At 63.3% G+C, this 57135-nt stretch carries 52 protein-coding genes, 1 tRNA gene and 2 pseudogenes (1 of these 55 only partly in view); 27 read left to right on the top strand and 28 right to left on the bottom strand.

Translation table 11 applies throughout. The features are described 5' to 3' along the window. The 15 genes from AC5P6A_RS16865 to AC5P6A_RS16935 form a co-directional block, all read right to left on the bottom strand. Window positions 1–648, bottom strand: a 648-nt coding sequence (locus AC5P6A_RS16865) for a TrbL/VirB6 family protein (protein WP_332329109.1), incomplete at its 3' end; no start/stop codon positions are given. 96 nt (window positions 649–744) lie between these two features. Then, window positions 745–1287 carry a DUF4189 domain-containing protein gene (locus AC5P6A_RS16870; RefSeq protein WP_310760807.1) on the bottom strand — a complete coding sequence of 181 codons (543 nt, stop codon included), beginning with the start codon at window positions 1285–1287 and terminating at the stop codon, window positions 745–747. Between the two features lie 45 nt (window positions 1288–1332). Beyond that, on the bottom strand, window positions 1333–2475 hold the full coding sequence (locus AC5P6A_RS16875; protein WP_171952773.1) for a type IV secretion system protein: 1143 nt from the start codon (window positions 2473–2475) through the stop codon (window positions 1333–1335). Window positions 2476–2554: 79 nt separating this feature from the next. Then, on the bottom strand, window positions 2555–3352 hold the full coding sequence (locus AC5P6A_RS16880; RefSeq protein ID WP_154330839.1) for a hypothetical protein: 798 nt from the start codon (window positions 3350–3352) through the stop codon (window positions 2555–2557). Between the two features lie 59 nt (window positions 3353–3411). Continuing rightward, window positions 3412–5850, bottom strand: a complete 2439-nt coding sequence (locus AC5P6A_RS16885) for a VirB4 family type IV secretion/conjugal transfer ATPase (protein ID WP_180877818.1) — start codon at window positions 5848–5850, stop codon at window positions 3412–3414. Window positions 5851–5931: 81 nt separating this feature from the next. Further along, window positions 5932–6240, bottom strand: coding sequence for a VirB3 family type IV secretion system protein (locus tag AC5P6A_RS16890; protein ID WP_019660289.1), 309 nt, complete (start codon window positions 6238–6240; stop codon window positions 5932–5934). Continuing rightward, window positions 6233–6643 carry a TrbC/VirB2 family protein gene (locus tag AC5P6A_RS16895; RefSeq protein WP_058981388.1) on the bottom strand — a complete coding sequence of 137 codons (411 nt, stop codon included), beginning with the start codon at window positions 6641–6643 and terminating at the stop codon, window positions 6233–6235. Before AC5P6A_RS16895 ends, AC5P6A_RS16890 begins: the two co-directional genes overlap by 8 nt. Window positions 6644–6716: 73 nt before the next feature. Next, window positions 6717–7700, bottom strand: a complete 984-nt coding sequence (locus AC5P6A_RS16900; RefSeq protein WP_171952776.1) for a lytic transglycosylase domain-containing protein — start codon at window positions 7698–7700, stop codon at window positions 6717–6719. A gap of 3 nt (window positions 7701–7703) precedes the next feature. Continuing rightward, complete coding sequence (gene virB11, locus AC5P6A_RS16905; RefSeq protein ID WP_019660292.1) at window positions 7704–8747, bottom strand: P-type DNA transfer ATPase VirB11; 1044 nt, start codon at window positions 8745–8747, stop codon at window positions 7704–7706. Between the two features lie 14 nt (window positions 8748–8761). Continuing rightward, window positions 8762–10033, bottom strand: a complete 1272-nt coding sequence (locus tag AC5P6A_RS16910) for a TrbI/VirB10 family protein (RefSeq protein WP_019660293.1) — start codon at window positions 10031–10033, stop codon at window positions 8762–8764. Next, complete coding sequence (locus tag AC5P6A_RS16915; protein WP_019660294.1) at window positions 10030–10809, bottom strand: TrbG/VirB9 family P-type conjugative transfer protein; 780 nt, start codon at window positions 10807–10809, stop codon at window positions 10030–10032. Before AC5P6A_RS16915 ends, AC5P6A_RS16910 begins: the two co-directional genes overlap by 4 nt. Next, window positions 10806–11861: a VirB8 family type IV secretion system protein gene (locus tag AC5P6A_RS16920; RefSeq protein ID WP_019660295.1), complete on the bottom strand. Its 1056-nt coding sequence runs from the start codon at window positions 11859–11861 to the stop codon at window positions 10806–10808. The genes AC5P6A_RS16915 and AC5P6A_RS16920 overlap by 4 nt, the downstream gene beginning before the upstream one ends. Window positions 11862–11950: 89 nt before the next feature. Continuing rightward, complete coding sequence (locus tag AC5P6A_RS16925; protein ID WP_021202791.1) at window positions 11951–12397, bottom strand: hypothetical protein; 447 nt, start codon at window positions 12395–12397, stop codon at window positions 11951–11953. Between the two features lie 424 nt (window positions 12398–12821). Next, window positions 12822–14501 carry a type IV secretory system conjugative DNA transfer family protein gene (locus tag AC5P6A_RS16930; protein ID WP_019660297.1) on the bottom strand — a complete coding sequence of 560 codons (1680 nt, stop codon included), beginning with the start codon at window positions 14499–14501 and terminating at the stop codon, window positions 12822–12824. A gap of 36 nt (window positions 14502–14537) precedes the next feature. Further along, complete coding sequence (locus AC5P6A_RS16935; protein WP_019660298.1) at window positions 14538–14795, bottom strand: hypothetical protein; 258 nt, start codon at window positions 14793–14795, stop codon at window positions 14538–14540. 130 nt (window positions 14796–14925) lie between these two features. Between AC5P6A_RS16935 and AC5P6A_RS16940 the strand changes: the two genes are divergently transcribed. The 9 genes from AC5P6A_RS16940 (at window position 14926) to AC5P6A_RS16980 (ending at window position 23374) form a co-directional block, all read left to right on the top strand. Next, the gene (locus tag AC5P6A_RS16940) at window positions 14926–15222 is read left to right on the top strand and encodes a hypothetical protein (RefSeq protein ID WP_239502473.1); all 297 of its coding nucleotides are present in this window, start codon (window positions 14926–14928) and stop codon (window positions 15220–15222) included. Between the two features lie 246 nt (window positions 15223–15468). After that, window positions 15469–16680 carry an MFS transporter gene (locus tag AC5P6A_RS16945; RefSeq protein WP_019660299.1) on the top strand — a complete coding sequence of 404 codons (1212 nt, stop codon included), beginning with the start codon at window positions 15469–15471 and terminating at the stop codon, window positions 16678–16680. Between the two features lie 196 nt (window positions 16681–16876). Next, on the top strand, window positions 16877–17146 hold the full coding sequence (locus AC5P6A_RS16950) for a hypothetical protein (protein WP_019660300.1): 270 nt from the start codon (window positions 16877–16879) through the stop codon (window positions 17144–17146). A gap of 253 nt (window positions 17147–17399) precedes the next feature. Next, window positions 17400–17648, top strand: a complete 249-nt coding sequence (locus AC5P6A_RS16955; RefSeq protein ID WP_019660301.1) for a hypothetical protein — start codon at window positions 17400–17402, stop codon at window positions 17646–17648. Window positions 17649–17658: 10 nt separating this feature from the next. Then, window positions 17659–17841: a hypothetical protein gene (locus AC5P6A_RS16960; protein ID WP_058981376.1), complete on the top strand. Its 183-nt coding sequence runs from the start codon at window positions 17659–17661 to the stop codon at window positions 17839–17841. Window positions 17842–18058: 217 nt separating this feature from the next. After that, window positions 18059–19762, top strand: coding sequence for an ATP-binding protein (locus AC5P6A_RS16965; RefSeq protein ID WP_346715067.1), 1704 nt, complete (start codon window positions 18059–18061; stop codon window positions 19760–19762). A 236-nt stretch (window positions 19763–19998) separates the two neighbouring features. Beyond that, window positions 19999–22140, top strand: coding sequence for a TonB-dependent siderophore receptor (locus tag AC5P6A_RS16970; RefSeq protein WP_346715068.1), 2142 nt, complete (start codon window positions 19999–20001; stop codon window positions 22138–22140). 200 nt (window positions 22141–22340) lie between these two features. Beyond that, a complete protein-coding gene (locus AC5P6A_RS16975) occupies window positions 22341–22907 on the top strand; it encodes a putative periplasmic lipoprotein (protein WP_019660305.1) in 567 nt (188 codons plus the stop codon). Then, window positions 22904–23374: an outer membrane lipoprotein gene (locus AC5P6A_RS16980; RefSeq protein WP_346715069.1), complete on the top strand. Its 471-nt coding sequence runs from the start codon at window positions 22904–22906 to the stop codon at window positions 23372–23374. The genes AC5P6A_RS16975 and AC5P6A_RS16980 overlap by 4 nt, the downstream gene beginning before the upstream one ends. Window positions 23375–23507: 133 nt before the next feature. On the opposite strand, the gene AC5P6A_RS16985 is transcribed toward AC5P6A_RS16980, so the two are convergent. Beyond that, window positions 23508–23861: a winged helix-turn-helix transcriptional regulator gene (locus AC5P6A_RS16985; RefSeq protein ID WP_019660307.1), complete on the bottom strand. Its 354-nt coding sequence runs from the start codon at window positions 23859–23861 to the stop codon at window positions 23508–23510. Between the two features lie 101 nt (window positions 23862–23962). On the opposite strand from AC5P6A_RS16985, the gene acuI reads away from it, so the two are divergent. The 4 genes from acuI to AC5P6A_RS17005 all read left to right on the top strand — a co-directional run bounded on the left by acuI (window position 23963) and on the right by AC5P6A_RS17005 (window position 29430). Then, complete coding sequence (gene acuI, locus AC5P6A_RS16990) at window positions 23963–24952, top strand: acrylyl-CoA reductase (NADPH) (protein WP_134730819.1); 990 nt, start codon at window positions 23963–23965, stop codon at window positions 24950–24952. Window positions 24953–25102: 150 nt separating this feature from the next. After that, window positions 25103–27895, top strand: a complete 2793-nt coding sequence (locus AC5P6A_RS16995; protein ID WP_346715070.1) for a UvrD-helicase domain-containing protein — start codon at window positions 25103–25105, stop codon at window positions 27893–27895. Window positions 27896–28088: 193 nt separating this feature from the next. Then, entirely contained in the window at window positions 28089–28586 is a 498-nt protein-coding gene (locus AC5P6A_RS17000) for a hypothetical protein (protein ID WP_329842115.1), read from the top strand. A gap of 43 nt (window positions 28587–28629) precedes the next feature. After that, window positions 28630–29430, top strand: coding sequence for a YecA family protein (locus AC5P6A_RS17005; protein ID WP_329842116.1), 801 nt, complete (start codon window positions 28630–28632; stop codon window positions 29428–29430). A gap of 130 nt (window positions 29431–29560) precedes the next feature. Here the strand turns inward: AC5P6A_RS17005 and AC5P6A_RS17010 are convergent. Then, window positions 29561–30287 (bottom strand): annotated as a pseudogene (locus AC5P6A_RS17010) (FAD/NAD(P)-binding protein); the annotation flags it as partial. On the opposite strand from AC5P6A_RS17010, the pseudogene AC5P6A_RS17015 reads away from it, so the two are divergent. Beyond that, window positions 30284–30559, top strand: a pseudogene (locus AC5P6A_RS17015) (autotransporter domain-containing esterase); the annotation flags it as partial. The pseudogenes AC5P6A_RS17010 and AC5P6A_RS17015 sit on opposite strands and share 4 nt — an antisense overlap. A gap of 456 nt (window positions 30560–31015) precedes the next feature. On the opposite strand, the gene AC5P6A_RS17020 reads toward AC5P6A_RS17015, so the two are convergent. Further along, window positions 31016–31354 carry a hypothetical protein gene (locus tag AC5P6A_RS17020; protein ID WP_346715071.1) on the bottom strand — a complete coding sequence of 113 codons (339 nt, stop codon included), beginning with the start codon at window positions 31352–31354 and terminating at the stop codon, window positions 31016–31018. 270 nt (window positions 31355–31624) lie between these two features. Between AC5P6A_RS17020 and AC5P6A_RS17025 the strand changes: the two genes are divergently transcribed. From AC5P6A_RS17025 to AC5P6A_RS17035, 3 genes are all read left to right on the top strand, one after another. After that, window positions 31625–31849: a helix-turn-helix domain-containing protein gene (locus AC5P6A_RS17025; RefSeq protein WP_049407076.1), complete on the top strand. Its 225-nt coding sequence runs from the start codon at window positions 31625–31627 to the stop codon at window positions 31847–31849. A gap of 48 nt (window positions 31850–31897) precedes the next feature. Beyond that, window positions 31898–32155 carry a hypothetical protein gene (locus AC5P6A_RS17030; protein ID WP_346715072.1) on the top strand — a complete coding sequence of 86 codons (258 nt, stop codon included), beginning with the start codon at window positions 31898–31900 and terminating at the stop codon, window positions 32153–32155. Window positions 32156–32255: 100 nt separating this feature from the next. After that, window positions 32256–36107 (top strand): hypothetical protein, encoded by a 3852-nt coding sequence (locus AC5P6A_RS17035; protein ID WP_346715073.1) that lies wholly within the window; start codon window positions 32256–32258, stop codon window positions 36105–36107. Window positions 36108–36378: 271 nt separating this feature from the next. On the opposite strand, the gene AC5P6A_RS17040 is transcribed toward AC5P6A_RS17035, so the two are convergent. Next, window positions 36379–38112 carry an ATP-binding protein gene (locus AC5P6A_RS17040; protein ID WP_329842121.1) on the bottom strand — a complete coding sequence of 578 codons (1734 nt, stop codon included), beginning with the start codon at window positions 38110–38112 and terminating at the stop codon, window positions 36379–36381. A gap of 952 nt (window positions 38113–39064) precedes the next feature. Then, window positions 39065–39154, bottom strand: a tRNA-Ser gene (locus AC5P6A_RS17045). A gap of 124 nt (window positions 39155–39278) precedes the next feature. Here AC5P6A_RS17045 and AC5P6A_RS17050 point away from each other — a divergent pair. Then, window positions 39279–40352: a DUF4241 domain-containing protein gene (locus tag AC5P6A_RS17050; RefSeq protein WP_346715074.1), complete on the top strand. Its 1074-nt coding sequence runs from the start codon at window positions 39279–39281 to the stop codon at window positions 40350–40352. A gap of 81 nt (window positions 40353–40433) precedes the next feature. Here AC5P6A_RS17050 and AC5P6A_RS17055 read toward each other — a convergent pair whose 3' ends face one another. Next, window positions 40434–41426: a LysR family transcriptional regulator gene (locus AC5P6A_RS17055; RefSeq protein WP_005410175.1), complete on the bottom strand. Its 993-nt coding sequence runs from the start codon at window positions 41424–41426 to the stop codon at window positions 40434–40436. Window positions 41427–41550: 124 nt separating this feature from the next. Here AC5P6A_RS17055 and AC5P6A_RS17060 point away from each other — a divergent pair, with 124 nt between their 5' ends. Next, window positions 41551–42138 carry an FMN-dependent NADH-azoreductase gene (locus AC5P6A_RS17060; RefSeq protein WP_061478956.1) on the top strand — a complete coding sequence of 196 codons (588 nt, stop codon included), beginning with the start codon at window positions 41551–41553 and terminating at the stop codon, window positions 42136–42138. Between the two features lie 243 nt (window positions 42139–42381). Continuing rightward, window positions 42382–42744, top strand: a complete 363-nt coding sequence (locus tag AC5P6A_RS17065) for an SH3 domain-containing protein (RefSeq protein WP_346715075.1) — start codon at window positions 42382–42384, stop codon at window positions 42742–42744. A gap of 66 nt (window positions 42745–42810) precedes the next feature. On the opposite strand, the gene serS is transcribed toward AC5P6A_RS17065, so the two are convergent. Further along, entirely contained in the window at window positions 42811–44091 is a 1281-nt protein-coding gene (serS, locus tag AC5P6A_RS17070) for a serine--tRNA ligase (RefSeq protein ID WP_346715076.1), read from the bottom strand. A gap of 113 nt (window positions 44092–44204) precedes the next feature. On the opposite strand from serS, the gene AC5P6A_RS17075 reads away from it, so the two are divergent. Then, window positions 44205–44843 carry an energy transducer TonB gene (locus AC5P6A_RS17075; protein WP_026347061.1) on the top strand — a complete coding sequence of 213 codons (639 nt, stop codon included), beginning with the start codon at window positions 44205–44207 and terminating at the stop codon, window positions 44841–44843. Window positions 44844–44962: 119 nt separating this feature from the next. After that, window positions 44963–45535: an energy transducer TonB gene (locus AC5P6A_RS17080; RefSeq protein ID WP_019660324.1), complete on the top strand. Its 573-nt coding sequence runs from the start codon at window positions 44963–44965 to the stop codon at window positions 45533–45535. A gap of 136 nt (window positions 45536–45671) precedes the next feature. Here AC5P6A_RS17080 and aroA read toward each other — a convergent pair whose 3' ends face one another. The 4 genes from aroA to AC5P6A_RS17100 all read right to left on the bottom strand — a co-directional run bounded on the left by aroA (window position 45672) and on the right by AC5P6A_RS17100 (window position 50454). After that, window positions 45672–46979 (bottom strand): 3-phosphoshikimate 1-carboxyvinyltransferase, encoded by a 1308-nt coding sequence (aroA, locus tag AC5P6A_RS17085; protein ID WP_155029787.1) that lies wholly within the window; start codon window positions 46977–46979, stop codon window positions 45672–45674. A 78-nt stretch (window positions 46980–47057) separates the two neighbouring features. Further along, the gene (gene pheA / locus AC5P6A_RS17090; RefSeq protein WP_019660326.1) at window positions 47058–48257 is read right to left on the bottom strand and encodes a prephenate dehydratase; all 1200 of its coding nucleotides are present in this window, start codon (window positions 48255–48257) and stop codon (window positions 47058–47060) included. Window positions 48258–48308: 51 nt separating this feature from the next. Continuing rightward, window positions 48309–49394 (bottom strand): 3-phosphoserine/phosphohydroxythreonine transaminase, encoded by a 1086-nt coding sequence (gene serC, locus AC5P6A_RS17095; RefSeq protein WP_207049161.1) that lies wholly within the window; start codon window positions 49392–49394, stop codon window positions 48309–48311. 253 nt (window positions 49395–49647) lie between these two features. Beyond that, a complete protein-coding gene (locus AC5P6A_RS17100; RefSeq protein ID WP_019660328.1) occupies window positions 49648–50454 on the bottom strand; it encodes an FHA domain-containing protein in 807 nt (268 codons plus the stop codon). Between the two features lie 125 nt (window positions 50455–50579). On the opposite strand from AC5P6A_RS17100, the gene AC5P6A_RS17105 reads away from it, so the two are divergent. The 3 genes from AC5P6A_RS17105 (at window position 50580) to AC5P6A_RS17115 (ending at window position 52701) form a co-directional block, all read left to right on the top strand. Beyond that, on the top strand, window positions 50580–50855 hold the full coding sequence (locus tag AC5P6A_RS17105) for a polyhydroxyalkanoic acid system family protein (protein WP_019660329.1): 276 nt from the start codon (window positions 50580–50582) through the stop codon (window positions 50853–50855). Between the two features lie 80 nt (window positions 50856–50935). Further along, complete coding sequence (locus AC5P6A_RS17110; protein WP_134730832.1) at window positions 50936–51427, top strand: phasin family protein; 492 nt, start codon at window positions 50936–50938, stop codon at window positions 51425–51427. Between the two features lie 236 nt (window positions 51428–51663). After that, complete coding sequence (locus AC5P6A_RS17115) at window positions 51664–52701, top strand: restriction endonuclease (protein WP_155029789.1); 1038 nt, start codon at window positions 51664–51666, stop codon at window positions 52699–52701. A 99-nt stretch (window positions 52702–52800) separates the two neighbouring features. Here the strand turns inward: AC5P6A_RS17115 and hutC are convergent, their stop codons facing one another. Beyond that, a complete protein-coding gene (gene hutC / locus AC5P6A_RS17120; RefSeq protein WP_074724833.1) occupies window positions 52801–53529 on the bottom strand; it encodes a histidine utilization transcriptional repressor HutC in 729 nt (242 codons plus the stop codon). Window positions 53530–53557: 28 nt separating this feature from the next. Next, window positions 53558–54928 carry a formimidoylglutamate deiminase gene (locus AC5P6A_RS17125; protein WP_155029790.1) on the bottom strand — a complete coding sequence of 457 codons (1371 nt, stop codon included), beginning with the start codon at window positions 54926–54928 and terminating at the stop codon, window positions 53558–53560. 67 nt (window positions 54929–54995) lie between these two features. Here AC5P6A_RS17125 and hutI point away from each other — a divergent pair, with 67 nt between their 5' ends. Then, the gene (hutI, locus tag AC5P6A_RS17130) at window positions 54996–56219 is read left to right on the top strand and encodes an imidazolonepropionase (RefSeq protein WP_346715077.1); all 1224 of its coding nucleotides are present in this window, start codon (window positions 54996–54998) and stop codon (window positions 56217–56219) included. Then, window positions 56216–57135: the 5' portion of a histidine ammonia-lyase gene (hutH, locus tag AC5P6A_RS17135; protein WP_171952790.1), read on the top strand. The gene runs 622 nt beyond the window's last position; the window shows 920 of its 1542 coding nt (coding positions 1–920); it begins with the start codon at window positions 56216–56218; its stop codon lies off the right edge, out of view. Before hutI ends, hutH begins: the two co-directional genes overlap by 4 nt.

Here is a 57135-nt window from a genome sequence, read left to right on the forward strand (position 1 = left end):
CGCCATCGAGAACATCGTGCCGATGCCGTAGAACAGCCATCGCTGGAACAGCTGCTTGGTCTGGTCGAACAGCAGACACAGAATGAACAAGGGACCCAGGCCGATGAACAGCGCCAGCGCGACCTCGTAGAGCAGCAACATCGCACCAGCGGTGACCGCCGGGCCGCCGGTCCCCAGGCCAACCGCCCGCGAGGCACGATTCTTGTCGTCGCGCAGGTTGCCGTCATCGAGCACCTTGATCGCGTCAATGTCCGACAGGCCCGCCTGCATCCAGGCTAGGCTGGTGTCGATCTGATCCTCCGGCGAGTCATTCTTGCCGGTCAGCACATAGGTGATCTCGTTCTTGACGTCCTTGATCAGGAAGTTTTTCAGGCTGCCACCGAACATCGCCATGCTGGTTGCGACACTGACGATCAGTGCCGCACGAGCCATGTTCGTCACCAGAATCATCATCGAATCGCGACTGCGACCCGTGACGATGCGGAATCCCTGGATCAGCACCCACAGGGTCATCAGTATCAGGGTGATGCTATCGACCCACGCCATCAGTTTGCCGAGCAATTCGATGCCGAACTCGTCAATCCTCTTGCGCGGATACGACAGGATCGACCGGAAGAACACGAAGTCCCCGACCGATCCGACCCACATGGCGTTTTGAGATAAGCATCCAGCCAACGCACATGCATTGAGCCTGATCACGAATGTGGCGCCGTTGAACAGACTTCAATTGGGTCAACTCAACTTTCAAAATTTTCGAAAAACTGGCTCGGAGCAATCAGCGTAAAAAACGGTGCACTTTTTGCCACTCGGATCCACGCACTTTCTCTGCGCTTCTGCAATCGCAATCCTCTTTTTTGGAGCACGGCCAACCGCAGATTGGGCTCCAGGTAAATCAGCAGATGGAACTAACCATGCCACGCATTGGTTTGAGTAGGATACCGTAACCTTGCAATCCCGTGCTCCACCACCAGCGCACCGCCGCATGGCTTCAGAAGCAGCAAGCTCTGCAGATCGCATATCTGAGACCATTCCCACCTCGGAAGTAGCAAGAGAGGTCGCTATCGCTCCCCAAGTGCTGATCCATTCGCCTGTGGGCCGAGGCGGCAAGGGTATCTGGTCACCTGATCCAGCAGCGCCACCAGGAATTGGAGCGCAGCCGCTCGCGCCCTGCCCCCCAATTGGGTAGAAGCCCGGAGGGCAACTTCCGCCCTCTGCACGACCAAGATTTGGAAGAAAGGCGCCAAGAACACCAAACGATGCCAACACAATGAACGGATACATGCGCATGATATGACGACTCTCCAATTTCTGCGGAAACGCTTCCGCTTTCAGTTAACGAGTGGGCGCATTTCCAAGCGCTCCGGGAGTATGGCTCGGCGCATCATGACTTGGCGCCACCTTCGGCATCGTCAACTGACTGCTCTCTGCGCGCCTCTCGGTACTCGTGGGATCAGTAGGCTTGTAACTACCCGGCGGCTGCCCATTCGGGCCCGGCGCCTGCGCCACCGGGCTGCCACCTATCTGCGAATATGCCATGAAGCTACCCAAGGTACCCTGGAAGAACATGGCCGCCATTGGGGGAGCAGTCAGAATCAAGGTCGTCAGAATCAGGCCCATGCCGCCCTGCTGCATCGCCTGACTGGTCATACCGTCGCTGGAAGCTCCGTCAAGCAGGAACCTGTTCACCAGCGCCGTCGCCCAGAACGAGGAAGACACACGGATCACCATATCCAATGCAATGGACACCATTGCCGACAGCACCGCCATCGAGAACATGGTCCCGATTCCGTAGAAGAGCCATCGCTGGAACAATTGTTTGGTCTGATCGAACAACAGACAGAGGATGAACAGTGGGCCGAAACCGATGAACAACGCCATCGCGACCTCATAGAGCAACAGCATCGAGCCAGCAGTCACCGCCGGGCCGCCCGTACCCAAGCCGATGAACCACATGGCTCGTGTCTTGTCTTCCTGCAGCCCCGGGTCATTCAGGATCTTGATTCCATCCACACTGGACAGCGCAACCTGCATCCAGGCCAAGCTCTTGTCGATCTGCTCCTCGGGCTTCTGATCCTTCCCGGTAACGACATGGGTGATGAGACCCTTCACGTCCTCGGTCAGGAATTCATGAAGATCCCGGCCAAACATGCCCATGCTTGTCGCTACAGCCACGATCAGTGCGGCGCGCGCCATGTTGGTCACCAAGATCATCATCGAATCGCGGCTACGTCCGGTGACGATACGATAGCCCTGAATGAGGACCCACAAGGTCATGAGGGTCAGCGCCATTCCGCCCACCCACGCCATCATGTTGTCCATGACGTCGAAGCCGAACTTGCCGATTCGCTCCCGCAGATAATCCAGTATGAGCTTGAAGAAAACGAAGTCGCCGACCGACTGGACGCGCGCCACGTGCCCCATCAAATCCTGGAATCCGCCCGAAAAATCAAAGTTGGCAATCGACCTGATCGTCATACCCACATTCCCTTGGTGATACCGCTATCGCTTGAGGCGCCCCGTAGGGACTCGAACCTCAGGTGCTTCATTCCACGCATCAGTCGATGGACAACGCCGTCTTCAGCGCTGCTGTCTTGACCAGGTCACTGATGACGGTCTTGGTTGGATCGCCCTTGAGCGCAGACTGGGCCACGACCTTCTGATTGGCCTCCATCACATCGATGTAGGCGTCGTATGCCTTGATCCGGGCTTCAAAGTTCTTGATCGTTGCGTTCATTTCGTTCGCAGTACGCATCGAGTCGTTCGCCACTGCGTTCATGTCACCGAGCCGATTGCTACCAAAACGCAACTGCGCGATGTCATCCATGCTCTTCAGGAACGCAGGCCCGGTCGTCTGCATGAAGTAAACCGCATCGTTGTATTTGCGATTCTGCATCATGCGGATGTTCACGCAGATCTGCGTCTGCTGGCTCTTCCAGTCGCCCTTTGAATTGAAAATGATGTTGGGCAGCATGTCCTTCAAATCTGCGCCGGTGCCACAGGTTTCAGCGACCAGGTACTTGGGCGAAACGGGCGTCAGCTGTGCAGCGGAAGGAAGACCGAAGTTGTTGACGATACCCTGCACCTGAACCAGCATCTCGCCATACTCCTTGATGGTCTGGTTCCAGTCCTGAAGCCACTGTGTATTTTCTCTGACGAACTGGGTCTTCTCCTGCACCTTGGACTGCAGGGTATTGAACTGGTTCCAGATGTGCTGCATCAGCGCTGGACCGGTTTCCTGCACCGGACCAAATGCCCCAGCGTTGGTGGCAGACAGCGCCAAGGCAACACCCAGCACCTTGGCCACCGGCTTGAGTACCTTGCGGGCGCTGGCCCGACGCTTGACGTTGTTCATGGCAAAACTCCTGTTGTTCAGATTGACATCCACTTGCCTGTCTCCTGCTTGCGCTGCCATCAGGCAGCGTCGGAACGGGGTTCCTTCCCCGAACCCTTCCGGTTCTTGTAGAAATCTTCCAACCACTGTTCCGGCGTGAGCTCGTCCACGGTGATCCGATTGCGGATTGCAGCCGTCTGCAACACCCGATGCATGACATCGATATTGTCGGTCGAGGCCGAGATCACCGAGAGGATGTCGTCCATGCCACGCAGGTTGAGCTGGCAGACGCTGGACGCATGGCCCTGCTTGACCAGGAAGCAGCGTGAGCGCTCGTCCAGGGCGGTAACTACCCTGAACTCGGCCTCGGTCAGCTTCAGGCCGTCCATGTAATCGCTCTTGCTGGCATTCGGGTTCGGCAGCAGGATCAGCGTGGCGGTCTGTTCGATCAGTGCAGCCGAGATGTCGCTCTTCAGCGCATCTTCCGGGCTCTGCGTTGCGAATATGCCCAGACCGTTCTGCTTACGGATGGTCTTCTGCTTGTTCTTCGCGAATTCCTTCAGGCCACCCTCGCCGTCCAGGATCTTCCAGAATTCGTCCATCACGTAGATCAGCGGACGACCATCGATCAGCGACTCCAGGCGGTGCAGCAGGTAATTGATGACCGGCACGCGCACTTCGGGATTGTCGATGATATCGGTGTAGTCGAAGCCGATGATGTTGGCCTTGCTCAGGTCAACGGTGTCGACCGGATTGTCGAACACCCAGCCCAGCGAGTTGCCCGAGGTCCAGCGGCGCATGCGCGCATAGAGCCCATCGTCGCCCATGTTGGGCAGGCTCTTCTGGAAGTTGGTCATGCTGCGCAGGTGCATGGGCGTATCGAGCATGCTTTCCACTGCGCGGTAGATGTCCTCCTCCTCGCGCGCACTGTACTCACGCTTACCGGCCAGCACCTTGATCAAGTCGGCCAGGAACTGCACGTTGGCTTCATTGTTCTCGCACTGGAACGGGTTGAACCCGGTCGGCGCGCCGTTCTCCAAGGCCAGATAGTTACCACCGCAGGCGCGCACGAAGATCTCCGCACCCCGATCCTTGTCGAAGAAGAAGATGGTCGGTGACGGCTCATACTTCTGCACCTGGCTGAGCAGGAAGTTGATCAGTGCGGTCTTACCGGTACCGGACTTACCAATCACCATGGTGTTGGCGATCGCCTTCTCGCCCAACGAGTTCTCTGACGGATGGGTCGCGTGGAAATTGAAGTAGTACGGCTGGCCGTTGGTGGTCTGCAGCGTGGTGACGCAGTCGCCCCACGGATTGTTGTGCTGCTTGCCGGTCGCGAAGTTGTGCAGTGGCGACAGGCCCAGGAAGTTCAGCGAGCTGACATTGGCCAGGCGGGTGCGGTAGCGCCAGTTGGCCGGCAGCTGCGAATAGAAGGACGAGGTAACCGCCAGGTCTTCCTTGGTCGACACGAAACCGGCATTGGACAGCTCGGCGCGCGTCGTGGCCACGTTCTGCGACAGCTTGGCTTGGCTGTCGCCGTAGACTGCCATGATGAAGTGGTATTCGCCCAGCACGAAATTGCCCGACGACAGCTGGTCCATCGCCTGGTCCAGCTCGACAATCTGGCTGACTGCCTTGTCACCGGAGGAGATCATCATGCCCTTGGTGCGGTCGAGCACCTTGAGCGCGTCCTGGCGCCCCATCGGGCTGAACGAATGGGTGATGACGTACTCGTAGTCCAGGTACTTCAGGCCGTTGAGGATGCCCGGGTACGTTCCCTCAGCATATTCCTTGATGTTCAGGATGGCGCCGAAGTGGTTGGCACCGTTGGGGGTGTTGATGACGAAGTCACCGGTCTTGGCCGAAAACATGTGCCGGCTCACCGGCAGGTAGTCCTTGATCGGTGCCGACAGCACCGGCACCGGCTCGTCGATGCGATTGATCAGATAGCCGAACAGCTCCAGCGTTTCAGAGAACACCACGCCGTTCTTTGCCTCGTACATTCCCAGGCGGTACGGCGCATAGTCGCGGATGACGGCCTCGACGTTGCCGGCCAGCTCCATCAACTTTTCTACTGCCTGCTCCTGCTCGGCGCGCAGCTTGTCCACGTTCGCCGACTTCTCGACGAAGCGCTTGCCCGCCACCACGGGGCGGTAGATCATGGTCAGGTACAGCTCGTTCTGCATGATGCGCTGTGAGGACAACATGCCCATGTACTGATCGGACACATCCTGGTTGAAGCGCTGCTTGTAGTTGCTCCTGCCCTTCAGGGTCCGGCGACGACGGATGTCATGCACCCAGAACGCCACGTTCACGAAGTCGGGTGCACGCAGCGTCTGCAGCAGGCGGTTGAACGTGTTGTGGCGATGCTCAAGCTCCCACTCCTCACGGCCGACGAACGGCAGCCCTTCCAGATGCCAGGTCAGCAGGTAATCGCCGCCCGTGGTCTTGACCACGTTCGGGGCGACGTGCGACGACAATGGAATGAACTCGCTGATGGAGGTGTCAGGGCTGAACATACGACTGCTTCCAAAGAGGTACTGCCAAAAAGTTTCAACAGACCCGACGGGCGCGGACGCCCGCCAGGCCGGATCCGGACCTCAATCCATTCGGGCCGGCTTGTCGCGGTAATGGTTGGGGTTGAACACCCACATGCCATCGTGTTCCTGCACGTTGCGGACTTTCAGCTTGAACATCAGGCGCAGGCCCAACAGGCGGAAGATCATTTCGTCACGCTTGGCCATCTGCCGCATGATGAAGACCGCCACCGGAATGGTGAGCAGGAACCAGAAGTTCGTGTACATGCTGAGCAGCAGCAAGCCACCTGCCACCATGAAAAATGGCAGGTAGGGCACGCCCAGGAACATTGCTGGGCGCGTGCAGCCGCGGAACACGACGTTCTTATGCACTGTAGTACTGGATCACATGGTTGATCAGGTAGGAGGTGCTGGTGCCACCACCACACTTGCCGTCGCTACCATCACCCAGCAGCATGCGCGCGATCTGGCCCGCAGCGCCGATCAGCACGCCGCCGATCAGAATCGGTGCAACGTCAGCGATGCGCTTGTGCGCGAACGCGATCTGATAACCGGCGAAGATCACCGCGATGGTGACCACGGCGATCGAGGCGATGTTCAGCAGGCCGTTGATGTTGTTGAAGAAGCCGCACACCTTCTTGTCGGTGCCGCCGAAGTCGACGGCACCGTTGGCGAAGACCTGCGGGGCGAACATGGCGCCGACGAAAACCGTGGCCATCAGCAGGGTCTTCAGCGTGCGCTGGGCCTGGACGAGGTCGAGATTGGATCGCTTCATGGATTGATTTCCTTGTTGATGGACTAACACAACTGAATCGGCCAGCCGGGGGACTGGCCGCACCACGACTTCGTCAGAACACGAAGGCCGCATCCCCTGCGGGAATCTGCTGCACCGGTGCGGTCTGCACCGGCGCGTTGTACGAATTGTCGGCACCCGCCACAGGCTGGTTCCGCTCGCTCCAGGGCCGCAGCATCACGGGCCCCTCATTGGTGGCACCGGCAGCGCCCGGCAACTGCTGCGGCATGGCCATCGCCTGCGCAGCACGCTGTTTGGGCAGCTGCTGCGGCATGCCACCGGCCTGTTGCTGGGGATAGGTGGCCTCTTGGTTGGGCTGCGCCTGGGGCTGCATCATCCTGTCCACCGAACCCAGCACCACCTTGGACAGCGCCTGGTCGGCGAGATTCAGCAGACTGCCCCGCGCCATCGCACCGGGGGACGGGTATACGACATAGGCGCGTGCGGGATCTTCCGACGGCACGTACACCGGGCCATTGGACTGTGCAACGATGCGCGCCTGCGCCGGCGAAGCGAGCTGCGGATGATGCTCGACCTTCACTGCACGGCGCTCACCGCGACTGACCACGTCGATCGGTGCGACACCATTGCTGGCGACCTGCTGGCCGCGGCGGATCGAGTCGTAGATCTTCTGCACGTAGCCGTGACGGAAGCCGGTCTCGAAATTGCCCGAGTAGTAACAGCTGAACGACTTGCCCCAGTCACCACCGGAGCGCTTGTAGCACTCGGCGAGAATGCGCGAACCGGCCTGCAGGTTCGGGCACTGCTGGAATGCCTTCTCGTAGGAATCCAGCCCGTATTTGCCCAGGTTGTAGCGATTGACCTGGGCCAACCCGATCGAGAAGTTGTAGCCCTTCTCTTCCAGCATGCGCACCGTCGCCAGCGCTTCATCCAACGCCTTGGGCTGACGTACCAGTGCACCGCCGACCACGCCGATGGCATACGGGTTGCGCGACGACTCCACGTTGATGACGTGCTGCATCACGTCCATCGAGACGGCCATTTCCGGGCACGCCATCATTTCCAGTCCTGGCAGCATTGGTCAGCCCTCCTGCCCCTGGGCACGCCCAGGATTGAAGTCGATGCCGGTGATGTAGCGCGAGCCGGCATGCGCCTTGATATGCACGACGATGTCGATGGTCATCATCAACAGCCGCTTGATCACATTGAACTCCAGGCCCGAACCTTCGGCTGAAGCCTTCACCATCAGTGCCAGCTGGTCCCAGGTCTGTTCCGGACTGCCGGCGTGGCAGCTGGTGATCGACCCCGGGTGGCCGGACGCGCAGTTGCGGATGAAGTAGAACGCTTCGTCACCGCGCAGCTCGGCCAGGATGATGCGTTCGGGCTTCATGCGCAGGCAGGCTTCCATGCAGCTCTTGGCCGTCACATTGCTGGTGCTCTGCCCGCCCTTGGAATACAACAGGTGCACCACGTTGGGCTGGGTCAGGAACAGCTCGCGTGCATCCTCGATGGTGACCAGGCGCTCGTTGTCCGGGATATGGTTGACCAGCGCCTTCATGAAGGTGGTCTTGCCGCTGCCGGTCGCGCCGGATACCACGATGTTCTTGCGGTACATCACCGCACGCCGGAAGAACTCGGCGTATTCGCGCGAATGACGCAGCTCCAGCAGCTCGCGATCCTGCTCGCTGATGCTGCCATCGCTTTCCAGAATCTGGTTGAAGAAGCCGTCTTCGTGATACTGCGTGAGCGACTTGGTGTGCTTGGAAGGCAAACGGATGGTGATCGACACCTTGCCAGCGTCACACGCGGGCGGAATCACGAACTGTGCACGCTGGCCGGTGGGGAACGTGAGCGACACGACCGGATCGGCATCGGTGATGCGCTGGCCGGTGTTGCTCTCGTTCACCACTGCCGTGCAGAACTGCCGGGCCCGCTCGAACGTCAGGCTCGGCACCTCCACCCGCTGCCACCCCGCCCGGGTTTCCAGGTACAGCTCGCCGGGACGGTTGATGCAGATTTCCGTCACTTCCGGAGAGGTCATGTACTCGGCGATGCCCAGCACTTCATACTGATAGCGCAGGAAATCGCTGGAGACGAGGGCGAGGGGGGACACTTCGGCGTCCATGATCGTTCGTTGGGTTACCGGCGGGGGTTCAGCACGTTGGTGAAGTCAACGTCCTTTGCAACGTAGACGTTCACGATCGTGCCCTGGTTGATGGTGACGGTCGGCGGACGACGCTGGCTCAGCGATTCATTGGCCAAGCGCTCCATGGTGCGTGCGGTGGCGCTCTCATAGGGCGACTGGATGGTCATGCCGTTATTCGCCACGGTAGTGGTTTCCGGGCCATGCTCTGCAGCGGCGTACTTGAACGCATCCGCCAGCAGACTGATCATCAGCGCCGAGGCGATACGGCTGCCCCAGTGCGCGCTGTACTGGCCCGGATGCCCGGCGCCGCCCAGCTGATCCACGCCCGGACTGGACATGGCCACGTCGATACCATTCGGCGTAGTGATGCGATCCCAGATCACTTCCACCCGCTTGCCGGTGGGACCGCCGCCATAGGCGCCATAGATCTTGGAGCCCTTCGGCAGCAGAAGATTGCGGCCGTTGATCGAGTACACCGGTTCGGTCAGCAGGCACGAAGTGTAGCCCGCGATATCGGTGATGATGCGGGTTTCCAGCACGCAACGCAGGTAGGTACCCCGCACCAGCAGCGCATCGGGACTGCGGATGTAGCTGGCATTGGACACGTCATCAACATCGGGGCCGCGACGAACCCGGGCCGGCGCTGCATTCTGCTGTCCACCCATCATCTGGGCCTGGAGGCGAAGGGTACGGGTCAGCTCGTCTTCCTGGCCCCCCTGCCCATCACCGCCCGCGCTGTCGCCAGCACCAACGAAGCCGTTCCCCGACGCTCCCATCCGGCGCTCGGCGAGCGTCGGACCCCGCGGGGCTTCGCGCTCGCTCATGCTGAAGGCCGGTTCTGCGCGAGTAGGCCCGGACGGCGGCGGCGGCAGCATCGGAATCGGGTCAACGGGCTGCATCGCCTGAGACGGAACCGGATCCGTCTGCACAGCGTCCGGCAGCGTCGGCGTGGACACACGCGCGACTTCCGGCACCTTCTGTGCAGCGTCCTTGTCATCCTGGCCCTTGCGGAACAGCAGGAAGCCCATGGCCACCAACAGCAACACGATGCCACCGAGGAACAGCAGCGCCTTCCGGTTCAGCCGCTGCTCTTCGGCCGAGCGCAGCTGCGGCGCGGCCGCGTCCAGATCCGGCGCCGGCTCGGCCTGGGCCGTGCCGAAGTAGGGATTCGACGGCGCGTCCGCGGCACCCTGTGCGCCGTACGGGCTCTGGCTCTCGTCGCGTCCATTGTTCGGGTCGTTTCCGGGAGTGTTCTGCTGGCTCATTTCTTCACGTTCCTTCGCAGGCCGACGACGAAGTCGCCGTGGCGGATGACCAGGTACGGGTAGGTCCCGTGCACGATCAGCGTATTGCCTTCAACCGTGGTGTTGACCACGAAGTCTTCACCGTATTCCGTTTCGCGACCAAACACGGCCGGGAAGATGCCGGTCTTGTACTCCGGCGAGTTCGGCAGTTTCAGATAGGTGAAACGGCCATCGTCATAGGCGTTGACCGGGATCAGCCACCCCATCTTCTTCGCCTTGCTGGTCGAATAGGAGTAGTTGAAGTTGTACTGGCGGTCCTTGGCCAGTTCCGAGCTCAACAGCGGTTTGGCCTCTTCCTCGACCGCTTCCTGGGCGACACCGAACACGGTGTCGTTGGGATAGACGAAGGCGATCTTGTACTGCACGCCTGCACGACGGGCCTGCTCCAGCTGGCGCCAGTCGGTGGCCACCACCTTCAGTTCGAAGATGTAGGAATGGGTCTCGGTGCGCACCATCATGTTGGTGTCGACGTCGACGTTCTTCGGCTTGAGGTAGAACACGTTCTCGCGACGGGTCAGTTCCCAGCCGCTGCTGAAGCCGGTGCTGTAGTCGAGGATCTTCTCGTTCGGGCTCAACTCGATCTGGGTGGTCAGGCCCAGGCCGGTGCGAACCGGATAGATGCGGTCCTTCTCGTACTCGTAGTGGTCAACCGCCTGCGCCATCGCCGCTGCCGGGAACAGCAACGACAACATCGACAGCAGCGCCAGCGCGCTTCCCCTGATATTTCGACTACTCATCGGTTGCTTGCTCCATCAGCAGTTCCGGTGGAATTGTTCTGCGCCGGCCTCATGGCCGGCTGTCCGGGCATGGCCTGTCCCGGCATTGCTTGCCCCTGCACCGGCTGACCCGGCATCGGTTGGCCCTGTACAGGCTGTCCCGGCATTGCCTGGCCCGGTACCTGGCCGTTGGCTGGCACCGCGACCGGCTGGCCGGTGGCCGGGTCGATCATGGTGGCTGCGGCCGGATTGTTGGGATCGTAGACACCCTGTGCCTGCTGCGCCGCCTGTGCGGCCTGCTGCGCCTGCGCCTGCATGGCACCGTCATCCGGCACCGGCACGCCACGCGAATAGTCGTTGTCGACGCGGTACTCGGTGACCTGGAAGGCCAGCGGATTGAGGATGCGATCCTGTTCGGACAACGCCAGGTTCTGGTTGTACTCGAAGCGCATCGTCACCAGTTGGTTGTCCAGGTAGGTAGAGACGCCGGTGCGCTTGTCCAGCAGGCTGCGCTGGATGCGCACCGAAGCGCCGCGGAAGCTGCCGTTCGGCTCGGCACCCAATGGCGTGATGCTGAGGATCTTGACCCGGATGGCGCGCTCGCGACCGTACATCACGAACGGATTCTGCGGATTGTTGCCGGCATAGCGGACACGCATGGACTGCGCCACCGGATCGGTGGACATCACGAACACCAGTTCCCAGTCACGCAGGCCCATCACCGCCGAGTCATACGATTCGCGCGCGAGCACGTACTGGGCGACGTTGCTGCGATTGATCGCTTCGTTGGTGGTGATCGTCTCGCCCTGGAAGGTGCCACTCAACCGCGCGACGGTCGCCGTACCCGTGTAGGCATCGGCCATCACCAGGAACGGCACCTTTTCCTTCAGCGGCAGCATGTAGTAGTAGCCGCCCGCCAGTGCGAGCGACATCAGCAATGAGCCTGTGGCGACCCACCATGCACGCCGCTCGCTGCGGCGTGCCATGTCGGCCACGGTGATCTCGTAGCTGACCGCCTTGGCGACCGACTGCTCGACCTTGGGGCTATTGCCGGGATCCTTCTTGCGGAACATGGATTCTTCCGTACTGCTGAAACATCAATGGGCGTGGCACCCCTGCGACAGGCGCGGGGAGCGGCACGTTCGATGATTTCGAGGTGGACTCAGGTGCCGCTGTTGGAATCAGCGCCCTGCGCCGACGCGGTCGGCGTCGAGCCAGCGCTCTGCACAACGATCTGGTTGCCAACGATGGAGACCGAGATACCCTGCGCCGAATAGGCCGATGTCAGATCGATCACGGCCTGCTGCGCGTTGGTCGTATCGATCTTCGAGACCGCGCCATACAGGGTGAAATCCGAGCTGAGGCGGTAGTCCAGCGTGCGCCCGGAATCCTTGGCCCAGCGCTCGAGCATGGCTTTGAGCGTGCCATCCATCGGCGAGGCCTGGTAGACGTAGCTGGAGTACAGCGGAATTTCGGTCGTTGTCGCAGCAAAGCGGTTGACCGGCTTCCAGCGGCCTCCGAAATCGGGAGCGGACTTGGTGGCGCAACCGGCCACCATCAACGCCGCCACTGCGGCGATGGACATTTTCGCGATAAACGCCTGATTCATACGGGCTTCACTTTGACGTACGAAAAAGCAGTCCCGAGCATTGGTCCCCTGGTCGTCCGGCGCTGCATCGCGCACGCCGGAATCAGAGGGATGCGCTGCGTGCGGCACACCCACTCCGGCTCCCCTGCAGCCAACGGCTGCCAACCAAGTTGCGGGGCCGCCGGACATAGCCGACAACCCACCCGCATACATCACCAACGTCGAAACCATCCTTGTTTCCATGGCACAAACTCCTGGCCACCCTACTGCCACATCTTTGACATCCAGCACACATTTCTGGACGACAGACATAGGGTCGCACAACCACGCGTCAATTCCATGTCAGACAAGTCTGAAAATCTATGAACAGATGCCGAATTCTTGACTTACCTCACGTTTTCACTTCAGTGAATATGAATCCAAGTCACAAATTTAGCGTCGTGAATTAGACGTTAAGCATCGGAACATCGACCTTCGGCAGCAGTCTGGACGTGAAATAGCGATCCTTGTAATAGCGGATCTTGTCGCATTTCACCGGATGCGGTATGCCTTCGTAGAGGAACACTTCCTTGTCGGGCCCCATCGCCTTCAGCTCCTGCGGCAGCATCAGTGCACGCCGCTCTTCGGTGAAGTTGTGGGTCTTCTCTCTGGCATGCGTGACGTTCTTCTTGCGCACCGTGGTGTAGCCCAGCATGTCCGAATAGTCGTTGGCATCCTGCTGCTCACGCGGCGCGTACAGGATCTGCAGGGCATGGTTGGTGATGATCGTGCGCGAGACTTCGCGGCCGTATGTGGCATCGAGCTGGGCCATGCTCTGGATGATCGGCAGCAGGCGGATGTTGTAGCCAGCCATGTAGGACACCGCCGAGGCGATGATCTCGACTTTGCCGATCGAGGTGAATTCGTCCATCAGCAGCAGGCACTGGTACTTCAGGTCCGGGTTGGACCTGGGCAGTTCCTTGGTATTGAGGTTGATCAGCTGGCTGAAGAACAGGTTGATGATCAGCCGGCTCTCGGCCAGCTTGTTCGGCTGGATGCCGATGTAGATGGTCATCTTCTTCTTGCGGACGTCGGTCAGCAGGAAATCGTTGCTGCTGGTGGCCTTGTCCAGCACCGGGTTGATCCAGGGGTTCAGCGGCTCCTTGAAGGTGCCCAGGATCGAGGCGAAGGTCTCGTCCGCCTGCGACAGCATGTTGGCGAAGGCCGAACGTGCGTTGGCACTGAGGAACGGCCGCTCCGACAGGGTCTTGAGGTACTTCTTCAGGTCGGTCCCGTCGCCGGAGGACAACCGGTACACCGCGCCGAGCGTGGGCGTGCCGGCGCCCCCCGGGAAACCGCTGCTGCGCTCGTCGTCCCAGTTCTCGAACAGGTACAGGGTGAAGGCCATGAACGCGTTGCGCGCCTGGCTGACCCAGAACTTCTGGTCCTCGGCCCCATCCGGATACAGCATCGCAGCGATGCTCATCAGGTCCGAGACGCGGAACGCCGGATCGTCGGAGACGTAGCTGAGCGGATTCCAGCGATGCGTGCGCCGGTCCTCGGCGAAAGGATTGAACAGGTAGATTTCCTGACCCTGGCTGGCGCGCCAGCCGCTGGTCAGGTCGAAGTTTTCCTGCTTGATGTCCAGCACCACCAGCGATTCGCCGTACTCCAGCAGGTTCGGGATGACCACGCCCACGCCTTTGCCCGAGCGGGTGGGCGCGGCCAGGATGACGAACTGCTGGCCATCCAGGCGCACCAGCTTGCCACCATGGCTGCCGACCACGATGCTCTGGCCAGTCTTCTTGAACATGCCATGCCTGGCCAGGTCGGCGCCGGTGGCAAAGCGTGCATCGCCGTGCAGCGAGCGCTTGTCCTTCTTCAGCAGCAGCACCAGGCCGGTCACCACCAATACCAGCAGCGGCAGGCCGAAGCCCACGTAGCCGGCCCATCGGATCTTGCCAACGAAGGGCGCGACCTGTGGCTGGTCCAGCGCGTTGAAGTACTGGTAGTAGGTGTTCCAGGTGAACAGCTTGGTATCCAGGCCCAGGAACAGCAGCGTCAGGTAGCCGGAAAACACGAAACCAAGCAGCAGGGTCGCCAGCGTGATGATGGCGATGAGCAGATACTTCTTACTGGGCAACACCCGAATCCTCCATGATGCGCACGAGGGCGCGACGGCCTAGCGGCGGCGCCAGCGCGACGCCTTTTTCCGCAGGTGATTTTCGTTCTCCAGCCCGGGCTCTTCGCCCTCTTCACGCACCCGTTGCAACAGCAACTGGCGCGCTTCGGCCAGCGATACCAGGTCGGTCAGACGATCCCCATCGTCGGCGACGACCGCATGGCCGACCACATCGCCCGGAGCGTACACCGGCTCGTGGGACACCGCTACCAGCTGGTAGCGGCCACGGGTTTCCAGCACATGCCTGAATTCCTGCATCGAACTCCTCCTCCTCGGGGCGACGCCGCGCCCCTGCCCAGCCATCATGCCCATCGCAGTGTCATCGCCGCATCGACAACCGCTCCCTGCTTTTGCGCGAAACTGTGCGCCGATATCCAACGAGACCGATATGGACTGGGTAGCACTTGCCCGCACCCTGGCCACCGAGGCGCACGCCGGCCAGATGGACAAGGCCGGCCAGCCTTACATCGGCCATGTGGCACGGGTGGCGGCTGCGGTGCGCGGCGACGATGACGCCGAAGTGGTGGCGTGGCTGCATGATGTGGCCGAGGACTGCCCGGCGTTTGCCGCACGCATCGAGGCATTCCCCGCCCCGCTGCGCGAGGCGTTGCACCTGCTCAAGCGCGCCGCGGCCCCCGACGCGGACAGCTACTACGCGCGCATTGCCGCCCACCGCTGGCACTGAAGGTGAAGCGGGCCGATCTGGATGACAACGCCGATCCGCAGCGCCTGGCGATGCTCGACGCGGCGACGGCCGGGCGCCTGCGCTGCAAGTGCGCGCACGCCCGGGCAGCGCTGGGCATCTGACCAGGCCGCACGGACAGCGGGGGGCGGCGTGTCACTGATCGAACGCTGATTTACCTGAGCGCTGCTGCCCTTGTTGCGGTGCAGCAGTACAATGGGGGGCTCCCCCGCCCCGTCGCGCCCCCGCATGAGCCCCACCTCTTCCCTGGCTGCGCGGCTGACGCCCCGTCAGCGCACCCTGATCATCCTCGCCCTGTCTCTGGGTGGCTTCGCCATCGGGACCAGCGAGTTCGCCAGCATGGGCCTGATGCTGGAGATCAGTCGCGGCTTGTCGATCTCCGAAACGCAGGTCGGTCACCTGATCAGCGCCTATGCCATCGGCGTTGTCGTCGGTGCGCCGATCCTCGCCTTCGTGGGTGCCAGCTTCCCGCGCCGCAAGCTCTTGTTGGCGCTGATGGGCTTCTACGCGGTGGGCAACCTCGCCAGCGCGCTGGCACCCAATTACGGCACCATGCTGGCGGCACGCTTCGTCGCCGGCCTCCCGCATGGCGCCTACTTCGGCGTTGCGATGCTGGTGGCCGCGGCGATCAGCCCTGCCGGCCAGCGCGGCCAGGCGATGTCGCGGGTGCTGCTGGGCCTGTCGATCGCAATCCTGGTCGGCAACCCGCTGACCACCTGGCTGGGCCAGCAGCTGAGCTGGCGCACCGCCTTTGCCCTGGTCAGCGTGCTGGCCATCGCCACCGTTGCGATGATCGCCCGCTTCCTGCTGCCGGATCCGGACGAGGTGCGCACCTCGCCGATGCGCGAACTGCGCGCCTTCAACACGTCCCAGGTGTGGCTGGCGTTGGCGATCGGCGCAGTCGGCTTCGCTGGCATGTTCTGCGTGTTCACTTACCTGGCTCCGACCCTGGTGCAGGTCACCGGCGTGGCCGAATCGTGGATGCCGCTGGCGGTGGGCGTGTTCGGCATCGGCGCGATCATCGGCAACATCGCCGGTGGCTGGCTGGTGGACAGGTTCCACTTCAAGGCCGCCGCCGTGGTCCTGCTGTGGTCGATCCTGATGCTGCTGCTGTATCCGCTGGCCGCGCAGTCCGTGTGGACGATCGGCCCGATGATCATCACCGTCGGCACCATGGGCGCGCTGGCGGCAGTGCTGCAGACCCGCCTGATGGACGTGGCCGGTGAAGCACAGACGCTGGCGGCCGCCTCCAACCACGCCGCGTTCAATACTGCCAATGCGCTCGGCCCCTGGCTGGGCGGCATGGCGATCAGCGCCGGCTTCAGCCCGGCCAGCACCGGCTATGTCGGTGCGGCCACTGCCATTGGCGGCCTGCTGCTGTGGTGCGTGGCGGTGTCACTGGACAGGAAGCGTAAGGCCGCCGTCGCCGGCAGCCACTGAAGAACCGGCATTCACAGGCAAGTGGATGCCAGCGCCTTGACCAGCACGGCGCTTCGTACCGGCAACACCTGCAATCTGCCGAGGGGTGTTCCACCAAGGATGCTCGACCACGCGCTTCGGGTGCAATGAACACATTTCGTGGATGTGCCTTTGGGCAAAGTGCAGCCGACGCCCCTCGGCCTGCACCGGACCCGCAATGCGCCACCACCGCGTTCCTGCCCACCACGATGCCATTGCCTTGCAGGCCGGCATGCTGGGCAGTGTGCTGGGCGTGGCGCTGTTCAAGGCCATCGCGTTATCTGCATTGGCGGCCGGATCGGTGATGGCCATCGGGCTGTGGCTGGTGGCCTGCGCGCTGCTGGCTGCATGGGCGCTGGCCGCCTATCTGGCGTGCCTGGCGCTGAGCCGGCGTGTGTTCGTGCTGATGCTGGTGCTGTGCACGGTACTGATGATCTGCATCGCCTGAGCCGGCAGGGCGGGACTTCTTCTGTCGCCTTCATTGTCCTGCGGGACCCGCTGCAACAAGGGCGTGGAGTGTGATCAAGCGAGCGCGACGGCTGTGACAAGCCGTGGGACCTGATTGGAAAGGATCCCTGAAAAGGAACCGCTCCCCATTGCCGCGCCTGTCTTGATCGTGTCCATGCATCTGGCTGACTGCGCCATCACGGCCAACGCGCGACGATGCGATCTCCCAACCTCCCTGCCCTGTCGAGATCCAGATGCCGGACACTGCCCATCCTGTCATTCGCGCATTCGAGGCCGTGTTCGATCTGTCCGGCGGCGTGCAGCGCATCACTGCGCTCACTGTTACCTGCCGGCATTGCTCCTCGACCAGTTCGGCCAGCGAAGACAATCTGGTTCACCTTCCGGGTGGAGCACTGTTCCGCTGCGACGAGTGCGGCTGCCACCAACCGGTCAGCCACGCCAGGCTGTCGGATTGGCAACCGACCTCGTTGCTGGGCATCTGAGGGCCGGCTCATGGGCATGACGGCGCAACAGCGGGAGATCCTGGAGGCAATCGCCGCTGCGCAACCGGTGCGCGGCGACGCGGCGACGTGGGCAGTCAACGCGGGTTTGGCGGTACAGGCGGAAGACGGGGATATCGATCTCACCGACGCCGGCCGCGACGCCCTCGCCGCGCGGACCGCACGTGAGGACTAGACGCGGCGATCAGGCCGCCTTCGCGACCTTCCGCCAGGGGCAGAGTCCGCGGGCGTAGTGAGCAGCGCGCGGCGGTCCCGATCGCGGCAACCTGCAGGACAGAGGTGCAACGCTGCCCCGTCAACCGAAGTGGTGATGCCCTTCATGCCGGTGATGTGCAGGGCGCCATGACATCCACTCGGCTATGCTGCGCCACCTTCCTGCGCCAATGGCGGCCATGCATCCTTTTCCCCTGCCCGTCTCGGCGCCTGAGCAGCTTGCCTACCGACTGCTGCAGGACAGTGACTGGGCGCGTTCGGCCACTGCCGCGAGCGCACCGGCCGAGCTCCGCATGTTGCTGGCGATGATCCTTGATTCGCCCGAACCCCTCTGGCTCGCCTGGGGCAAGGAAGACAAGGCCTTCTTCTTCAATGATGCCTACCTGCCCTTGCTGGGAGGAAAGCTGCACGGCGCGATGGGCAACCGCCTGGAGGATGTCTGGGCCGATGTGTGGCCGGACGTTGCGCAGGCGGTCAACGATGCCTTTGCCGGCACCAGCCGCAGCTTCAAGAACCTGCCCCTGATGATGGACCGCGACGGCACGCTGCGCGAAACATTCTGGACGTTCTCCTATTCGCCGCTGCGCGTCGGCTGCGGCAGTGTGGCGGGCATCCTGTGCGTGGTGAGCGAGCAGACCGAACGGGTGATCGAGCGCGACCTGCACAGCCGGCAGGTCGCGGCGATCACCGAGCAGGCGCGGGAAGCCCACCTGGAACTGGTACGCGCCCGCGAGCAGCTGCGCCAGTCGCAGAAGCTGGAGGCGATCGGCCAGCTTACCGGCGGCGTGGCGCACGACTTCAACAACCTGTTGCAGGTCATCACCGGTTCGGTGGACATGCTCCTGCACACGTGGCCGGCAGATGACAACCGACGCCGCTACATCCAGGCCATTGCAGCAGCATCGGACCGCGCCACCAAGCTGACCGCGCAACTGCTTGCATTCTCGCGCCGCCAGAGCCTGTCGCCCGAGGTCTTCGATCTGTGCGAAAGCGTGCGCGCGCTCTCGGATATCATCACCACGGTTCTGGGCGCGCGCATCCAGGTATCGTTGTCATTGCCCAGTACACCGTTGCCGGTGCTGCTGGACCGGACCCAACTCGACACCGCATTGATCAACATCGCGGTCAACGCCCGCGATGCGATCGACGGGCACGGCAGGGTGACCATCGAAGTGGAACAGGTCACTGCGGTGCCTTCGGTGCGCTTCGCCGCCCCGATGAAGGGCGACTTTGCTGCCATCAGTGTCACCGATACCGGCGCAGGCATCGACCCTGCAGTGGTCGACCGCATCTTCGAGCCCTTCTTCACCACCAAGAGCGTCGGTGCCGGGACCGGGCTCGGTCTCAGCCAGGTGTTCGGTTTCGTCAAGCAGTCCGAAGGCGAGGTGGACGTGCAGAGCCAGGCGGGCGCCGGTAGCCGCTTTACGCTGTACCTGCCGCTGGCGCAGGCAGGAGAAACGACGGAACGGCCGGCGGCGCAATCGGGGCTGCAGCATGGCCACGGCGTCTGCGTGCTCGTGGTGGAAGACAACGTCGACGTGGCCGAATTTGCGGTTGGCGCCCTGCGCGAGCTCGATTACAGCGTGATGCTTGCGCGCAATGCAGACGAGGCCTTGGCGGAGCTGGAACGGGATGCCTCGCGCTTCCACGTGGTGTTCAGCGACGTCGTGATGCCGGGCATGAACGGCCTGGATCTGGCCCGCACCATCCGCGACCGCCTGCCAGAGCTCCCCGTCATCCTCACCAGCGGCTACAGCGAGTTGCTTGCCCGGGATCCGGGCCACGGCTTTACCCTGCTGCGCAAGCCTTACTCGTTGAAGCAGCTGGCCTCGGTAATGACCGAGGCCGCGCGCCGCGCGCAGGCCGTGGTGGCATCGCCCTAGCGGGCGCGTTGCTGAAGCGAACCGAATCCGCGTTCCAGTGAGGACTCCAGCGCGGACGCTTTGTCGCCGACCTCGCACCGCTGATGGCACGTGCGGGGCCGCACCGGTGTGCGGGTGGCTTTGCCGGGCACACCGTACACCCACCCGAGCCTGCGTCCACAGCGCACCAAGGGGGATGGGCCACGAACCTTTGCAAATGCTAATCTTTCTCATTTGCAGCCCATCCTGACTCCCTCATGCCCCTTCCCGCCCTTCTGAAGAACGCGCTCTGCGCGGCGCTGTCCCTTTCCCTGGCGACGCCTGCATTGGCCTCCCAAGCCCCAGCCGACGCCCCGAAGGATCTGGACAAGGTCGAAGTCCGCGGCCGCGCGCAGACGCTGTACCGCGCCAACGATGCCGCTGTCGGCACTCGCACTGACACGCCTCAGGAACTGGTCCCTCAGTCGATCCAGGTCGTGCCGCGCGAGCTGATCGACGACCAGGCCGCGCGTCAGGTCACCGACCTGTATCGCAGCATCAGCGGCATCAGCTTCTTCAGCTATGCCGGCGTTACCTTGCGCGGTTTCCGCCAGGAAAACGTGCTCTACGACGGTCTGCGCGGTGATCCCTATGCAGGCTTCTCGGTACCGCAGCTGTTCAACATCGAACGCGTGGAAGTGCTGAAGGGTCCGGCCGGTGCGCTGTACGGCGGTGGTGATGCGGGCGGTGTCATCAACTATGTGACGCGCAAGCCCAAGGCGCGCGCCGAACACCGCATCGAGCTGCAGGCAGGCGACAAGGACTTCCGCGCCGGGTCGATCGAAGGCACCGGCCCCTTGAATGCCAGCGGCAGCATTCGCTATCGCGCCGGCCTCTATGCCGACAGCGAGCAGGGCGTACGCTGGAATGCCGACAGCGAAAGCGTGATCGGCGACGCCTCGCTGGCCTTCGACGTTGGCCAGACCGGCGAGCTGGTGCTGCAGTTCACCGACATCACCCAGAACCTGGGCGGCAACCGGCTCCGGGGCGTCCCAGTGGACGATGCCGGCACCTTCCTGACCGACCGGCGATGGAACCACAACGAGGCCAGTGATTTCCTCGACATGCGCGCCAGGGTGGCGCTGGCGCAGTATCGCTTCGCACCGCTCGATACGCTGGACGTGGATATTGCTGCGCGCTGGTTCAGCAACAACGAGCACCAGATGTACCACGAACCGATGGGGCTGATCGACCGTGACCGCGATGGCGTGGCCGAGTGGATGACGCGCCAGCTGCGCAACCAGATCCGCGACAACGAGGCGTTCACCGCCAGCGGCAATGCCGTATGGCGGATCAACACCGGCCGTATCGAACACAAGGTGCTGTTCGGCGCCGACGTCTACCAGCTCGACGCCGACTTCACCGCGCAGACCGCCAACAGTGCCGACCTGGCACGCGGCGCCGGTCCGGTGCGCGGCATCGATCTGTTCAACCCGGTCTATGGCGCCAGCACCTGGCACGACTACAACCTGGCCGCCCTGCCCTGGCGCAGCACCGCCACCCGCAGCAAGCGTTACGGTGGCTATCTGCAGGATGAGCTGGCACTGGGCACGCGCTGGCATGTGCTGGCCGGACTGCGTTGGGATGGTTTCCAGGACGACGATCGCATCACTGGTGGCAGCGTGGATGGCAACGACCTCAGCTGGCGGCTGGGCAGTACCTTTACCGTCCGGGACGGCGTGAACCTGTATGCCAACATCGCCAGCGGCTTCGTGCCGCAGAGTGCCGCCAACCAGAATCCGGCAGCCGGTGGGCCCTTCGACGCTGAGCGCAGCAGGCAATGGGAAATCGGCCTGAAATCCCTGCTGGCCGACCGTGTGACCCTGAACATGGCGGCCTACCGCATCGACCGCAGCAAGATCGTGCAGGCCACCGGCGAAGTGCGGGACGGCGTCAACCAGCTGGCCGCGCTGGGCCTGGTACGCAGCACGGGCATGGAACTGGACCTGCTGGCCGACGTGACCGAGCGCTGGGTGGTGAACCTGACCTACGCCTACAACGACGCACGGGTGAAGGATGCCGGCCCGAACGGCATCACCAATGCCTCCGGAGACCGCTTCGCGAATGCGCCACGCAACAAGCTCGGCCTGTGGACGCGCTACGACCTGCCGTCGATCAATTCGGCCATTGGCTTCGGCGCCGACCATGTGGGCCAGCGTGTCAGCCTGGATGGGCAGACGGTCAAGGCTTACACGGCGTTCGACATGAGCTGGAAGACCACGTGGAAGCAGTGGCAGTTCCAGGCCAACGTCAAGAACCTGTTCGACAAGGTGTACGCAGCCAGCGGCTTCATCGAGCGCAACGGGCATTTCCCGGGCGAGCCGCGACGGGTGTATGTGCAGGCGGCCTACCGCTTCTGAGCCATTCCTCCGGTCCCCCCTTTTAGGAATTCAGGCGAGCCGCGGGGCGGGCCGCGCATGCGCCCCCTATTCAGGTATGCTTTCGCGCGTTCAGCCACACCAGCAGGTCGCCGGCGGCAAAGCACGCGGTGCAGCACGGACGTTGCGGACGAGCACGAGACACACCATGGATGTTTCAGCGTAACCACAGGGGAAAATGGATGAAGAAGTTTCTGTTCGCAGCGATCCTCGCTGTGTCGCTGGTGGGCTGCACCACCAATCCGCCGCTCAATTTCTCGGTGCCGAACGTCGGGGTCAGCAGCAAGAAGATCGACGGTGAGCTGAAGTCGCTGACGGTCACACTGGCACGCCCGGACGAGGCCAAAGGCAAGATCCCGGCGCAGGCCCAGCACGAAGTGCCGCAGATGTGGCAGAACGCGCTGACCGAAGCACTGAACAAAATGGCGGTGTTCCGCGACGATGCACCGGTGAAGCTGAGCCTGTCGGTGAAGATCCTGGCCATTGACATTCCCAGTTTCGGGGCATCGATGACCACAAAGACGATCGCCCGTTATGAGCTGATCGATCGTGCCACCGGCAGCATCGTCTACACCCAGGACGTCAGCGCTTCCGGCGAGGTGCCGTTCAACTATGCATTTGCCGGTGTCATTCGCGCTCGCGAATCCATCAGCCGCTCGGCGCAGAACAACATCGCCCAGTTCCTGCAGGCGCTGGAGACCGTGGACATCACCAAGCCGATGTTCCCCAACAAGCAGGAAGCGCCGTGAGACGCCCGTTGCTGACCGCTTCGGTGGCGGCAATGCTGACGGCCTGCGCACCCAACGTGCGCACCGACAGTTACTCCATCGGCTCGGTGGGACAGGTCAACCGCACGGTGGGCGGTACGGTCATCAGCGTTCGCGCGGTCAGTATCGACGGTTCGCAGGGAGGCGGAGCCGTTGCCGGCGCTGCGGCTGGCGGGGTGGCCGGCTCCACCATCGGCGGCAGCGACCAGACAGCGGCCATCGGCGCCATTGGCGGCCTGGTGGCAGGCGCGATTGCCGGTGCGGCCTCTGAACGCGCACTCTCCCAGGCCAAGGGCCTGGAGTACGTGGTGCAGACGGAGAACGGCAATCTGATGACCGTTGTGCAGGGCCCGGACCCGGTGTTCAGCACCGGCACGCAGGTGTTGGTGCTGTATGGATCCCCCTCGCGGATCATTGCCGATCCGCGTCAACCGAAAGCTGCTCCGTAGTACCCGTGGTGCCCCTCCTGCCAGGGGCATCGCTCCAGCCGCTACGGGTGGTGTCATTCAACCCATCCGTATTGCGTGTAAGCGCGAGCGCATCCGGCCGGAATGCGCCGCCGCAGTGGAACCGGAAGTGTCTTCAACCCTGGCAATCGCCTTCCGTGCTTCCATGGCCGCGATAGGTTTCTCCCCACTCGCGCATGGCCAGCAGCACCGGCACCAGCGTGCGGCCGAACTCGGACAGCTCGTATTCCACCTTCGGCGGCACTTCCGGGTACACGTGGCGGATCACAACGCCATCTGCTTCCAGTTCACGCAGCTGGCTGGTGAGCATGGACTGGGTGGCATTGGGCACCCGCCGGGTCAGCTCCATGAAACGCCGCTTGCCGGTCATCAGGTGAAACAGAATGATCGGCTTCCACACGCCACCGATGACCGACAGCGTGACTTCCACCGCGCAACCACTCTTGCCGTCCCACCGTTTGCTACGCATGCATACTCCGGAAAACCATAGTACCTGCGGAAAATCGTCGTTCTTGTTGCGATAGAGGCGCGAGCCTAGCATGGCCCCATCCCATGAATGTGAGGCCATCCATGACGTTCAAAGCACTGCTGACCCGCAAGACGAACAACCAGCTCTCGACCGAGCTGGTCGATTTCGACGAGGCCGACCTGATGGACGGCGACGTCCTGGTACAGGTCGAGTACTCCACGCTCAACTACAAGGATGCGCTTGCCCTCACCGGCAAGAGTCCGATCATCCGGACGTTTCCGCTCATTCCCGGCATCGATCTGGCAGGCGTAGTGCTGGAATCCAGCAGGGCCAACTTCAAGCCAGGCGATCGCGTCGTGCTCAATGGCTGGGACCTGAGCATGGGCCACCACGGCGGCCTGGCCCAGCGCGCGCGCGTGCGGGGCGAGTGGCTCAACCGGATTCCCGACAACCTGAGCACCCGCGACGCCATGGCCATCGGCACCGCTGGCTACACCGCCATGCTGTGCGTGCTGGCTCTGGAACATGCCGGGGTGGCGCCTGCACAGGGCGATGTGCTGGTCACCGGCGCCAACGGCGGCGTCGGCTCGATCGCGGTGGCGATCCTCTCGAGGCTGGGCTACCGCGTGGTGGCCGCCACCGGGCGACCGGAGCACGCCGACTATCTGCACAACCTGGGTGCGGCCGAGATCATCGATCGTGCGCAGCTTTCGGAGCCGCGCGAGCGGCCGGTGAGTGCCGAGCGCTGGGCCGGCGTGGTGGATGTGGCCGGCGGCACCACGCTGGTCAATGCCATCGCCGAAACGAAGTACCGCGGTGCCGTGGCCGCCTGTGGCCTGGCCCAGAGCGATGCGCTGCACGGCTCGGTGCTGCCCTTCATCCTGCGCAATGTGACCCTTGCCGGCATCGATTCGGTGAATGCGCCACAAGAGGTTCGCCAGCGCGCCTGGGATCGGCTCGCGACCGACCTGGATCCGCGGAAGCTGGAAAGCACCGTGCAGCAGATCGGCCTGGCCGAGGTGCTGGATGTCTATGAGCAGATCATCCCCGGCAAGGTGCGCGGCCGCATCGTCGTGGATGTGAACGCCTGACGCCTGTCGCGCTGGCGAGGGTGCAATGCCATCGCTGGCTCGCGTGTGCGAGTGACCGGAAACGCAGCGTGCCATGCCAAGCCGCCTTATCATGGGGCGGCAAGGGCGCTTTACGCCCGGTGACGTACGCAAGGCAGTATCTGGATGTCTATGGAATGGCGCCCCTCGGGCTGGGGCCAGCGTGTGACCCGCTCGCCGGACTGGCAGTTGCGGCTGGATGGCGAACAGGTCGCGCTTTTGATCGACGGCAGGCAGTACCGCCAGCATGTAGCGAACGAACACAGCGTGCGGGTCGTTCGCGGCGTGCTCTGGTCCAGGGTCGAACTGACGACCGAGCGCGGTGAAGCACTGTCCGTGGATGGGCTGCCCAACAGCCAGGGCTCCCGGCTTGCCGCTGCCGTGCAGCACGTGCTTTTCGCGCGCTCCAAGCGGGGGCGCAAGGCACTGTTTGAGCACGTTCTGGCGCAGATCCAGGCGTGGCTGGCCGAGGCAGATGCGCTTGCCGACCGAGGTACTACCGGACGCCGCTGGATCACGTACGAACAGCAGCAGGCGTTGCTGGCCGACCGCCCCGCCCTGCCCCTGCCGCCCGCCAAGCTGGAGCAGCTGTTCCTCGACGAGGAGCTGCACGACGACCTGCACGCGCCCGGCCACCGCATCGCGCTGGACGCACTGCACGACTGGCAGCTGGATTGGCCCGCCGTGTGGGCGGACGCCAATGAGGCAATGGCGACCCGCGAACTGGGTCTGGCCAAGCCCTTCCTGGACCGGGTCGAGAGCAGGCCGCTGACCGAGGAGCAGGCTCGCGCCGTCATCTGCTTCGACAACCGCGTGCAGGTCGTGGCCGCGGCCGGCTCCGGGAAGACCTCCACGATGGTCGCCAAGGCCGCGTATGCCATTGATCGCGGCTTTGTCGAACCCGAACGGATCGTGATGCTCGCCTTCAACAAGGATGCCGCCCAGGAGCTGCAGGAGCGCGCACAGCGATGCTTCAGCCGGCTCGGCATGGGCGACACCGTAGTGGAGGCCCGGACCTTTCACGCCCTGGGCCTGTCCATCATCGCCAAGGCCACGGGGCGCAAGCCGGATATCCCGGAATGGGCGGTCGACGCGGCGCTGGGCTTCAACAAGCTGGCCGACCTGGTGGACGACCTGAAGGATCGCTCGACCCACTTCCGCACCCAGTGGGACATGTTCCGCCTGGTGTTCGGGCGCGACCTGCCGCCATTCGGCGCGGAAATGGAGGCCGATGGCTACGACCGCGATGGCACGCCCTACATCCGCACACTGCAGGGCGAGCGGGTAAAGAGCCTGGAAGAGTGCGTGATCGCCAACTGGCTGTTCTACAACGGCGTGGCGTATGACTACGAGCGGCGCTACGAGTTCGATACCGCGACGGATACCCATCGCCAGTATCGCCCGGACTTCTACTATCCGGACGCCCGGCTCTGTCACGAGCACTTTGCGCTGGATGCCGATGGCCAGCCGCCGAAGCACTTTCCCAACTACAACGAAGGGATGCACTGGAAGCGGCCGCAGCATGCGGCACGCGGCACCGCAGTGGTCGAAACGACGTCGTTCGGCCTGCGCAGTGGACAGGCCCTGCAGGATCTGGCCGAGCGGCTGGGTGCGTCTGGTGTCGAACTCGACCCGAACCCGGATCGCGAGCTGCCTGACCAGGGTGCCAGGCCGATGCCCGATGCCGACCTGATCGGCTTGATGCGGACCTTCATTGCGCACGCCAAGAGCAACTGCCTGACGCTGGACGATATGGCAGCGCGCCTGCGGCAGATGCCCGAAGATCAGTTCAAGGAACGGCATCGACGCTTCCTGGAGATCGCCAGCCCTGTTTTCCAGGCCTGGGACAACGCACTGGCTGACGAGCACGGCATCGATTTTGAAGACATGCTCAACATGGCGGCCGGGCTGCTGGAACAGGGCCGCTACGAATCGCCTTACGAGCTGGTGATGGCTGATGAGTTCCAGGACGCTTCGCGCGCCCGTGCGCGCCTCTGCCGTGCGCTGGTCAGCCAACCGGGCCGCCATCTGTTTGCGGTGGGCGATGACTGGCAGTCGATCAATCGCTTCGCTGGCGCCGACGTTTCGGTGATGACCGGTTTCCGCGAGTGGATGGGGCATGGCCAGGTGCTGAAACTGGAGCAGACGTTCCGCTGCCCGCAGGCACTGTGTGATGTTTCCAGCCGCTTCATCAGCCGCAACCCCGCGCAGATGGCCAAGAAGGTCCGCTCTGCTGCGCCGGCAGTCGGCCCGGTGCTGCAGGCGTTCCAGATGAACCGGCGTGAGGAGCTGCAGGATGGTGTTCGCCAGTACCTTTCGAAGCTGCACCAGCAACTGTTGTCAGGTGCAGTGCCGCAGGGCCGCAACGGGCGCGTGACTGTATTCATTCTAGGGCGGTATCGCGCGGACCGCAGCGCGATGCCTTTGGATTGGAAGACGGCCTTTGGCAGCACGATGGAGGTCGAGTTCCTGACCGCCCATCGATCGAAGGGGCGCGAGGCGGAATACGTGATCCTGCCGGCTATGATCAACCGCAGCTTCCCGAGCCTGCGCGCCGATGACCCGGTGCTTTCGCTGGCGATGCCGGATGGTGATACCTATCCGCTGAGCGAAGAACGACGCCTGTTCTATGTCGCGCTGACGCGTGCACGACGATCGGTTGCGATGTTCACCGTGCAGGGCAGGCACTCGCCGTTCCTGGATGAGCTGGTGGAGGACGGGGCAGTGGAAGTGACCGCGATTTCAGGCGCGGCCATCCACGAAGAGCGCTGCCCGGTGTGCAAGGTGGGCGTGTTCGTGGACCGCAATGGGCCGCATGGGGCCTTCCGGTCGTGCTCCAGCTATCCGTTGTGCCACAACAAGCCGAAGGATGGGCGTCGGGGGTCCGGGCCATCTGACCTCGTTCGAAGGGCTTCACTGAGATAGAGACTGCCCCCCCAATTCCCGGTGCATTTCAAAGTAGAAAATCCGGCGTTCTGCCCCCTCCCTAACGCTGGGCCGGATTCGGCCTAGCGTTAGGGGGTGAGGTCCCGTGGAACGCCGAACTATCTTGCCATTGACCGCTGTCCAGCCGACTATTGGCAGAAATCGCATTGAATGAAATAACGGGGGGATCGAGATGGACGTCACTGCAAGTGAGTGCCAATCGTCAGTGAGCGATGTGAACAACGATCAGGCACTGCTTCAGCTCGGGGCGCTGCCGCGCTCAGGAATTGCTCTCCTGCAGGAGCCAATCGGACACGACGGCACGCTTGGCATGAAGCCCGACGCCGGTGACTTTCTGAAATGGGTCAGATCTCAGCACCCCGATATCGCTCTGGCGTTTCCATCCAAAAGCCCTAAAGCCGTGCTACATAGCTCGGACATCTGGCTACCACTGATCTACTTGGCGGGCGATACGTCGGTGCAGCTGTTCCTCAACATGCTATCGAGTTATCTATACGATCGCGCGAAGGGGGCTCTCAGAGGTGAAGAGTCCCGCGTCCATCTTTCGCTCATCTATGAGGACAAAGCATCCAAGAAGGTTAAGCGCTTCGAATATGAAGGAAGTTCTGCTGGCGTCAAAAAGCTTATGGATAAGTTCGATGCGAACAACTTCTTCAACGATGCCCCTTAGTTCTCCGCGTGCACGGGCACTTTTAAGGATAAGCAGGGTTCAAGTGCTCCAGCAACTTGCAATACTGGACGAAAATCCGACGCTCAGAAGCGATTTGAAGCATATGCGCGACATTGTCGCTCGCGCTCGAGAAGGCAGTAAACATGCCTCGGACGCTACGCTCGATGATCTTTTCGTACTCGATCGGTGCCTGGACTTCCTTGAAGCCTACGCGGCCATTTGGCGCCTGATCGCACAGTCAAAGTGCGCAGATTCCTGGTGCTCCCTGCAGGACTGTCTTGACTTGCTCAGGCTTATCAAACGGTGGTCATCGATTCAAGTTGACACTTTCGAATCACAACTTCTCCAACTGGAAAAGGCATATCCATACAAGATTTTCTTTAGCAAGGGCTTGGTCGTGGAGTACTTCGAATGCAGTATTTGCGGTCAGGATATGGACTTATTCAGCTGTCCGCATAGGCGGGGACACCTCTATCGCGGTGTGATGGCACATGGAATTGCCAGAGGCGAGATGGATTTGGATCACATCTCTGCGGTTGATCATCCGCACGACAAGCGATGTGTCCCGATTTGCAGCGATGACGAACCCGGATTCGCAGCGGTGAGGAAGATCGGCGAGCTTATTCGTGCCCGAACAATGAAGGTCAGCCAGTTCCATAGCCTTGAGTTTTCCACAATCCAGATTTCACGCTCTGCGGCTGAACGGCCGGGTCGAAACGAACATTGCCACTGCGGTAGTGAGAAGAAGTACAAGCGCTGCTGCCATGGCAAGGACTATGTTGAGAAAAAGCACGTCGAGATCATCCCGGCTCATCAGATGCTCGCTCTCGCAGTCTATTCTTGAGGTCGACTCAAGCCTTTTCAGGGATCAGGTGCTCGGCTCTGAGGGCTCAATGGCGCCACTCCCCACAGGCGCCAATAGCCAGACCCATGTGATTGCGTGCTTGAGTGATGCGCTCTCAACGGGAGCAGTTCTAGGCTTGGCCGAGTTCCTTTAGCGCATGCTCTGCCAACTGTCGGGCTTGCTGTCGGAGTTCCGGCACTGCCAGGCTTTCCAACAGACTGTCGATGCGTAGGCTGCCGAGTACGCCCAGCCGTGCTTGCGGCTGGCCACCAGCGGCACACAGGCGATCTCCCGGCACCGAGCCGTCCAGCCCCAGCCCATGCGGACCGGGGCGGGCAAGCCCATCAGCCTGCAGCTGCTGCAGCAACGGATTGCGCAAGGCACTGGCACGGGTTTCCACGCCGGTGGCGTTGATCACCCCGCCGATCGTCCACTGCTGTTCATTGCCCGAGGCATCGCGGCCGGACAGTTGCAGGGCATCGCCTTCGCGGCAGACGCGCTGCAGGCAGTCCCTGCAGTTGGCCGCTGTCCTGCAGGGACTGCAGCTGCGCGTCGACCTCTTCGGCGATGCGGTGGCGATGCACGTCCCAATAGCGCACCATATGGCGCAGGAAGCGGCGCTGGTCGGCCTCATCGAGGCTGCACCACAGCGCCTGCCCGTGCGGCCGAATACGGTCCATCACGCCCTGCCACGGCAGGCCGTCGGCCTGGACCTGGCACGCGAATCCACGCAGCGCGTACAGGCGCTGGCGCAGGTTCATCGGCAGCAACGTGGCGGGGTCGAAGCTAGGCAGGCCGCCATGCGCATGCGGCAATGGCAGCAGGCCATGGCGCGAGATCACGTGCGGCGGCCCGCTTCGACGGCGGCAGCGTCAAGCCGTATGTGCAAGTTACCTACGACCCCGAGTTCCAAGATACCAAGCAGGCCAGCGCCTGGGTACAGAGCCTGCCGAACGTGGGCATGTACCGCGTGCCGGGCCTGAACTTCGACAAGAACTATGCGACCGCCATCATGGGCGCGCGCACGGAGCTGTTCGGGCTGCAAAGCAACATCGGCCTGAGCGCTTCGGCCGAACAGAAGCGTGCCCGGGACATCGCACTGTTCGCCAGCTTCAGCGGCAGCTTCTGACGTAGCCGCAACCGAGAAAAGTGCGCCACGCCCTGGTTAGAGCGTGGCGCTTCTCGTGCGCCCCGCCCCTCAAAATTGACTCGTCGAATCGGCAGTCTCAGAAAAAAGTAAGTTGATCGTTGGCAGGGGGGCATCGGCCCCCTGCCAACCCTTCCTTGCATTGAACTGATGCGGCTAAAACGGCAACCAGTCGACTTCTTGCATCGGCTCCTCCAGTCCCGACGCCAGTCGCTCGTAGTACCCAGCACACCGGATCAGCCGATCAGCGGCTTGTCGGCGGCGGGAACGAGCTCGCAAACAGCCGCTCACATCCGCCTCTAGCACACTGGCTCTAGCCCATAGCTCTGTGGCTCTTGCTCTAGCCCAGGCTGCCTTCTGCCCGTCTCTCGTCTTTTTTTCACTCTTTGCTCCTGCTTAGGTGGAGCGGCCAGCTATTGGGCGAGCGCCCCACTTCGTTTAGGCTCTCCCGCTGGAAGCCTGCTCAGGGATCACACCGATCTGCTTGGCCTTGATCTGGCCCGACAGCATGGCGCTAGAGACCATATAGGCGATCGTCGCCAGGACACCGATCCACGCATCGATCGACAGGTTCCACATCAGCCAGGCGCTGTGGAAGACCCAGAACAGGATCGGTGACCAGATTCCGATGGCCTTCTGCAGCTTGACCCGGTTGACCACCACGTTGTTCTGGAAGTGCGGTAGCGGTAGCCGATTGTTCTTCAGGCTCAAGTACGCCCTGATCGTCAGGGGGATCAGGAAAAAGGTCATCAGAAGGTTGTAGAGGATGACGCCCATAGTGTGTTGCTCCTTGTTGATTGAAGTGAACGACTGATCAGCGGAGTGCCTCCCTAACCCGCGCCGCTGGGATGCTCGGGTCACTCGATACGCAAGAGGGGTGGAGCGCCGGCCTGCGCCATTGAGAGAGCACGCCTCATAGACGCAACCCAAAGCGAGGCAATTCCCCGGCAGAGCAGGCGCGGCCAGCTCAGAGGTGAACACTCTCAGCCCCCTGAACGCTAATCGTAGTATGTCGAATCATGGTATTCAAATTCGGACCATCCTTAGATGGCCCGAGCAATCCATGAAACCCATCTGGTCAGCGTCTTTGCAGGCAATGTGAGACGCCTCAGGAAAGCTCTTGGGCTCTCTCAGGAAGAGCTCGCAGAGGCAGCCGGAGTCCACAGGACCTACATCGGCATGATCGAACGCGGCGAGAAGAACGTTACGATCTACAACATCGAACGGATCGCCCAAGCCCTCAAGGTCCGACCAGGGACGCTCCTGGACTGAAAACGGCGTTTACGACAGCGCAAGACCACGACAGCCATCTACGACGTAGTGGCTGCGGTCTGCTCGTTCCGCTATCAGCAGGAGTGCGGACAAGACTACAAACCTTATTGGCACGGACAGACCGATCAAGGCAAGAACCCCCAGCGCCTGTTCGACAAGGGCCTGAATGGTGAGCAGCCCTATCAGCATCAAGGCGTGATGCAGATCTACTTGAATCGGTTCTACGAGTATCGGGCAGCCTTCACGGGCACAATCGGCAGCTACCGTGCCTGGATGGGCTATCAGATAGCTGCACTGGAGGCTTAACATCCCGCTGGCCTTAAGCGACATGTAGGCCCGTTTGTGTGTGCCCAAGCAATGGGAAGCATCAAGGAATGATCCGGAAAGCGTCATCTAGAGGTAGCGAATGAACATTGCGATCACCGGCCCTGAGAAATTCTTGCTCCAGGACATGATCTGCGTTGAAGCAGCATTGGCCCTAGGCCGGAATGGAAATTGCTCACTGGTACCTGAGCCCGAGGCAGGAGAGGACGCACGTATCATTTGGCCAGGCGCCACGCCTTGTACCCTTGAAGTGCAGGTGAAGGGAGGCTCCGAGGCTCTCTCAGCGTCCAAGCTTGCAGAGTACTTGGCCCACTACCCCGCCAGAAAAGACACTCCATCCCTGCTACGGCGGCTGATGGATGAGAGCGAGACCTACGCCGCGTTCGTACTAAGCTCCAGGGTCTGTGACGACCTAGTGGAGCTTTTGACGCCCCAGAACCGCTTGGACAGGCCACAGGCCAGGCACGCGAGCCGGCGCCTAGCCAAGGCCGTTCGTCAAGCGGTCATCAATCAGTCCGTCTCGACTCTGACGAAAGCAGCAGATCCGAAGGAAAAGGTAACTGCGCTGGATATCAAGCGCGCCGAAGAACAAGCCGATGTTGCGCTCCGGAGCGAGGAGCACTTCCGCCAAGCCCTTGGAAAGATAGCGCTGGTCGAGCGCGAGACAGCAGAGTCTGTAGAGATCCGACTACACAGAATTCTGCAGGAAGAACGTTTCGACACGCCCTCCATCCGTGGACTCATCGCCAGGTTCACAGACATGATCGCTCAGGCAAAAAGAAGCCAGCAGGACGTTGTCCCCGGCTTCCTAGAGCTGCTTAGGGTACATGCCCCAACTCAACTTCGCCCAGCAAACTATATTGATCGCGGAACCGAGGATGCGCTGCTGCAAGTTCTGAGGGATCAGCATTGCTTGCTGCTGGCCGGCCCTCCCCGTGCAGGGAAGACCTGGACTTCGTTCACAATCGGATCAGTGCTCCAAGCCGATGGTGTCGCGGTCAGAACCGGAAGCCACGTTGATGAGGCCGAGCGCTACCTCACAGACCCCGTGGATGGGCATCGAGCATACATCCTTGACGACCCCCTCGGCTCTCGCGAACCTATCGAGAACCCCAGTGCCGTAATGGCAGATCTGGCGCGATTGTCTGCTCGCCTCCGAGCTGGACGCTATCTGATCGTCGCACAGACAGAGAATGTGCTTCTCCAAGTACGCGGCACAAGCGAGCTGGTCAGTTGTCGGGTAGGCTCAAAATCCTGGACCTCACTCGCGCGCCTACCCACCTCGGTAGCAACAGAAATTTGGAGATCCTCTGCTGAAGCACAGGGACTCTCAGAAGCAACGATTTCCGCTGTGGACAAGATCATCGAAGAGAGCGACCAGCTTTGCGAGCCGGGCGCGCTTGCATACCTGGCACAGACTTGGAGCGAGCTCCCAAACGCGCCAACCGATTCCGAGATCCTGGCACAGTCACGCCGAGATGCAATTGACTTTGCGCGATCTCTATCTGAAAAGCATACCGGTGCGAGGAGCGTACTGATCGCAGCCGCGATAGGAACTGAGATTCATCGACCTATCAGCGAACCAGATCTCGCGTACATGATCAGCTCAAGCGAGGAGCGCCCTGGCTTCGTGGAAGAGTTTGCGTCGATTTCTTTGGGGGGAGATTGGAACCCCGCCTCTCCTCCCACCTACGAGGCCCCCTGCGAGTTATCACAGCAGGCGCGGGCTGCACTTACCATACTCCAAAGGCGCCGCGTTCTCTGGGCCGAAGAGAGTGACTTCAATTTCACGCACCCCTATCTCCGTGCTGGAGCCCAGGCACTGGCCGTACCGGACATTCCACAGGACCGAGCTCTCCTCCTTGAGCAACTTCAGAGAGGGCTTGGTTGCGCTTCCCCAATCACATCTCTTGCAGCAGCGCAGAACCTTCGCTGGATGCGGCTGGCCTTCCAAGGTCACCATGGTGCAGGCCTCTTTGAGCTGGCGAAGCTCGGAACCAGGTCAAAGTTCCCGGCGACACGGGACAGCTGCTTTGCGTTTCTTGTTCAGTTTGTGGATGAACTACCCCAAGAGCTACGCGACGATCTGCCTTGGATCGCAGAGGACATGGTCATCAGCCTGGAGCAGATCGACGTAGATTCAGGCATCGGATTCATTTCGAGTAACTACAATTTCTTTGAGACGCCACCTACCTTGGAATCCGTCCAACCCTACCTTGATGCGATTGAGGATGGCCGCTCCATTGCTCTCGACCTAGCTTTGTCGAAAAGGATCCTGCAGGCACTGGCAAGAGAGCCCAAGCAACTGACGTCGAGAGCAGCTGAACGACTGCTTCGAGCGGACGAGGCAACAATTCGAGCATTCACTGCCAATTGTTGGATCTCGACAGACCGCCAGGACGATGAAGGTATCCTGGACCTGATCGCCCGCGATCGCACTCCAGCAATGAGTGCCCGCCTACTGAAGGCACTTGCTCACTCATGGGCCACACTTGATCCTTCTCGCCGCGAGAGAATTTGTTCAATCATTGAAGATCAGCTCAGGGTTCCGAGCTGCGCAAGCGTCCTCTACACCCGTCTTGTTCTCTTCAATCGCGTGGAAGAATTCGGCAAGTCACCGCCATGGGAGCTCTTCGCCAGACTGCTTCCGAGAGCACTAGACTGCATGCCACATACCATCGCGCTTCGTGACGGCCGCCTCAACGCGGTGGTAGACGACGCAATGAAGCAGCTTCCAACATCTGCAATGGGCGATGCGCTGGAGGCTTGGATCAACAGAATCATTCGAAGGGTTGATGCCTTCACGCTCGACGAATACGAGCTCAGCGTTACGGAGCCGTTACTTGAACTAGCGGCCAATGAGCGCCGATACCGGTTGGTCTCGGCTCTATTGGCTGTCAGAGATACAGGGCTGCGCCTTGTCACCATCTCCAGACTGATAGAAAGATGGACTGAGCTGCCCCTCCGTGAGGCCGTCCTCGTGTTGTCCTCATTGCGCTCGGGTGAGCAGGACTTGCTCTGGCTCAAAGCTGTAGCATTGACCACTCACAACGCTCCAGCTCCAGTGCTTAGATGGTGCACTGACCAAAGCTCCATTCTTCTCATGAATGCGACCGAAGTAGAGCAGTTGCTTGGCAAAGAACTTTTCGCTGCGTGCATCTATGTCCATTGTGGCTGGCCCCAACCGCTATGGTGGTACGGCACTCACCATCGAAGCGGCAAATGGGCGGATCTCGTGCTTGACATTGCCACTAGGCCGGATCATGAACTTCACTCTCTCGCTTTGATTGAAGTACTAAGCCATCAGGAAGATGCAGTTTCTGAACTACTGAGCACCCTCCCTCAGAAGTCCCTGTTTGATACCTATCTAACTCTGCTCCGGTTCCAAGCTGGTACAAATGCAAACTGGCTTCCCGATGCCTGGAAGATCATGATCAACCGTCTCCTTGAGAACAGAGATCTTGGAGAGCTCACGGCGGCAGTTGATCCGGTTATCGAGGGAGTCATAGAGAGCGTCTTTCAAATCCGCCTATGGCTCGCCGACTGCCCACTTGCCGGGTCAGTACGGAAGTTGGTTGAGAATGACTACAAGGCGGCCGGGGTGATTGATACTTTGGACGTGGCGCTCAGCGCGATCGATGCCAAGAGGGGAGAGTTAGCTGCTGAGCAGATGCGGGCAGCGGACATGCTACGTCAGAGGATCTTTGAACCGTTCGTGTCGGCAATAGAAACATACAATCCGCGGCTGCACCGTACATGGTCGGACCTGAAAGATGCCCTCTCCCGCCGCGACTGTCCCGAAGAGCCATTGTCTCGAATGGAGGACGGCAGATTGCGTGCATTCGAGAAGCACCGACGTGTTAGAGATACACAGGCTGTCTGGCCAGCAAAGCCGACTCTGACCGGCTGGCGCGACGCACAAACCCCTAGTTGAGCGAACCTTAAGAGCCAGGAAGCGGGAATCGTCCACAGACGCAGCTGTCCTCTCGGACAGCTGCGTCAAACGACGGCGAAAGGACTGAAAGTGAACCCACGCCTTCAGCGCCGCTTTCTCGGCTTTCTCTCGCAGCCCCGATAGCTCGAACAGCTCCTGAAGTGCCCATTGCGCCCCACTCGGTCTACGAAGACGCCGATTTTGCAGAAAGGGCACTGCTCCTCATGGATTGGCTTACTGTTCGTCATCGCGTATCCAGGCCTTTGAAGATCTACTTGAGCTGCCAGTCGAGCTGAGTTCGCGCCATTGAGATGACGTCAAAAAATGAAGTACCTACGACGTCCGGTTCCAAGTTGCTCGTTGGAAAGGCGCCCCGATCCCCCCCAACCACGTAGACACGGATACGCCTAGATGTGAAGGGACCAAAGTGATGCCTGTAGCCAGTTGCTTGCTGGTAGTCAGAGACAGTCAAGGTATGCGCCGGGCGCTTGAATTCAATGAGCAGATACTCTCCCGCAAAGTTCTGCTTCAGCATCAAATCTGGCCGATCGGTAGCATTGGCGCCGGTGTACTTCTGGTCCAAGTATTCCTCCACCATTCGACGCAGGGTCTTGTTGGACGAAAACAAGGCGAACTCCGGACCAAACACCCAAAGATTGCTCTCCAGCGCCCTATGCATAGTAGCTTCTAGCGTACTCTTGTCCCGGGACAAGTCTTCAAGCGCATCAAGAACAGCCGTCCGAGCTCGAGCTTGGTCAACCAGATGGGCCATATCAGCCAGACCAAAGTCGTTGAGTGAGTCTGCAACCTTTGAGACATCGGCGCTTGAGGCCCCCGCAATATGCTCGAGCAGAAGCCGGTAGTCGCTGCTCTCCAGAGCATCAAGCAGAACCGCGACCATGGGGGCAACCCTCTCGTGAGGCTCGTCTGAGTACCGATTAAGCACCTTCATGATCGCCTTATCAGCGAACTCACGCTTGTACTCGGGGAGCTCGGCCATCCTCTTGTTGAACTGCTGCTGCAACCGGGCTCGGGCCAAACTCATATGCCTCTTGAAGCGAGCCTGATAGCTCTCATAGAGAGCATCCCTGACACGATCCTGTACGAGAGCCCACGTCGGGTCACCAGCAACAAGGGTCTCCCAGCTAGCAACATTGGCGTCCACCACGCCTTCTAGGTCGATTTCGCCATAGAGCTTCTTCAGCAACTTAGGCGAGATATCTCCACGTTGGTCGAGCCCAAAGAGTGAAGGCCGCCCCACAATGCGCGAGCCCACGCGGATCTGAATTCCCGGACTCTTCATGCCGGTCTTTCGCTCGCTCAGGGCGAATCGAACAGTCAGGTCCGCGGCACCTGGAACACTGATTGCCTTCTCCTCAAAATGGCCTTGAACATCGTCGACGTCTAATGGTTTGCCGTTGATCTCAATAACCATGTCTTGACGCCGCCCGTAGGACTGGACTAGCAAGTGCCTTAGTTCAACGGCGTCTGGATAAGCTCCCCCTTGCCTGAGCTGAGAGAGCGTGATGGTTGTGCCCTGCACATGTTCATCCTCTACAGACACTGTGTAGGGAATCTCCAGTTCATCGATTCCATCAACATCCTTAAGCTGCTCGAGGGTGAAGCTCAGCTTCACTCGCCGCCCTCCTACAGCGGTATCAACGCGCATCTCGGCGGCGGCCATCAGACCAGAGAACTTGCCGATGCCCTTGCTGCCCTTGACCTTCCGCTTGAACCGAATGGAGCTGTCGCCGGAGCGTCGCCTTCTGTCAGCCGCGATCTGCAGATAATGGGTACGGATCTGGTCAACGGTCATTCCGTTCCCATTGTCCGAGACGACGATGGGATTACCGGAGAGAGGCTCTGGGATATCCACAAGTACCCTCGTTGCATCAGCGTCCCAGGCGTTATCGATCAGCTCAATCAACGCCCGCTCCGTTGATGAGTACTCATTGCTAAGCAAGGTGGCAATACGAGAGTTGACACCAAAGTTGAGCTTATCCATTCCCAAGAGCTCCATTCCAAATGACATACGACGCTGCGCGGCAGATAAAGGCAATCCAGAAATGTAGTACCACAGAGCGCTATCGGCTCAAAGCAGGTGAGCTTGAGACCATCCTCTAGAAGATATCGGCACACGTCGCCCACGGAAGCCCGCTTCCACGGCCAATGCGCAAAGCGCGCTGGCCGTGATCCGCTCTTTGGCCATCCCGATGGTGCCACTACAATCCCGGCGCGAGGCTTTCGCTCGCGGTGACAGCTACTTGTTCAGAGTAAGGGATTTCGGAAGGGCCCTTGGACTCTTATACGAAGATTTCGCGGAAGCGGCTTGGGCCCACAGGATCTACATCGGCATGATCGAACGCGGCGAAGAACGGTGCGACCTACGGCCCAAGCAATCAAAGTCCCGCTCAGGAGACCTCTGGGCTAAGCAAGCTATTTGCGACAGCAGATGATCCGAATGCAACGCTTTATCTGCTTCAGGCTCGTGCGATCACCCGCCCAAGTTTCGCCGGGAGACAGCCGGAAGTACTAAGGGGCCACTTTGCCTAAGAAGCGCCGTTAGCTGACCGCTTTGCAGACTTCACGACACTCAATGATGAAGCTGCGTCCGCCTCACCAACGCCTCCGACGATCTTGAGTAAGCATAGCCAGGGAGTCGGCAGCTGCGCCCACAACTTCCCTCGCTGCTGAGCCTCCCCGTGCCATGGGCAGAGATCAGGAGTCCCTGATTGCCGACCACGAGAGGCCACCGCAGACTTCGCGAAGTCGCCCCAGACTGAGCAATGCAACTCTTGGAATGCCCCCGAAGCGTCGAACGAACCCAGCCTCTGTCAGCCAGAGGTGGCGTCCAGATCTGTCCATGTATGCCCAAGCGGGCGCGGCATACCAGCTGGCATACCGAATTTAGAGTCGAATGATTTTATCTTTCAAAATCAATGAATTGTTCGAAAAGGTGGCGGAGAGAGTGGGATTCGAACCCACGGAAGGTTTAACCCTTCGCCGGTTTTCAAGACCGGTGCCTTAAACCGCTCGGCCATCTCTCCAATCGGGTCCCGGTCGCCCGGGCAGCGACGTATTCTCGCACGTGAAGGGCATTTGCCCAAGACCACCTTGCCCCTGCCCTTCGCATCCGGCACGGTGGGAGCCTTCACCGCACTCGGAGCCGCCATGGCCCATCTCGATCTGGCCAACCTGCGCACCTGCCTGCTGGACGATACACAGCTGGCCGCTGTGGCCCTGCACCGCACCTTCGCGGGGCACCTGCCGATCAGCAGCGGGCAGCTGGTGGTCTGCGATCCGCTGGTCCAGGCCGAGGCGCCTGCGCTGGCCGACTACACCGCCCCGCTGGGCCGGCACCCGGTCGAAATCATCGTGCACAGCGGCCGCCCGGCCCTGGCCGTGGTCTGGTTCAAGCCCCGCGAAGCTCTTACCGCGACCGCCCTGCACTGGCAGATGGCGCGCTGGACCACCCAGGACCTGACCGGCCTGGATGAGGACAGCTTCATCGGCTATCCGGTCGACGCTGGCATCGGTTGTTTCATGGACACCGACACCCAGCAGGCGCTGCTGGCCCTGATCGAACAGGCCGATGGCGAGGAAGAGAGTGAATGGTCGGATGCACTGATCGACCACGATGGCCTGGACGAAGGCGTCGAATACCGCCCCTGGGGGGAGAACTCGCCGCACGGCCTGGTGGTCTTCACCAGCGGCTGGGGCGACGGTGTGTATCCCAGCTACTGGGCGCTGGATACGTCCGGCATTCCGGTCGCCCTGGTCACCGATTTCCTGTGCATCCAGGGCGGCGATGGACGCGACGAGCGCGAGATTGCCGACCAAGCCTATCGCGACAGCCTTCCACCCGACGAAGCTGAAGCGCTGGCACGGCTGGTAGCGGCCGTTGAACGCGACGACCCGGATGCGCTGCACGTCCTGTTGAAGGACGCGCCGCAGCGCGCCAACCAGATCGAACCAGGCTGTGGCGGCACCGCTCTGTACGAGGCGATCCGCCTGGACCGCCCGCAGGCATTGCGGGTGCTGCTACAGGGTGGCGAGCTACCGGCGATGCCCGAGCGCCTGCACATGAGCAAGGTGACCGGCTATCTGGACTACGCACGGTTCCTGAAGAAGCCGCGCAGCGCGGAGTTGATGGCGGTTCTGGAAGCACCCGTCGTTGCGGCCGAACCGCCACCGGCCGCACCGCAACGCCGCAGCTTCTGGGACCGGCTGTTCGGCCGGAACTGACCGGGGCCGGAAAACAGCAACGCCGGGCATGGCCCGGCGCTACCGTTTCACGGATTGGCGGTGCATTTGCGGGTAGGTGCCTCAGCCCGCATCCACCGCCAGCGCGCCCAGTGCACTGGCCTTGATCCGCTCCTTGGCCTTTTCACAGGCGCCACCGCAATCCAGGCGCGAAGCCTCCAGCTGCGGCGGCAGGTGCTCGGCCAGGAAGTCGATGAACACGCGTACCGCCGGCAGCAGGCCGCGGCGCGAAGCGAACACGGCATGGCACACGCCCTGCGGCAGCGACCAGTCCGGCAGCACCACTTCCAGTTCACCGTTACGCACCGCATCGGCGCACACAGTCTCCGGCAGCATGGTGATGCCGAAGCCGTCCTTCACCATGCTCTGCAGCAGCGGGAAGTCGAAGCCGGCCACGCGCGGCTGCAGGTCGACCCGGCGCACTTCGCCTTCCGGGCCATGCAGTTCCCAGCGCTGGCGGGCTTCGTCTTCACTGATGCTGAGGGTGACGTGCTGGGTCAGCTCTTCCGGGTCCTTGGGGCGGCCGGCGCGGTCCAGGTACTTGGGGCTGGCCACCAGCAGTTCCTGCACCTGGCCGAAGCTGCGCATCACCAGGCTGCCGTCGTCATCCAGGCGCGAACGCACGCGCAGGGCCACGTCGTAGCCTTCGTTGATGATGTCCACGCGGCGGTTGCTGATGTTCAGCTGCAGCCGCACCTTCGGGTACTGCTCAAGGAACTTGGGCAGCAGCTTGGGCAGCTGCATCTGCGCCAGCGACACCGGCACGCTGGCGCGCACCACGCCGCGCGGCTCCGCGCTGAGGCGGTCCACCACTTCGCGGGCGGCCTGGGCCTCGGCCAGCATCGTCTGCGCATGGCGATGCACGCTGGTGCCGACATCGGTGACCGCGAAACGGCGCGTGGAGCGCTGCAGCAGGCGTACGCCCAGGTCGGTTTCCAGCTGGCTGATGCGGCGGCTCAGGCGCGACTTGGGAATACCTAGTGCGCGCTCGGCGGCGGCGAACCCGCCGTGGTCGACCACCATCGCGAAGTAGTACAGATCATTCAGGTCATGCATGCCCGAGTTCCATATCTAGAACAATACGTGGCATTCAACCACCTTTATTCCGCCTTTGCAACAACCTATCGTTCTCTCCGTCGGCGGCAAACCCGCCCCTCCTTCCAGAACACAGGTGACTGCCATGAAGCTTCTGCATCTCGACGCCAGCGTGCTTGGCGACAACTCCGTCTCGCGCCAGCTGTCGGCCGCCGTGGTCGCCCGCTTCGCCAGCCAGATCGATGGCCTGCAGGTCGATTATCGCGATCTTGACGCCAATCCGGTACCGCATCTGCGCAGCAGCTCGCTGGCCAGGACCGACGCGGCCGAGGCGACCGATGCTGAACAGGTGATGCAGCAGTTCCTGGACGCCGACATCGTGGTGATCGGCGCGCCGATGTACAACTTCAGCATCCCGTCCACCCTGAAGGCCTGGATCGACCGCGTGGCCGTGGCCGGCCGCACCTTCAAGTACACCGAGAACGGCCCGGTGGGCCTGGCCGGTGGCAAGCGGGTGATCATCGCCAGCAGCCGCGGCGGCATCTACACCGACTCGCCGGCCGACTTCCAGGAGCCGTTCCTGCGCCAGGTGTTCGCCTTCATGGGCATCAACGAGGTCGAATTCGTGCGCGCCGAGGGCATCGCCTACTCGCCGCAGCACCGTGAAGACGCCATCGCCGGTGCGCTGGCAGCACTGCCGTCGCACGAAGCGGCCGAACCCGTCGCCGCATAACGCGTCCCAGCGTTCGGCGCCCCTCTCTCCTCGTCTGGGCGCTGAACGCGGGCCGGGATCCCCTCCCCCATCCCGGCCCACCCTGGCGGCCCCGCACAGCGGGGCCGCTTTTTTGTGGTGCCTGGCCTGAGGGCCTGCGCTATCCACGCATGGCGTGGATCTACTGATGCACGCGCGGTAGATCTACGCCATGCGTGGATGCAGCGCTGTGCGCGGGGTTCTACAGGGGGTTAGGCTGGGGTCATGAACTACATCGTGACGGCTGCGCACCGCAGCGAATTTCCGCACCCGATCACCCTGCGCCGTGGCCAGGCGCTGGTGGTGGGCGAACGTTATGAAGGCCCGGAGGGCTGGGAAGACTGGTTCCTGTGCGAGGCCAAGGGGCAGCAGCCCGGTTTCGTGCCGGCGCCGGTGTTCGGTCGCAATGCGCAGGGTGACGCCTATGCCACGGAGGATTACTGCGCGCGGGAGTTGGATGTGGATCCGGGGCAGCTGCTGCGAGGAATGCGCACGCTCAATGGCTGGGCGTGGTGCGTGCCGGAGACCGGCGAACCGGGATGGGTGCCGCTGGAGAAGCTGAGGGCCATAAAGGAGAGCCGAGCATAGGCTCGGCTCTACATGGATCTGTAGCGTCCGAGCCTATGCTCGGGCGGCGGCGCGAATCGCCGGCTGTCAGGCGATGGTTTCCAGGCCACCCATGTACGGGCGCAGGGCCTCCGGCACGGTGATGCTGCCATCGGCGTTCTGGTAGTTCTCCATCACCGCGATCATCGCGCGGCCGACGGCCACGCCCGAGCCATTCAGCGTGTGCGCCAGCTCCGGCTTGCCGGTGGCCGGGTTGCGCCAGCGCGCCTGCATGCGGCGGGCCTGGAAATCACCACAGTTCGAGCACGAGGAAATCTCGCGGTAGGTTTCCTGCGACGGCAGCCAGACTTCCAGGTCGTAGGTCTTGATGGCCGAGAAGCCCATGTCGCCGGTGCACAGCAGCACCTTGCGGTACGGCAGGCCCAGCTTTTCCAGCACCACTTCAGCGCAGCGGGTCATGCGCTGGTGCTCGGCGTCGCTGTCTTCCGGGCGGCTGATCGAGACCAGCTCGACCTTCTCGAACTGGTGCTGGCGGATCATGCCGCGCACGTCGCGCCCGCCGCTGCCGGCCTCGGCACGGAAGCACATCGAGTGGGCGGTCATGCGCAACGGGAGGCGCTCGGCATCGACGATCTCGTCGCGCACGATGTTGGTCAGCGGCACTTCCGAGGTCGGGATCAGGTAGCGCGTGGAATCGCCCACGGCGGTCTTGAACAGGTCGTCCTCGAACTTCGGCAGCTGGCTGGTGCCGCGCAGCGAATCGGCGTTGACCAGCAGCGGCACGTTGGTTTCCTCATAACCGTGCTCGCCGGTATGCAGGTCGACCATGAACTGGGCCAGCGCACGGTGCAGGCGCGCGATCGGGCCGCGCAGCACGGTGAAGCGCGAGCCGGACAGCTTGGCCGCAGTCTCGCCGTCCAGCCAGCCGTTGCGGGCGCCCAGTTCGACGTGGTCGAGCACCTTGAAATCGAACTGGCGCGGGGTTCCCCAGCGCGACTGCTCGACGTTGTCGTTCTCGTCGGCACCGGCCGGCACGTCATCGGCCGGCAGGTTCGGGATGCCCATCGAGATCGCTTCGATCTTCTCGCGCAGTTCGTCCAGCGCCACTTCCGAGGCCTTCAACTCGTCGGCGAAGGCAGCAACCTCGGCCATGATGGCCGAAACGTCCTCGCCCTTGGCCTTGGCCTGGCCGATGGCCTTGGAACGGCTGTTGCGCAGGCTCTGCAGTTCCTGGGTCCGTACCTGGATGCGCTTGCGATCAGCCTCCAGGGCCTCCAGGGCAGACACGTCGAGCTCGAAGCCGCGGCTGGTGCGCAGGCGTTCAGCGAGGTCGGCGGGCTGGTGGCGGAGCAGGGCTGGATCAAGCATGGCAGGTGTCGTGGTGGGTATCAGGAACGGGATTATCGCTTGTTATACGGATTTCTGCCGCCCGGTTCATTCCCGCCGTGGCAGAATCGAGCCATTCCGTACTGGTCCGGTCCATGTCTGCACCCCGCTCGTCGTCCGCCAAGTCGTTCACTGTGCATATCCCGCGCAACGCCCTGAAGATCGCCGGCATCGCCTTCGGCGTGGGCGTACTGCTGTTCGTGCTGGTCTGGCTGACCGGCCGCGACAAGGAGTTCTTCCGCGCCGACCCGGCCGCGCAGACCCCGCAGGAAACCGCCCAGGTCGAGCCCCTCCCGGAACCGTTGGCCGCTGCGGCCGGTTCCAGCGACATGCCCGATGCCAAGCCGGCCCCGGTCGAGGAAGAAGCGCCGAAGCTGGTCGAAACCGCCCCGCCACCACCCGCCCCGATCGCCGAGCCGGCCCCGGCCAACCCGGGCGCTGCGCCGGCCACGACCGGCAACAGCCAACCGATGCCGATTGCCGGTCAGTCGCCGCCGCCGTCGTACCCCGCCGCCGCCCTGCGCGCCGGCGAAACCGGCACCGTGGTGGTACGCGTGGATGTAGACGCCACCGGCTATCCGAACAACGCCACGGTGATCCAGCGCAGCGGTTCACGCGACCTCGACCGTGCCGCGACCGACGCCGTGCGCCGTTGGCGATTCACTCCGGCCCAGAGCAACGGCCAGGCCGTGCCTGGCAGCATTGAAGTGCCGTTCGACTTCAAGACGCAGTAACTGAACGCTCCCCAGCAGGCAAGCTGAACCCTGCCGGTGATGTTGACGCAACGCTGACACTTTCCGTCTGTGGCTCGGGCAACACTGCCCATGTCGTCCATTGACGGAAGGAGTTTGCGATGGCTGTTACCACCCACGAAGACCTTCATTCGCCGCGGTTGCAGCGGGACTCAAGCGTACAGCACAAGAACGCGTCGCCCTGGATGTGGATCGCACTGATCGTGGCGATGTTTGCTGCCGCCCTGCTCTGGCTGCGTCATTCCAGCCAGGAAGAGGTGGCACCTGCGCCGGTCGGCGAGCGCATGCTGCCGGCCCCCGAGCAGGCGGCGGTGACGGACGCAGCGACGCCTGCCGCGCGCCAGGCAACCCCGGCTACTGCTTCGCGGAAGGCCGCGCCGGTAGTGCGCAATCGTGAAGCCCGCCCGCTGGCCAGCAACCGCATGCCCACCTACCCCGCCGCCGCGCTGCGTAGCGGCGTGCAGGGCAGCGTGATCGCCAGCCTGAATGTGGATACCCGCGGCAATGTCGCCAACGCTGCGATCGTCTCGCGCAGCGGCGAGCGCAGTCGTGATCTGGATCGTGCGGTGCTCAGCACCGTGCAGAACTGGAAGTTCCAACCCGCGGTGCAGGATGGCCGCGCAGTAGCCAGCGTGGTGCGGGTCCCGGTGGATTTCCGTACCGAGCAGCGTTGATCGCGGACGAGGGGTTCGTGATGTTTAGACGGAGGCTTCGGCCTCCGTCCTTTTATGCGGAAAAGCGTGCCAGCCAAGGTTGGCACCTACCGTGCAATGCGATCCGCCGGGCGTGGCCCGGCGGTTGCGGTGCCGGTCAGGCCAGGTTGAACCCGGCGCTACGCGCCAGGCCGTCGAAGTTCGGGAACGACGTGGCGACGTTGGCGATGTCGTTGATGCGCACTTCGCCGTCACTGATCTGACCGGCAATGGCGAACGCCATGGCGATGCGGTGGTCACCGTGGCTTTCGATGGTGCCGCTGCCCAGGCGAACGCCACCATGCAGGGTGGCGCCGTCTTCGGTTTCGTCCACCTGCATGCCCAGCGCGCGCAGGCCGGTGGCCATCGCAGCAAGGCGGTCGGATTCCTTCACCCGCAGCTCGGCCGCACCGCTCACCACGGTCTGGCCTTCTGCGGCGGCGGCGGCCACGAACAGCGCCGGGAACTCGTCGATCATGTCCGGCACCAACGCTTCCGGAATGCGCGCGCCCTTGAGCGGCGCGTAGCGCACTACCAGGTCCGCCACCGGCTCACCGCCCTGCTCGGCCGGATTCTCTTCGGTGATGTCCGCCCCCATCAGGCGCAGCGCGTGCAGCAGGCCAGTGCGGCGTGGGTTCAGGCCGACCTGCTTCAGGCGCAGCTGTGAACCAGGAATGATGCTGGCGGCCACCAGGTAGAACGCCGCAGACGAGAAGTCGGCCGGCACCACGATGTCCGTGGCGCGCAGGCGCTGGCCGCCACGCAGGCGGGCCTTGCCCGGTGAAAATTCGATGTCCACGCCGAACGCCGACAGCATGCGCTCGGTGTAGTCACGGGTCGGATGCGGTTCCAGCACGCTGGTTTCGCCCTGCGCGTACAGGCCGGCCAGCAGCACTGCGGACTTGATCTGTGCGCTGGCCACCGGCGAGGCGAAGTCGATGCCGTGCAGCGACTGGCCGCCATGCACATGCAACGGCGGCGTGCCGTCATCCTGGGTGTCGATCTTCGCGCCCATCTGCGACAGCGGGCCAGTGACGCGGCGCATCGGGCGGCCCGACAACGATTCATCGCCGATCAGCGTGCAGTCGAACGCTTGGCCCGCCAGCAACCCGGCCAGCAGGCGCATGCCGGTGCCGGCATTGCCGCAGTCCAGCGGTGCATCCGGCGCTTTCAGGCCGTCGATGCCGACGCCGTGCACGATGCGCTGCGACGGGCTGGGGGTTTCGATGTGCACGCCGAGCTGGCTGAAGATGCGCGCCGTGGCGCGGGTGTCTTCGCCTTCCAGGAAGCCCTCGATATGCGAGGTGCCATCGGCCAGCGCGGCGAACATCACCGAGCGGTGCGAGACCGACTTGTCGCCGGGAATGGTCAGGCTGCCCTGCAGCGGCTGGCCCTTGCGGGCGATCCAGTGTTGCGCGTTGCTCATCGTTCGAGAATTCCGTAAACGCCGGCAGCCCGCCGGCGATGCATCAGGGAGCGGCGGCGGTTGCCGCCGCAGCAGCACTCAGGGCACGGCCACCGGGTAGGAGCCGAGCACCTTGATCTGCGCCGAGTGCGCTTCCAGTTCGGCCAGGGCAGCCTGCATCGGCGCGTCGTCGATGTGGCCGGCCAGGTCGATGAAGAAGCCGTACTCCCACTTGCCGTGGTGCGACGGCCGCGACTCGATGCGGTTCATGCTGATGCCGTGGCGGGCGAACGGGCTGAGCACGTCGAACAGCGCACCGGGCTTGTCATGGATGAACACCAGCACCGAGGTGCGGTCGTGGCCGGAGGTCGGGAAGATGTTGCGGCCCACCACCAGGAAGCGGGTGGTGTTGTCGGCATCGTTCTGGATCGGCTTGGTGACCACCTTCTTCAGGCCGTACACGTGGCCGGCACTCTCGCCGCCGATGGCCGCCGCGTCGTCGGCGTTGCGCGCACGGCGCGCACCCTCGGCGTTGCTCGACACCGGAATCTTCTCGGCCTTCGGCAGGTTGGCGCGCAGCCACGCCGAGGTCTGCATGAACGACTGCGGATGTGCGTAGATGCGCTCGATGTCCTCGATGCGGCCGCTGCGCGACATCAGGTACTGCTGCACGCGCAGTTCCACTTCGCCGCAGATCTTCAGGTTGGAGGTCAGGAACATGTCCAGGGTGATCTGGATGGTGCCCTGCCCCGAGTTCTCCACCGGCACCACGCCGAAATCGGCGTTGCCCGCTTCCACTTCCTGGAACACTTCCTCGATGCTGGCCATCGGCAGGCCCAGCGCGGAGCGGCCGAAGTGCTTGAGCACGGCCTGCTGGCTGAAGGTGCCTTCCGGGCCGAGGTAGCCGATCTTCAGCGGCTCCTGCTGGGCCAGGCAGGCCGACATGATCTCGCGGTAGACGTGCACCAGCAGCTCATCGCTGAGCGGGCCTTCGTTGCGATCCACCACCATGCGCAGCACCTGCGCTTCGCGCTCGGGGCGGTAGTAGTCGACGGCGGCGGCGAGCTTGCCCTTGGCCTTGCCGACCTGATGGGCGAAGCGCGCGCGCTCGGCGATCAGGCTCTGGATGTCGCGGTCGATCTGGTCGATCTTCGAGCGCACATCGGCCAGCGCCAGCGGCGCCAGGGTGGGTGCCGGGTTCGAGGCGGCCTTGGCCTTGCCCTTCGCCTTGGCGGGCGCGCTGTCCTTGGCCGGTTCGGCCTTCTTCGGCGCCTTCTTGCTGGATTTGCTGCTTGCCATCGGAATTCCTTGTTGCGGGGCCCGCACCCGACGGTGCGCGCCGTTCATTGCTCAGCCGTGACGCTGCTGGAAATCGGCCATGAAGGCGACCAGCGCCTCGGCCCCGGCCAGCGGCATGGCGTTGTACAGCGAGGCACGGATGCCGCCGACGACCTTGTGGCCCTTCAGCGCCAGCAGGCCGGCCGCCTTGGCCTCGGCCACGAAGCGGGCATCGAGATCGGCGTTGGGCAGGAAGAACGGGATGTTCATCCGCGAACGGGCCGCATGTGCAACTTCATTGCGGTAGAAGCCGCCGGAGCCGTCGATGGCTCTGTACACCAGCGCGGCCTTGGCGGCATTGCGCTTGGCGAATTCGGCCACGCCGCCTTCGGCCAGCATCCACTTGAACACCAGCCCGGCCAGGTACCAGTTCCAGGTCGGCGGGGTGTTGAGCATTGAATCGCGGGCGACGTGCGAGCGGTAATCGAAGATGTCCGCACGTGGCTGGCCACTGCGCTCGAGCAGGTCGCGACGGATGATCATCACCGCGATGCCGACCGGGCCAAGGTTCTTCTGCGCGCCGGCGTAGATCACGCCATAGCGGCGCACATCCAGCGGTTCGCTGGCGATGGACGAGCTGAAGTCGGCGATCAGCGGAACGTTGCCGGTATCGGGAGCATCACGGAACTCGACGCCGTGGATGGTCTCGTTGGCGGTGATGTGCACGTAGGCGGCACCGGGCGACAGCTGCCAGTCGGCACGCGCCGGCAGCGTGCGGTAGCCGTTGGCCTCGCTGCTGGCGGCGATGTTGACGTCGACGTAGACACCGGCCTGCTTGACCGCGGTCTTGCCCCAGTGGCCACTGACCACGTAGTCGGCACGCTGGCCCGGGGCGGCGAAATTGAGCGGGATCAGCGCCTGCTGGGTGGTGGCGCCACCGGACAGGAACAGCACCGCATAGTCGTCGGGGATGTCGAGCAGGCGACGCAGATCGGCTTCGGCCTCGGCGGCCACGGACATGAATTCCGCGCCGCGATGGCTCATTTCCACGATCGAAGCACCGGACCCGTGCCAGTCCAGCATTTCCGCCTGCGCCTGGCGCAGGACCGATTCCGGCAAGGTTGCAGGGCCGGCACTGAAGTTGAACGCGCGCGTCATGTCACACCTGTGGGGCAAGACCCCTAGTATGCCGCAGTGCACCAGCCTTGCGGCCTTGTGGCGCAAGGGAAATTTGGTTTCATTGGAATCCATTGGCCGCCCGCATGGCGCCGGTAGTCGCCGACCTTGGTCGGCGTACGCCGTCAGCCGTCATTCCCGCCGAAGGAGCGTGCCGACCAAGGTCGGCACCTACCGGAAGCGGGTGGACACACGCCACGTGGGTAGCGTCGGGCCATGCCCGGCCGATACGGGGTCAGCGCGCGCCGAACCAGAGCAGCAGGCTGAGCAGCGCGGCCAGCAGCAGCGCACTGACCAGCAGCCACGGCCAGCGCCGGACCTTGCGCGGCACGGCCGGCAGCACCGGCGCCTGCTCGGCGTCCTGGCTGGACTCGTCTTCATCCGGCAGCGGGCGCCGGCGCGGGTCATGCGGCACTTCCAGCACAAACCGGTGCTGGCCATCAAACACCACCTGGTCGCCGGCCTGCAGCCAGCAATGGCGCACGGCCACGCCATTGACGCAGGTGCCGTCGGCACTGCCCAGATCGCGCAGCAGCACGCGATCACCATGCACTTCCACGCGGGCGTGTCGTTCGGCGAAGGCCGGATCGTCAATAGCGATGTCAGCGTCGCCGCCGCGGCCGATCAGGCGGGCCCGCGACAGGGTGAAGCTGCGGCCGTGGTGCAGGCCGCCAACTCCGCGCAACAGCCGCTGCTGCTCGTCGCTGCCTTCCTCGTTCTTCGGCGCAGGCGCCTGCAGCAGGCTCTCGACTTCACCTTGCAGGACCATCTCCACGCCGTCCACATACACCGCATCGCCCGCACGCAGCAGCGCCATGCGCCGCACCGGTCGACCGTTCACATGAATGCCGCGGATCCCGTTGCCGACCTGCAGCCACAGGCCGCGATCATCCAGGCAGAACTGCGCCAGCAACAGGGCACCATGGCCGGCATCGCCGAGCCGCACACTGCCGTTGGCCTGGCGCACGATGCGTTGCACCCCGGGCCGCAGCGGCTGGTCGGGCTGTTGTTGTTGGCTGAAGTGAACAAGCAGGTTCTGCACGCGGCGCAGCCTAGCAGGTTGGTCGCCAACGAAGAAGAACCCAGGATGAGTGCTTGGCGCGGAGGCTCTCGATGCGCACAATGCTCGCCCTCATTGATCATCCCCGCCCTGCGCCAGGAGCCTGCATGTCCACCATCGATGTCCGCCACGCCCACGGCCTGCCCGACGCGCAGGCGCGCGCCGCGATCGAGCAGGTCGCCGCCAAGCTGTCCGAGCGCTTCGGCCTGAAGTCGTCGTGGACCGCCGATGTACTGAACTTCTCCGGCAGCGGCGTGGACGGCGCGATCGAACTGCAGCCAGGCGCCGTGCGCGTGACGGCCAAGCTGGGCTTCCTGCTGTCGGCGATGAAGGGCATGGTCGAAGGCGAGATACAGCGCGTTCTGAAGGAAAAGCTGGGCTGAACCCCGGCCGCGGCCATCACGGCCGTGCAACGCCACGGCGCGCTACTCTCGGGGCAGGCCCAACTCCCACGGGAACTGCGATGAACCACTACGAGAACGACGACCGCCGCAACGACGACGCCTCTTTCGGTGACCAGGCCGAGCGCTTTTCGCGCAAGCTGAGTGACTCGGCGCAGCAGGTGTGGCTGGCCGGTCTTGGCGCTCTCGGCCGTGCACAGGCCGAAGGCAGCCGCTTCTTTGACGGCCTGGTGAAGGAAGGCGAAGCCTGGGAAGCCCGCCGCCGTGAGCGCAGCAGCGAACAGGGCCCGGGCTGGCGTGATAACGTCGAGAGCTCGCTGGACGAAGCCCGCGAGAAGGCCTCGGGCACCTGGAACAAGGTCGAGAAGGCCTTTGATGACCAGGTGCAGGGCGTGCTCAAGCGGTTGCATGTACCCACCGCCGACGAAGTGACGGCGCTCGAAGCCCGCATCGATGCCCTGCACGCGCGCCTGGCCAAGCTGGAAAACCGCGCCGCGTCCGGCACCGACGCCCCTGCTCCGGGCAGCCATCAGTCGCCAGACAGCATTCCCTGAGCGCAATTGTTGCAATGCAATAAACTTTGATTGACAATCGCGAGCAACCCGCCAATCGCTTCGGCTGCCGTTTGTTCCCTCCCCTCACGGCTTCAGGATTGGCGGGTTTTTCGTGCCTGCTGTATTCCGAACTGGGCGTTCCATCACGCTTCCTGTCAGGAACCTCCTGACCCGGCCAGGTACCGCGACCTTTACACTGTCGTTCTCCGCTTTCGCCCCTTCCGCCCTACTCCTGCATGCTCCCCTGGATCCTGGCCCTGCTGTCGGCCCTGCTTACCTGTTCCCTGGCTGTTGTCTATCTGTGGTGGATCAAGCGGCGGCAGAAGGAGATGCAACTTGGCCTGCAGGCCCTGGCGGGGATGCACTGGCGAGAATTTTCGGTACTCGTCAAGCGCATGCTGCGCGAGCAGCGTGGCCTGCGCGAGCTGGTCGATCCGGCCGAAGATGCCCGCGAGCCGAGCAGCGACTTCCTGCTCAGCGACGGTCCCAACCAGTGGCTGGTGTCATGCAAGCACGGCCTGGCCTACCGTATCGGCACTGCCGCAGTGAACGAACTGGGGGCGGCCGCGCGCCTGGCCGGTGCGAAAGGTGGCGTGCTGCTCACGGAAGGCCGGATTGAGCGCGATGGCCGGGCAGCTGCCGAGAAGCAGGCGGTCGAGGTACTGGACGGCCCGCGCCTGTGGCCGCTGCTGCAGCCCTACCTGCCGGGTGACATTGAGATGCGTGTGCGCGCCACTGCCCGCCATGAAGCCCTGCGCCGCATCGCCATCGCCGGCCTGGGATCAATCACGCTGGGGCTGCTGGTCGGCCTGGGCCTGCAGGGCCTGCGCGTGGACGACGCCGCACCCACTGCCGACGCATCGGTAGTGCCAGCGCCAGCGCCAGTGCCAGCGCCGGCCCCTGCTCCGGCCGCTACCGCTGCACCTGCCCCCGGAGCATCCCCGAGCACGCCCGCCACCGCGACCTCGTCGCCGCAGGGTGTGGCCGCGCCGGCGGCCGACCCACGCAGCAATCCCAACCCGGATACAGCCACTCTGGATCGCTACCAGGCCGATCTGGCCCGCGCCCTGGCTGGCAAGCCCGGCATCGCCAGCGGTGTCTGGCTGACCCGGCAGACGCTGGCGATCAACCGCACCGGCGAACTGGACGCGGTGTGGCCGCTGGTCTGCGAGGAAGTGCTGCACTACCCCGCCCTGCGCAACGTGCGCATCCAGCTCAATGCCCGCCCCGGTGTGGACGAGCCGGTGCGCTGGCGGCAGTGCGCTACGTATTGATGGGGCAGCATCCACGCATGGCGTGGATCGACCGAAGGTTCTCACGCATCACGTAATCCCAACCGGGATTCAGTGTTGCACGACATGCGTGGATACGCCCTACCGAGCCCCCGGCGCGAAGCGCGCGACCAGGTCCCAGGCGTCGCCGAGGAACATCTGGCGCACGCGGGTGATCGGCTGTTCGCCACGCCAGGTCAGGCGTTCGATCACCAGGCAGGCGGTACCGGGCTTCACGTCCAGCAGCCTGGCGGTGGCAGTGTCCGCCCCCCAGGCGCTGATGCGGTGCTGGGCGCGGGTCCACGATACGTTCTGCAGCAGCCAGCTGCCCGGCGCGGTGGTACTGAAATCGACCTCCAGCACCTCGGGCACCCCCACCGGGCTGATCAGCCGATGCTCCAGCGCCAGCGGGCGGCCGTCGGCCAGATGCAGGCAGCGCATCGCCAGCAGTTTCTCACGGCCCGCCAGCTCTACCTCGCCGGCATTGCCGGGATCGGCCAGGCGCAGTTCCCGTTGCAGCAGGCGATAGGCGTACTGATGGCCGCGCGAGCCCACCTCCATCGCGATATCGGGAATCTCCAGCGCCACCTGTTCCAGGTGCGGCGGCTGCCGCGCCACGAATGAACCGGCGCGACGGCGGCGCTCGATCATGCCGCTCTCGGCCAGTGCAGTCAGCACCTTGTTCACGGTCATCCGCGAGCAGCCGTACTGCTCCATCAGCTCGTGCTCGTATGGAATCCGGAAGCCCGGCGCCCACTCTCCACTGAGGATGCGGCTTTCCAGATCGCTGCGGATACGCTGGTTGAGCGTGGCGGACTTGCTGGCCTTCACGTAATGGGGTCTCGGTAGCGGGAGGCGATCAGCCCAGCACGCCGCGCAGGGCGGCGGCGAAGGCGGTGGTGATCGCCTCGCGCTGCAGGTGGCGGCCCCCGGCCACGCATTGGCGGCCATGGCGCCAGACCGATCGCAGCGCGCCATTACGTGCGGCGAACACCCAGCTGTCAAGCCATGCGTCATCCTGTCGCGCCTGCAGCGCGGGATGCCCGGCATCCAGTTCGACCAGGTCGGCACTGGCGCCGACCTGGAGGCCAGCGGGCACGCCCAGCGCCTGTGCACCACCGTGCAGTGCGCCTTCGAACAGGAAGCGACCGGTGCTGCGGGTGGCATCCGGCGCCAGCACGTTGCGACCGCGCAGGGTCAGCCGCTGGCCGTATTCAAGCAGGCGCAGTTCTTCGGCCGCATCGATCAGCACATTGGAATCGGAGCCGACACCGAAACGGCCACCCTCGCGCGCGAACGCCTGCATCGGGAACAGACCGTCGCCCAGGTTGGCTTCGGTGATCGGGCACAGGCCGGCCACCGCCTGGCTGGCCACGATGGCGGCACGCTCGTCGTCGGTGATGTGGGTGGCATGCACCAGGCACCAGCGCGCATCCACCGGCGCATGGTTGTACAGCCACTGCACCGGGCGCTGGCCGCTCCAGGCCAGGCAGGCCTCCACTTCGCGCACCTGCTCGGCGATATGGATGTGCACCGGGCCGTCGGTTAGCGGCAGCAACGCACTCAGTTCCTCGCCGGTGACCGCACGCAGGCTGTGCGGTGCGATGCCGAGCACCGCGTCGGGCAGCGCGGCCAATGCCGGCTTGGCGGCCTCCAGCAGCTGCGCGAAACCCTCCACGTCGTGGATCAGGCGCCGCTGCGCTGGATTCGGCGCCGCCCCGCCGAAATCGGCATGCGCATAGAACACCGGCAGCAGGGTCAGGCCGATGCCGGTCTGCTCGGCTGCCGCCGCGATCCGTGCACTCATCTCGGCGCGGTTGGCATAGGCGCGACCATCGGCGTCGTGGTGCAGGTAGTGGAATTCACCGACGCGGGTAAAGCCGCTTTCGAGCATTTCCATGTAGGCCTGGGCGGCGATGGCCTGCACCGCGTCCGGTCGCAGGTGGGCCAGGAAGCGGTACATCAGCTCGCGCCAGCTCCAGAAGCTGTCACCGTCACCGCCGCCGATCTCGGTCAGGCCGGCCATGCCGCGCTGGAAGGCATGGCTGTGCAGGTTGGGCAGGCCGGGCACCAGGATGCCGACGCGGGTGTCGTCGTGCTGGGCGCCCTGCCCCGTGTGGATCGCCGTGACGCGGCCGTCCTGCACCTGCAGGCGGACATCGCGGGCCCATCCCTCGGCCAGCAAGGCGTGGGCAGCATGGAAACTGTGCGGGGAACGCGAATCGGACATGGCTGGACAACCCGAAATGGACGCCTATATTGTATAGACATATAAGCACAGCCGCGTTGTGGATGCCATGCACGTCGATACCCTCTGGTCCAACGTCCACCTGATCACCCTCGACGGCGACGGCCTGGGTGTCATCCGCGATGGCGTACTGGCCTGCGCCGACGGCCGCATCGTCCACGTTGGCCCGGCCGGCAGCGACGCTCACCTGAAGCCGACCACCCGCATCGATGGCGAAGGCCGCTGGATTTCGCCCGGCCTGATCGACTGCCACACCCACCTGGTCTACGCCGGCAACCGCGCCAACGAATTCGAGCAGCGCCTGCAGGGCGTGAGCTATGCCGAGATCGCCCGTGCCGGCGGCGGCATCGTCTCCACCGTGCGCGCCACCCGCGCCGCGACGCCGGAACAGCTGGCCCGCGAAAGCCGGCCGCGCCTGCTGGCGATGCGTGCCGAAGGCGTGACCACGATCGAGATCAAGTCCGGCTACGGCCTGACCTTGCCCGACGAACGCAAGCAGCTGCAGGTGGCGCGTGCATTGGGTGAGGAATGCCGGGTCAACGTGGTGACCACCTTCCTCGGCGCGCACGCAATTCCGCCGGGCCGCGAAGCACAGGAGTACATCGACGAGGTGTGCGACGTGATGATTCCGGCCATCGCCGCGGAAGGCCTGGCCGAAGCGGTGGATGTGTTCTGCGAAAACATCGCCTTCTCGTCGGCGCAGGCGCGGCAGGTCTTCGAAGCGGCGCGCGCGCATGGGCTGCCAGTGAAGATCCACGCCGAACAGCTGAGCAACCAGCATGGCGCCGAACTGGCCGCCAGCTTAGGAGCACTGTCGGCCGACCATATTGAACATCTGGATGACGCCGGCATCGCCGCGATGGCCGCCGCCGGCACCGTGGCCGTGCTGCTGCCGGGCGCCTTCTACTTCACCCGCGATACCACCCTGCCGCCGATCGCTGCATTGCGCGCGGCCGGCGTGCCGCTGGCGCTGGCCACCGACAGCAACCCCGGCACCTCGCCGCTGACCAGCCCGCTCCTGGCGATGAACATGGGCGCGACCCTGTTCCGCCTGACCGTGGATGAGTGCATCGCCGGCTTCACCCGTGAAGCGGCGCGCGCACTGGGCCATGGCGAGCGTATCGGCCGCCTGGCCGTCGGCATGGACTGCGACCTGGCGATCTGGGACATCGACGCCCCCGCCGACCTGGTCTATCGCATTGGATTCAACCCGCTGCACGCGCGCGTGGTGCGCGGGCAGCCCGACCTGCCTGCCTCCTGGAGCAACACATGAGCAACACCCTGGTTCTTCGCCCCGGCCACGTCACTCTCGCCCAGTGGCGGCAGGTCTATCGCGGTGCACCGCTTGCACTGGATCCGGCCGCGCTGCCGGTAGTGCGCGCCAGTGCTGCTGCAGTCGCCGCCATCGTCGCCAAGGGTGCGCCGGTGTATGGCATCAACACCGGCTTCGGCAAGTTGGCCAGCGTGCGCATCGAGCGCGAAGACCTGGCCACCCTGCAGCGCAATATCGTGCTCTCGCACGCTGCTGGCGTGGGCGAACCGATGCCGGCCAACGTGGTGCGGTTGATGATGGCGCTGAAGCTGGTCAGCCTGGCGCAAGGCGCATCGGGCATTCGCGAGGAAACCCTGCTGCTGCTCGAAGCGATGCTGGTCAAGGGCGTGTTGCCCGTGGTGCCGGCACAAGGCTCGGTGGGTGCTTCCGGCGATCTGGCACCGCTTTCGCACCTGGCCAGCGTGATGCTGGGCGTGGGCGAAGCCTACATCGGTGACGAACGCCTGCCCGCAACCGACGCACTGGCGCGTGCCGGCCTGCAGCCGATTGACCTGGGCGCAAAGGAAGGTCTGGCCCTGCTCAACGGCACCCAGTTCTCCACCGCCTATGCGCTGGCCGGCCTGTTCGAGATCGAGACCGTGTTCCAGGCCGCACTGGTGACCGGCGCGCTGTCGGTGGAAGCAGCCAAGGGTTCCGACACGCCCTTCGACCCGCGCATCCACGCGATCCGCGGCCAGCGCGGGCAGATCGCCACCGCCGCCACCCTGCGCACGCTGATGCAGGGCTCAGGCATCCGCGAATCACACCGTGACAACGACGTGCGCGTGCAGGACCCGTACTGCCTGCGCTGCCAGCCGCAGGTGATGGGGGCGGCGCTGGACATCCTGCGCCAGGCCGCGACCACGCTGGAAATCGA

Source organism: Stenotrophomonas sp. YJH_SMC_20, assembly GCF_059367845.1.

Bases quoted from the DNA above. Each gene is read 5' to 3' on its own strand.
- AC5P6A_RS16870 (WP_310760807.1), bottom strand. From the start codon at position 1,287: ATGCGCATGTATCCGTTCATTGTGTTGGCATCGTTTGGTGTTCTTGGC.
- AC5P6A_RS16875 (WP_171952773.1), bottom strand. From the start codon at position 2,475: ATGACGATCAGGTCGATTGCCAACTTTGATTTTTCGGGCGGATTCCAG.
- AC5P6A_RS16880 (WP_154330839.1), bottom strand. From the start codon at position 3,352: ATGAACAACGTCAAGCGTCGGGCCAGCGCCCGCAAGGTACTCAAGCCG.
- AC5P6A_RS16885 (WP_180877818.1), bottom strand. From the start codon at position 5,850: ATGTTCAGCCCTGACACCTCCATCAGCGAGTTCATTCCATTGTCGTCG.
- AC5P6A_RS16895 (WP_058981388.1), bottom strand. From the start codon at position 6,643: ATGAAGCGATCCAATCTCGACCTCGTCCAGGCCCAGCGCACGCTGAAG.
- AC5P6A_RS16900 (WP_171952776.1), bottom strand. From the start codon at position 7,700: ATGCTGCCAGGACTGGAAATGATGGCGTGCCCGGAAATGGCCGTCTCG.
- virB11 (WP_019660292.1), bottom strand. From the start codon at position 8,747: ATGGACGCCGAAGTGTCCCCCCTCGCCCTCGTCTCCAGCGATTTCCTG.
- AC5P6A_RS16910 (WP_019660293.1), bottom strand. From the start codon at position 10,033: ATGAGCCAGCAGAACACTCCCGGAAACGACCCGAACAATGGACGCGAC.
- AC5P6A_RS16915 (WP_019660294.1), bottom strand. From the start codon at position 10,809: ATGAGTAGTCGAAATATCAGGGGAAGCGCGCTGGCGCTGCTGTCGATG.
- AC5P6A_RS16920 (WP_019660295.1), bottom strand. From the start codon at position 11,861: ATGTTCCGCAAGAAGGATCCCGGCAATAGCCCCAAGGTCGAGCAGTCG.
- AC5P6A_RS16925 (WP_021202791.1), bottom strand. From the start codon at position 12,397: ATGAATCAGGCGTTTATCGCGAAAATGTCCATCGCCGCAGTGGCGGCG.
- AC5P6A_RS16935 (WP_019660298.1), bottom strand. From the start codon at position 14,795: ATGCAGGAATTCAGGCATGTGCTGGAAACCCGTGGCCGCTACCAGCTG.
- AC5P6A_RS16940 (WP_239502473.1), top strand. From the start codon at position 14,926: ATGGACTGGGTAGCACTTGCCCGCACCCTGGCCACCGAGGCGCACGCC.
- AC5P6A_RS16945 (WP_019660299.1), top strand. From the start codon at position 15,469: ATGAGCCCCACCTCTTCCCTGGCTGCGCGGCTGACGCCCCGTCAGCGC.
- AC5P6A_RS16950 (WP_019660300.1), top strand. From the start codon at position 16,877: ATGCGCCACCACCGCGTTCCTGCCCACCACGATGCCATTGCCTTGCAG.
- AC5P6A_RS16955 (WP_019660301.1), top strand. From the start codon at position 17,400: ATGCCGGACACTGCCCATCCTGTCATTCGCGCATTCGAGGCCGTGTTC.
- AC5P6A_RS16960 (WP_058981376.1), top strand. From the start codon at position 17,659: ATGGGCATGACGGCGCAACAGCGGGAGATCCTGGAGGCAATCGCCGCT.
- AC5P6A_RS16965 (WP_346715067.1), top strand. From the start codon at position 18,059: ATGCATCCTTTTCCCCTGCCCGTCTCGGCGCCTGAGCAGCTTGCCTAC.
- AC5P6A_RS16970 (WP_346715068.1), top strand. From the start codon at position 19,999: ATGCCCCTTCCCGCCCTTCTGAAGAACGCGCTCTGCGCGGCGCTGTCC.
- AC5P6A_RS16975 (WP_019660305.1), top strand. From the start codon at position 22,341: ATGAAGAAGTTTCTGTTCGCAGCGATCCTCGCTGTGTCGCTGGTGGGC.
- AC5P6A_RS16985 (WP_019660307.1), bottom strand. From the start codon at position 23,861: ATGCGTAGCAAACGGTGGGACGGCAAGAGTGGTTGCGCGGTGGAAGTC.
- acuI (WP_134730819.1), top strand. From the start codon at position 23,963: ATGACGTTCAAAGCACTGCTGACCCGCAAGACGAACAACCAGCTCTCG.
- AC5P6A_RS16995 (WP_346715070.1), top strand. From the start codon at position 25,103: ATGGAATGGCGCCCCTCGGGCTGGGGCCAGCGTGTGACCCGCTCGCCG.
- AC5P6A_RS17000 (WP_329842115.1), top strand. From the start codon at position 28,089: ATGGACGTCACTGCAAGTGAGTGCCAATCGTCAGTGAGCGATGTGAAC.
- AC5P6A_RS17020 (WP_346715071.1), bottom strand. From the start codon at position 31,354: ATGGGCGTCATCCTCTACAACCTTCTGATGACCTTTTTCCTGATCCCC.
- AC5P6A_RS17025 (WP_049407076.1), top strand. From the start codon at position 31,625: ATGGCCCGAGCAATCCATGAAACCCATCTGGTCAGCGTCTTTGCAGGC.
- AC5P6A_RS17035 (WP_346715073.1), top strand. From the start codon at position 32,256: ATGAACATTGCGATCACCGGCCCTGAGAAATTCTTGCTCCAGGACATG.
- AC5P6A_RS17040 (WP_329842121.1), bottom strand. From the start codon at position 38,112: ATGGATAAGCTCAACTTTGGTGTCAACTCTCGTATTGCCACCTTGCTT.
- AC5P6A_RS17050 (WP_346715074.1), top strand. From the start codon at position 39,279: ATGGCCCATCTCGATCTGGCCAACCTGCGCACCTGCCTGCTGGACGAT.
- AC5P6A_RS17055 (WP_005410175.1), bottom strand. From the start codon at position 41,426: ATGCATGACCTGAATGATCTGTACTACTTCGCGATGGTGGTCGACCAC.
- AC5P6A_RS17060 (WP_061478956.1), top strand. From the start codon at position 41,551: ATGAAGCTTCTGCATCTCGACGCCAGCGTGCTTGGCGACAACTCCGTC.
- AC5P6A_RS17065 (WP_346715075.1), top strand. From the start codon at position 42,382: ATGAACTACATCGTGACGGCTGCGCACCGCAGCGAATTTCCGCACCCG.
- serS (WP_346715076.1), bottom strand. From the start codon at position 44,091: ATGCTTGATCCAGCCCTGCTCCGCCACCAGCCCGCCGACCTCGCTGAA.
- AC5P6A_RS17075 (WP_026347061.1), top strand. From the start codon at position 44,205: ATGTCTGCACCCCGCTCGTCGTCCGCCAAGTCGTTCACTGTGCATATC.
- AC5P6A_RS17080 (WP_019660324.1), top strand. From the start codon at position 44,963: ATGGCTGTTACCACCCACGAAGACCTTCATTCGCCGCGGTTGCAGCGG.
- aroA (WP_155029787.1), bottom strand. From the start codon at position 46,979: ATGAGCAACGCGCAACACTGGATCGCCCGCAAGGGCCAGCCGCTGCAG.
- pheA (WP_019660326.1), bottom strand. From the start codon at position 48,257: ATGGCAAGCAGCAAATCCAGCAAGAAGGCGCCGAAGAAGGCCGAACCG.
- serC (WP_207049161.1), bottom strand. From the start codon at position 49,394: ATGACGCGCGCGTTCAACTTCAGTGCCGGCCCTGCAACCTTGCCGGAA.
- AC5P6A_RS17105 (WP_019660329.1), top strand. From the start codon at position 50,580: ATGTCCACCATCGATGTCCGCCACGCCCACGGCCTGCCCGACGCGCAG.
- AC5P6A_RS17110 (WP_134730832.1), top strand. From the start codon at position 50,936: ATGAACCACTACGAGAACGACGACCGCCGCAACGACGACGCCTCTTTC.
- AC5P6A_RS17115 (WP_155029789.1), top strand. From the start codon at position 51,664: ATGCTCCCCTGGATCCTGGCCCTGCTGTCGGCCCTGCTTACCTGTTCC.
- AC5P6A_RS17125 (WP_155029790.1), bottom strand. From the start codon at position 54,928: ATGTCCGATTCGCGTTCCCCGCACAGTTTCCATGCTGCCCACGCCTTG.
- hutI (WP_346715077.1), top strand. From the start codon at position 54,996: ATGCACGTCGATACCCTCTGGTCCAACGTCCACCTGATCACCCTCGAC.